Source organism: Caenimonas soli, from assembly GCF_013155545.1.
GTDB lineage: Bacteria > Pseudomonadota > Gammaproteobacteria > Burkholderiales > Burkholderiaceae_C > Ramlibacter > Ramlibacter soli.
Map to the genome: position 1 here is coordinate 168,752 of NZ_JABJVV010000008.1, position 56,228 is coordinate 224,979.

Annotated in this window: 56 protein-coding genes and 1 tRNA gene (1 of these 57 cut by a window edge); 12 read left to right on the plus strand and 45 right to left on the minus strand. The window is 65.0% G+C overall.

Features of this window, described 5'->3' with window-relative positions; genetic code table 11:
- On the plus strand, positions 1-1,255 hold the 3' portion of the coding sequence (locus HNE04_RS14325) for an ABC transporter transmembrane domain-containing protein (protein WP_172220122.1). 530 nt of this gene lie to the left of the window's left edge; only the last 1,255 of its 1,785 coding nucleotides appear in the window; its start codon lies beyond the left edge, outside the window; it ends in the stop codon at positions 1,253-1,255.
- A 1-nt stretch (position 1,256) separates the two neighbouring features.
- On the opposite strand, the gene HNE04_RS14330 is transcribed toward HNE04_RS14325, so the two are convergent.
- The 42 genes from HNE04_RS14330 to HNE04_RS14535 all read right to left on the minus strand — a co-directional run bounded on the left by HNE04_RS14330 (position 1,257) and on the right by HNE04_RS14535 (position 40,434).
- Positions 1,257-2,549: a sensor histidine kinase gene (locus tag HNE04_RS14330; protein WP_172220125.1), complete on the minus strand. Its 1,293-nt coding sequence runs from the start codon at positions 2,547-2,549 to the stop codon at positions 1,257-1,259.
- On the minus strand, positions 2,549-3,550 hold the full coding sequence (locus HNE04_RS14335) for an ATP-binding protein (RefSeq protein ID WP_172220128.1): 1,002 nt from the start codon (positions 3,548-3,550) through the stop codon (positions 2,549-2,551). The genes HNE04_RS14330 and HNE04_RS14335 overlap by 1 nt, the downstream gene beginning before the upstream one ends.
- Positions 3,535-3,897, minus strand: coding sequence for an anti-sigma regulatory factor (locus HNE04_RS14340; protein WP_172220131.1), 363 nt, complete (start codon positions 3,895-3,897; stop codon positions 3,535-3,537). The genes HNE04_RS14335 and HNE04_RS14340 overlap by 16 nt, the downstream gene beginning before the upstream one ends.
- Positions 3,898-3,932: 35 nt before the next feature.
- A complete protein-coding gene (locus HNE04_RS14345) occupies positions 3,933-4,316 on the minus strand; it encodes an STAS domain-containing protein (protein WP_172220134.1) in 384 nt (127 codons plus the stop codon).
- Positions 4,317-4,321: 5 nt separating this feature from the next.
- Positions 4,322-5,188: an STAS domain-containing protein gene (locus tag HNE04_RS14350; RefSeq protein WP_172220137.1), complete on the minus strand. Its 867-nt coding sequence runs from the start codon at positions 5,186-5,188 to the stop codon at positions 4,322-4,324.
- Positions 5,189-5,325: 137 nt separating this feature from the next.
- Entirely contained in the window at positions 5,326-5,763 is a 438-nt protein-coding gene (locus tag HNE04_RS14355) for a DUF1178 family protein (RefSeq protein WP_172220140.1), read from the minus strand.
- 9 nt (positions 5,764-5,772) lie between these two features.
- Positions 5,773-6,345: an NUDIX domain-containing protein gene (locus tag HNE04_RS14360; protein WP_172220143.1), complete on the minus strand. Its 573-nt coding sequence runs from the start codon at positions 6,343-6,345 to the stop codon at positions 5,773-5,775.
- Positions 6,346-6,352: 7 nt separating this feature from the next.
- Positions 6,353-6,661 carry a DUF2818 family protein gene (locus HNE04_RS14365; RefSeq protein ID WP_172220146.1) on the minus strand — a complete coding sequence of 103 codons (309 nt, stop codon included), beginning with the start codon at positions 6,659-6,661 and terminating at the stop codon, positions 6,353-6,355.
- Between the two features lie 12 nt (positions 6,662-6,673).
- The gene (gene nuoN, locus HNE04_RS14370; protein ID WP_172220149.1) at positions 6,674-8,161 is read right to left on the minus strand and encodes an NADH-quinone oxidoreductase subunit NuoN; all 1,488 of its coding nucleotides are present in this window, start codon (positions 8,159-8,161) and stop codon (positions 6,674-6,676) included.
- A gap of 20 nt (positions 8,162-8,181) precedes the next feature.
- Positions 8,182-9,654, minus strand: a complete 1,473-nt coding sequence (locus tag HNE04_RS14375) for an NADH-quinone oxidoreductase subunit M (protein ID WP_172220152.1) — start codon at positions 9,652-9,654, stop codon at positions 8,182-8,184.
- A 19-nt stretch (positions 9,655-9,673) separates the two neighbouring features.
- Complete coding sequence (nuoL, locus tag HNE04_RS14380; protein WP_172220155.1) at positions 9,674-11,710, minus strand: NADH-quinone oxidoreductase subunit L; 2,037 nt, start codon at positions 11,708-11,710, stop codon at positions 9,674-9,676.
- A gap of 25 nt (positions 11,711-11,735) precedes the next feature.
- Positions 11,736-12,044 carry an NADH-quinone oxidoreductase subunit NuoK gene (gene nuoK, locus HNE04_RS14385; protein ID WP_172220157.1) on the minus strand — a complete coding sequence of 103 codons (309 nt, stop codon included), beginning with the start codon at positions 12,042-12,044 and terminating at the stop codon, positions 11,736-11,738.
- Positions 12,041-12,697: an NADH-quinone oxidoreductase subunit J gene (locus HNE04_RS14390; protein ID WP_172220159.1), complete on the minus strand. Its 657-nt coding sequence runs from the start codon at positions 12,695-12,697 to the stop codon at positions 12,041-12,043. Before HNE04_RS14390 ends, nuoK begins: the two co-directional genes overlap by 4 nt.
- A gap of 8 nt (positions 12,698-12,705) precedes the next feature.
- Entirely contained in the window at positions 12,706-13,227 is a 522-nt protein-coding gene (gene nuoI / locus HNE04_RS14395) for an NADH-quinone oxidoreductase subunit NuoI (protein WP_172220161.1), read from the minus strand.
- A 9-nt stretch (positions 13,228-13,236) separates the two neighbouring features.
- The gene (gene nuoH / locus HNE04_RS14400; RefSeq protein WP_172220163.1) at positions 13,237-14,313 is read right to left on the minus strand and encodes an NADH-quinone oxidoreductase subunit NuoH; all 1,077 of its coding nucleotides are present in this window, start codon (positions 14,311-14,313) and stop codon (positions 13,237-13,239) included.
- Positions 14,310-16,430, minus strand: a complete 2,121-nt coding sequence (gene nuoG / locus HNE04_RS14405) for an NADH-quinone oxidoreductase subunit NuoG (RefSeq protein ID WP_172220165.1) — start codon at positions 16,428-16,430, stop codon at positions 14,310-14,312. The genes nuoH and nuoG overlap by 4 nt, the downstream gene beginning before the upstream one ends.
- Entirely contained in the window at positions 16,427-17,755 is a 1,329-nt protein-coding gene (nuoF, locus tag HNE04_RS14410) for an NADH-quinone oxidoreductase subunit NuoF (protein WP_172220167.1), read from the minus strand. Before nuoF ends, nuoG begins: the two co-directional genes overlap by 4 nt.
- Positions 17,752-18,237, minus strand: coding sequence for an NADH-quinone oxidoreductase subunit NuoE (gene nuoE / locus HNE04_RS14415; protein ID WP_172220169.1), 486 nt, complete (start codon positions 18,235-18,237; stop codon positions 17,752-17,754). The genes nuoF and nuoE overlap by 4 nt, the downstream gene beginning before the upstream one ends.
- The gene (locus HNE04_RS14420) at positions 18,234-19,487 is read right to left on the minus strand and encodes an NADH-quinone oxidoreductase subunit D (protein WP_172220171.1); all 1,254 of its coding nucleotides are present in this window, start codon (positions 19,485-19,487) and stop codon (positions 18,234-18,236) included. Before HNE04_RS14420 ends, nuoE begins: the two co-directional genes overlap by 4 nt.
- Positions 19,487-20,095, minus strand: coding sequence for an NADH-quinone oxidoreductase subunit C (locus HNE04_RS14425; RefSeq protein WP_172220441.1), 609 nt, complete (start codon positions 20,093-20,095; stop codon positions 19,487-19,489). Before HNE04_RS14425 ends, HNE04_RS14420 begins: the two co-directional genes overlap by 1 nt.
- 13 nt (positions 20,096-20,108) lie before the next feature.
- Positions 20,109-20,588 carry a NuoB/complex I 20 kDa subunit family protein gene (locus HNE04_RS14430; protein WP_172220173.1) on the minus strand — a complete coding sequence of 160 codons (480 nt, stop codon included), beginning with the start codon at positions 20,586-20,588 and terminating at the stop codon, positions 20,109-20,111.
- Between the two features lie 27 nt (positions 20,589-20,615).
- Entirely contained in the window at positions 20,616-20,987 is a 372-nt protein-coding gene (locus HNE04_RS14435; RefSeq protein ID WP_172220175.1) for an NADH-quinone oxidoreductase subunit A, read from the minus strand.
- Positions 20,988-21,044: 57 nt separating this feature from the next.
- Positions 21,045-21,129: transfer RNA gene (locus tag HNE04_RS14440), tRNA-Leu, on the minus strand.
- 121 nt (positions 21,130-21,250) lie between these two features.
- Positions 21,251-21,664, minus strand: coding sequence for a preprotein translocase subunit SecG (gene secG, locus HNE04_RS14445; protein WP_172220178.1), 414 nt, complete (start codon positions 21,662-21,664; stop codon positions 21,251-21,253).
- A gap of 36 nt (positions 21,665-21,700) precedes the next feature.
- The gene (gene tpiA / locus HNE04_RS14450) at positions 21,701-22,444 is read right to left on the minus strand and encodes a triose-phosphate isomerase (protein ID WP_172220180.1); all 744 of its coding nucleotides are present in this window, start codon (positions 22,442-22,444) and stop codon (positions 21,701-21,703) included.
- Positions 22,444-23,439, minus strand: a complete 996-nt coding sequence (locus HNE04_RS14455) for an NAD(P)H-quinone oxidoreductase (protein WP_172220182.1) — start codon at positions 23,437-23,439, stop codon at positions 22,444-22,446. Before HNE04_RS14455 ends, tpiA begins: the two co-directional genes overlap by 1 nt.
- Positions 23,440-23,498: 59 nt before the next feature.
- A complete protein-coding gene (gene pnp / locus HNE04_RS14460) occupies positions 23,499-25,745 on the minus strand; it encodes a polyribonucleotide nucleotidyltransferase (RefSeq protein ID WP_172220184.1) in 2,247 nt (748 codons plus the stop codon).
- A 200-nt stretch (positions 25,746-25,945) separates the two neighbouring features.
- A complete protein-coding gene (gene rpsO, locus HNE04_RS14465; RefSeq protein ID WP_172220186.1) occupies positions 25,946-26,209 on the minus strand; it encodes a 30S ribosomal protein S15 in 264 nt (87 codons plus the stop codon).
- A gap of 84 nt (positions 26,210-26,293) precedes the next feature.
- Positions 26,294-27,457: a pyridoxal phosphate-dependent aminotransferase gene (locus HNE04_RS14470; RefSeq protein WP_172220188.1), complete on the minus strand. Its 1,164-nt coding sequence runs from the start codon at positions 27,455-27,457 to the stop codon at positions 26,294-26,296.
- Positions 27,414-28,265 carry an SDR family oxidoreductase gene (locus HNE04_RS14475; protein ID WP_172220190.1) on the minus strand — a complete coding sequence of 284 codons (852 nt, stop codon included), beginning with the start codon at positions 28,263-28,265 and terminating at the stop codon, positions 27,414-27,416. The genes HNE04_RS14470 and HNE04_RS14475 overlap by 44 nt, the downstream gene beginning before the upstream one ends.
- Positions 28,262-28,714 (minus strand): PaaI family thioesterase, encoded by a 453-nt coding sequence (locus HNE04_RS14480; protein ID WP_328700331.1) that lies wholly within the window; start codon positions 28,712-28,714, stop codon positions 28,262-28,264. The genes HNE04_RS14475 and HNE04_RS14480 overlap by 4 nt, the downstream gene beginning before the upstream one ends.
- Positions 28,715-28,721: 7 nt before the next feature.
- Positions 28,722-30,272, minus strand: coding sequence for an AMP-binding protein (locus tag HNE04_RS14485; protein ID WP_172220194.1), 1,551 nt, complete (start codon positions 30,270-30,272; stop codon positions 28,722-28,724).
- A 27-nt stretch (positions 30,273-30,299) separates the two neighbouring features.
- Positions 30,300-31,691, minus strand: a complete 1,392-nt coding sequence (locus HNE04_RS14490; protein WP_172220197.1) for an acetyl-CoA carboxylase biotin carboxylase subunit — start codon at positions 31,689-31,691, stop codon at positions 30,300-30,302.
- The gene (locus tag HNE04_RS14495; RefSeq protein ID WP_172220200.1) at positions 31,684-32,193 is read right to left on the minus strand and encodes an acetyl-CoA carboxylase biotin carboxyl carrier protein; all 510 of its coding nucleotides are present in this window, start codon (positions 32,191-32,193) and stop codon (positions 31,684-31,686) included. Before HNE04_RS14495 ends, HNE04_RS14490 begins: the two co-directional genes overlap by 8 nt.
- Positions 32,194-32,242: 49 nt before the next feature.
- The gene (locus HNE04_RS14500; protein WP_172220203.1) at positions 32,243-33,712 is read right to left on the minus strand and encodes a hypothetical protein; all 1,470 of its coding nucleotides are present in this window, start codon (positions 33,710-33,712) and stop codon (positions 32,243-32,245) included.
- Between the two features lie 3 nt (positions 33,713-33,715).
- The gene (locus HNE04_RS14505) at positions 33,716-34,900 is read right to left on the minus strand and encodes a thiolase family protein (protein WP_172220206.1); all 1,185 of its coding nucleotides are present in this window, start codon (positions 34,898-34,900) and stop codon (positions 33,716-33,718) included.
- Positions 34,897-35,703, minus strand: a complete 807-nt coding sequence (locus tag HNE04_RS14510) for an SDR family NAD(P)-dependent oxidoreductase (RefSeq protein WP_172220209.1) — start codon at positions 35,701-35,703, stop codon at positions 34,897-34,899. The genes HNE04_RS14505 and HNE04_RS14510 overlap by 4 nt, the downstream gene beginning before the upstream one ends.
- On the minus strand, positions 35,700-36,437 hold the full coding sequence (locus tag HNE04_RS14515; protein WP_172220212.1) for a TetR/AcrR family transcriptional regulator: 738 nt from the start codon (positions 36,435-36,437) through the stop codon (positions 35,700-35,702). Before HNE04_RS14515 ends, HNE04_RS14510 begins: the two co-directional genes overlap by 4 nt.
- Positions 36,434-37,216 carry an ABC transporter permease gene (locus tag HNE04_RS14520; RefSeq protein WP_328700332.1) on the minus strand — a complete coding sequence of 261 codons (783 nt, stop codon included), beginning with the start codon at positions 37,214-37,216 and terminating at the stop codon, positions 36,434-36,436. The genes HNE04_RS14515 and HNE04_RS14520 overlap by 4 nt, the downstream gene beginning before the upstream one ends.
- A complete protein-coding gene (locus HNE04_RS14525) occupies positions 37,213-38,034 on the minus strand; it encodes an ABC transporter ATP-binding protein (protein ID WP_328700333.1) in 822 nt (273 codons plus the stop codon). The genes HNE04_RS14520 and HNE04_RS14525 overlap by 4 nt, the downstream gene beginning before the upstream one ends.
- Position 38,035: 1 nt before the next feature.
- Entirely contained in the window at positions 38,036-39,049 is a 1,014-nt protein-coding gene (locus HNE04_RS14530) for an ABC transporter substrate-binding protein (protein WP_172220218.1), read from the minus strand.
- A 167-nt stretch (positions 39,050-39,216) separates the two neighbouring features.
- Entirely contained in the window at positions 39,217-40,434 is a 1,218-nt protein-coding gene (locus HNE04_RS14535) for a branched-chain amino acid ABC transporter substrate-binding protein (RefSeq protein ID WP_328700336.1), read from the minus strand.
- A gap of 201 nt (positions 40,435-40,635) precedes the next feature.
- On the opposite strand from HNE04_RS14535, the gene HNE04_RS14540 reads away from it, so the two are divergent.
- Together HNE04_RS14540 and HNE04_RS14545 are read left to right on the plus strand one after the other, a co-directional pair.
- Positions 40,636-41,016: an Hsp20 family protein gene (locus HNE04_RS14540; RefSeq protein WP_172220221.1), complete on the plus strand. Its 381-nt coding sequence runs from the start codon at positions 40,636-40,638 to the stop codon at positions 41,014-41,016.
- An 83-nt stretch (positions 41,017-41,099) separates the two neighbouring features.
- Entirely contained in the window at positions 41,100-41,936 is an 837-nt protein-coding gene (locus HNE04_RS14545) for an alpha/beta fold hydrolase (protein WP_172220224.1), read from the plus strand.
- On the opposite strand, the gene tsaD is transcribed toward HNE04_RS14545, so the two are convergent.
- The gene (gene tsaD, locus HNE04_RS14550) at positions 41,893-42,933 is read right to left on the minus strand and encodes a tRNA (adenosine(37)-N6)-threonylcarbamoyltransferase complex transferase subunit TsaD (protein ID WP_172220227.1); all 1,041 of its coding nucleotides are present in this window, start codon (positions 42,931-42,933) and stop codon (positions 41,893-41,895) included. The two genes, HNE04_RS14545 and tsaD, sit on opposite strands and share 44 nt — an antisense overlap.
- 48 nt (positions 42,934-42,981) lie before the next feature.
- Here tsaD and HNE04_RS14555 point away from each other — a divergent pair, with 48 nt between their 5' ends.
- The 9 genes from HNE04_RS14555 to HNE04_RS14595 all read left to right on the plus strand — a co-directional run bounded on the left by HNE04_RS14555 (position 42,982) and on the right by HNE04_RS14595 (position 52,657).
- Positions 42,982-43,614 (plus strand): ANTAR domain-containing response regulator, encoded by a 633-nt coding sequence (locus HNE04_RS14555; protein ID WP_172220230.1) that lies wholly within the window; start codon positions 42,982-42,984, stop codon positions 43,612-43,614.
- A 251-nt stretch (positions 43,615-43,865) separates the two neighbouring features.
- Positions 43,866-45,122, plus strand: coding sequence for a CmpA/NrtA family ABC transporter substrate-binding protein (locus tag HNE04_RS14560; protein WP_172220233.1), 1,257 nt, complete (start codon positions 43,866-43,868; stop codon positions 45,120-45,122).
- Positions 45,123-45,132: 10 nt separating this feature from the next.
- Positions 45,133-46,074 carry a nitrate ABC transporter permease gene (ntrB, locus tag HNE04_RS14565; RefSeq protein WP_172220236.1) on the plus strand — a complete coding sequence of 314 codons (942 nt, stop codon included), beginning with the start codon at positions 45,133-45,135 and terminating at the stop codon, positions 46,072-46,074.
- Positions 46,075-46,156: 82 nt separating this feature from the next.
- Positions 46,157-46,993, plus strand: coding sequence for an ABC transporter ATP-binding protein (locus HNE04_RS14570; RefSeq protein ID WP_172220239.1), 837 nt, complete (start codon positions 46,157-46,159; stop codon positions 46,991-46,993).
- A gap of 48 nt (positions 46,994-47,041) precedes the next feature.
- A complete protein-coding gene (locus HNE04_RS14575) occupies positions 47,042-49,180 on the plus strand; it encodes an ATP-binding protein (protein WP_172220242.1) in 2,139 nt (712 codons plus the stop codon).
- Between the two features lie 17 nt (positions 49,181-49,197).
- Complete coding sequence (locus HNE04_RS14580) at positions 49,198-49,569, plus strand: response regulator transcription factor (protein ID WP_172220245.1); 372 nt, start codon at positions 49,198-49,200, stop codon at positions 49,567-49,569.
- On the plus strand, positions 49,566-50,027 hold the full coding sequence (locus tag HNE04_RS14585; RefSeq protein WP_207717569.1) for a chemotaxis protein CheX: 462 nt from the start codon (positions 49,566-49,568) through the stop codon (positions 50,025-50,027). The genes HNE04_RS14580 and HNE04_RS14585 overlap by 4 nt, the downstream gene beginning before the upstream one ends.
- Positions 50,028-50,186: 159 nt before the next feature.
- Positions 50,187-51,443 carry a nitrate/nitrite transporter gene (locus HNE04_RS14590; RefSeq protein WP_172220248.1) on the plus strand — a complete coding sequence of 419 codons (1,257 nt, stop codon included), beginning with the start codon at positions 50,187-50,189 and terminating at the stop codon, positions 51,441-51,443.
- Positions 51,443-52,657, plus strand: a complete 1,215-nt coding sequence (locus HNE04_RS14595; RefSeq protein ID WP_172220251.1) for an MFS transporter — start codon at positions 51,443-51,445, stop codon at positions 52,655-52,657. Before HNE04_RS14590 ends, HNE04_RS14595 begins: the two co-directional genes overlap by 1 nt.
- A 4-nt stretch (positions 52,658-52,661) precedes the next feature.
- Here the strand turns inward: HNE04_RS14595 and HNE04_RS14600 are convergent, their stop codons facing one another.
- A complete protein-coding gene (locus HNE04_RS14600; protein ID WP_172220255.1) occupies positions 52,662-54,290 on the minus strand; it encodes an NHL repeat-containing protein in 1,629 nt (542 codons plus the stop codon).
- 90 nt (positions 54,291-54,380) lie between these two features.
- Complete coding sequence (locus HNE04_RS14605) at positions 54,381-56,114, minus strand: bifunctional protein-serine/threonine kinase/phosphatase (protein WP_172220258.1); 1,734 nt, start codon at positions 56,112-56,114, stop codon at positions 54,381-54,383.
- Positions 56,115-56,228: the final 114 nt, after the last annotated feature.

A 56,228-nucleotide genomic window follows, 5' to 3' on the forward strand; every position in this document is an offset into this window, starting at 1 on the left:
GCAGGTGCTGCTGATCATCGTGCTGGTGGTGCTGCCCACCATGTGGTTCGGCCGGCGCGTGCGGCGCCTGTCGCGGGCCAGCCAGGACCGCGTGGCGGACTCCAGCGCGATCGCGGCCGAAGTGTTGAATGCCATCCCTGTCGTACAAAGCTACGCTGCAGAATCGCGCGAGGCGGCACGATTCGACGGCGCCACGGAAAACGCATTCAAGACCGGCGTTCGCCGCACGCGCGCCCGGGCGGTGCTGGTGGCCTTCATCATCATTGCCAACGCCGCCCTGCTGCTGTGGGGCCTGTACCAGGGCACGCAGGCGGTGCTCGCGGGCAAGATCAGCGCCGGACATCTGGGCGAGACCATCGTGTATGTGATCATCCTGGCGGGCGCGGTGGCCGTGCTGGGCGAGGTCTATGGCGATCTGCTGCGCGCGGCCGGCGCCACCGAACGCCTGATGGAGCTGTTGGAGAGCCGCTCGCCCGTGACCTCGCCCGAGCGTCCGGTGCCGTTACGCGCCGCGCAGGGCGGCAGTGCTGTAGCATTCGAAGCCGTCACCTTCCACTATCCTTCACGTCCCGCCACCGCGGCGCTGAAGGATTTCAGCCTGCAGGTCGCGCCCGGCGAAACCGTGGCCCTGGTGGGGCCCAGCGGCGCCGGCAAGAGCACGGTGTTCCAGCTGCTGCTGCGCTTCTATGATCCGGGCAAGGGGCGCGTTGTGCTGGACGGAGTGTCGACGCGTGAGGTTGCGCTGCAGGATTTGCGCGGGCGTATCGCCCTCGTGCCGCAGGACGCCGTCATCTTCTCCAGCAGCGCAATGGAGAACATCCGCTATGGCAGGCCGGGCGCGAGCGACGCCGAAGTGATCGCGGCTGCCAAGGCCGCCTTCGCAGACGACTTCATCAGTGACCTGCCCGCTGGCTACGGGACCTTTCTTGGCGAGCGCGGCGTGCGCCTGTCGGGCGGCCAGCGCCAACGCATCGCCATCGCCCGGGCGATGCTCAAGAATCCGCCGTTATTGCTGCTGGACGAAGCGACCAGCGCGCTGGACGCCGAGAGCGAGCGCATGGTGCAAGCAGCTCTGCAGTCGGCCATGAGGGACCGCACGACCTTGGTCATCGCCCACCGCCTGGCCACCGTGCAGCAAGCGGACCGGATCGTGGTGCTGGACCACGGCAGGATCGTCGAGCAAGGGACGCACGAGTCGCTCGTGACGGCCAACGGGATGTATGCGAGGCTGGCGGCCTTGCAGTTCATGGACTAGGCTACATCAAGGGCAAGCTCTGAAACCCTGAAGCTTCGCTCATCAACGGCAACTTGATGGTGAACTGGCTGCCGCGGCCGACGCCTTCGCTATGCACGGAGATCGTGCCGCCGTGCTCGCGCACCAGCCGGTCGGCCAGGGTCAGTCCGACCCCCATGCCGGCGCTGGCGTCCGGCGATTTGTCGCGCGCCTGGACAAACAGGGCGAACACATGGGGCAGCATGTCCGCGGCTATGCCCACGCCGTTGTCGCTGACCTCGATCACGGCCTGGGCGTCCTGGGCGCGCACGGCGACCTGGATGCGCCCCCGCTCGGGCGTGTATTTCGCGGCGTTCTGGATGACGTTGGTGAACACCTGAAGCAGGCGGGCGGAATCGCCATTGAGCCAGAGGTCATGCGAAGCCGCCTTGAAAACCACGTCGTGCTTTCTTTCCTGGATGGCGGCAGCCGCCATCTCCAGCGCATCCTTGACCAGGCTGTTGACCTCCACGGCCGTTTCCTGCAATTCAACCTTGCCGTTTTCGACGCGGGTGACATCGACCAGGTCACTCACCATCCGCGATATCTGGTCGACCTGGCGGCTCATCACCTCGCGCCGGTCGGCTAGCTCGGGGCCGGTGGTCATCGGCTTGAGCTTCAGCAACGCCAGGTTCAGTTTGATCGCGGCCAGCGGGTTGCGCAGTTCGTGGGCCAGCATAGCCATGAATTCGTTCTTGCGCAGGTCCGCCTGTTCCAGGGCCAGCTGCTTGCCTCGCAGTTCCTCCATCGCCAGGGCCATTTCGCCATTGAGCCGCTCCAGCTCCTCGAAGGGCGTCAGCGCCTCGAAGCCCGCCAGCTGGGTGACCCGGGCCTCGACCTCCTGGATGGACAGCGGCTTGCGGTCCCGCGGCAAACCCATTTCGAGGACGACGACGGTGCCGCCTTCTTCGGGGCTATCGACAGAGAGGTGGTCCACCAACCGGCGCGCAGCCGCGATGCCACGCTGGGTCTCGGCCCGCATGGCAAACATGACCTCGGCCCGATCGCGCGGCCTGGGGACGGCGGGACTGCGATCGGCGAACTCGGCCACCAGGCATTGGGAACGTCGGCCTCGCGGCTGGGTGTCGAACATGAAACTCAGGCTCGCCTCGCTGCCATTCTGGGCCGTGTGGCGGGCGATTTCAGAAATCGCGGTGACGAAGCGCGTGCGCTGCAGCGTGTCCAGGCCGAACAGTTCGCCCACCTGCCGGGCCCGCTCTCGGGCCGTCGTCACGGTGAGCGTGGTGATCTTGACGGCAGCAATCGGGTGCCTCATCACATTCCTTTCGCAACCACGATGGTTGCATCGTCGGTATCCCTGGCGTGATCGCGGAACAGGACGGAAGCGATCAGGCTCGGATGGCGAGCCAGCAGGCCTGGGTACTTGGCCAGGTTCCAGCGGCCCGACAAACCATCGGTATTGAGAATGACCACCGCGTTCGCCTTCCACGAGGCCGTCTGGCTGCGCACCTTGCGCAAGTTATAACCCGCAATTCCCTCGATGGAAAGCAGGTGCTCGGATCCCGCGTCCTGCAGGATCACGGCCATGATATTGCCGACGCCGCAGAAGACGGCGGTTCCGGCCGCGGCGTCCAGCGCCAGCACGGCCATCACCACCCCGCGGGTTTCCTTCAGCTGCTCATGCGCGCTTTGCAGGATGTCGGCTGCTGTGTCGGTGGGACTCGCGGCATCGACGACCGCAATAGCCTGTTTGGCGGCACTGGCCGCGAGAGGGCCATGGCCCAGGCCATCGACGATGCAGATCAACTGTCGGCTGCCGAAGTCGCGTATCCGCCAGGCGTCGCCGCACTCGGTCTGGCCCCGCTTGGGAGCCGAGCGGGCCGAGGCGATGAGGGCCGGCGCGGCTTTGCCCACCCCGGGCGCCGCCTTGGCCACTCGGGCGAGCACAGCCGATCCCTGCCCGGCCACGCTATAGACGTCGAAGTAGGTGGAGGCGCGCTTGATGCTACCCAGCCCGACGCCCAGGCTGCCGCTGGTGGAGTGCCCATCCCGAAGCGATGCGGCGAAATCGGCAAAGCCGGGGCCGCGGTCCGTGGCGACGATTTCGATGCCGCGACGGCCTGCTTCGGCAAAACGGGCAAGCGTGACGCTACCGCGCTTTGCATACTTCACGAGGTTGGTGGAGACTTCCGTGGCGACCAGCGCGACATGGCCCATCTCGGTATCGTTCATGCCCTCCGCCCGCGCCAGGTCCGCAGCCGCACGCCGCACCTCGCCGACCTGGCTGGGCTCGTGGACTTCTATCGTCGTTTCCATTGGATAACCGTGACTCTTGTTCCCCTTCCGGGGTGGGAGATGATGTTGAACTCGCTGACCAGGCGGCGGGCGCCACCCAGCCCCAGGCCCAGGCTGCGCGCGGAGCTGTAGCCATCGGTCATCGCCTGCGCTACGTCGGCGATGCCTTTTCCCTCGTCCTCGAAGTCGAGTCGCAGTCCGGGCTGCTCGCCTTTCAGAACTTCGGCAATGGTCATCGTGCCACCGCCTCCATGCACGAGGGCGTTGCGGCCCAGCTCGCTGGCGGCCGTGACGAACTTGGTGCGATCCACGCTGCTGAAGGCCAGGCGTGTCGCCCAATCCGACACCAATTTCCGCGCGCTGCCCAATTGCTCCTGCGTTGTGACCGGTACCGTCGCTGATTTCAGCGCGGCGATAGCGCGTCCCCCGGCTCATCTAGGGAGTCGTGAAGCAGGCGCATTCCCTTGTCGACGTTCAGGGCGGTCCTGATATTCGAAAGCGTCATGCCCAGTTCCACCAGGGTAATGGCGACCGCGGGGCGCATTCCCACCAGCACCATGGTGGCATCCATCACTCGGGCTATGGCCGCAATCTGCGCCAGCGAGCGGCCAATGAACGAATCGACGATTTCCAGTGCCGAGATGTCGAGCAGGACGCCGCGCGCGCTGGTCTTCGTGAGCTTGGTCGTCAGGTCATTCTGCAAGGTCATGGCCAGCTCATCATGGAGCTCGACCTGGATCGTCACCAGGAGAAACTCGCCCAGCTGGAGAATGGGGATCTGTTCCAAGCGCGTCAGCCCGCGCCAACCGCGTGATCGAGCTTCACGATGGTGAGGTTGCTCTTGCGCAGCGCAACGCGCAGCGCGTCGGCCAGCGACGACTTGGTAGTGACATCGCCCAGTTCCACGCCCAGGTGCACGATGGTCTGCGCGATCTGGGGACGGATGCCGCTGATGATGCATTCGGTGCCCATCAGGCGCGCGGCCGCGACGGTCTTGAGCAGATGCTGCGCAACCTGCGTGTCCACCGTGGGAACGCCGGTGATGTCGATGATGGCGATGCTGGCTTCGTTCTCGACGATGGCCTGCAGCAGGCTTTCCATCACGACCTGGGTGCGTTCGCTGTCCAGCGTGCCGATGAGGGGCATGGCCACGATGCCGTTCCACAACCGGATGACGGGCGTGGACAGATCGAGCAGTTCCTGGTGCTGGCGGTCGATCACATGTTCGCGACCCAGCTGGTAGGCCTCGATCGTCACCAGCCCGAGCTTGTCGAGCATGGTGGACACGTGCCACAGCGCCTCGATCAGGGCCTTGGGATCTTCCGCGTACGCCGTTCTAAGCGCGGAGAACAATGGCTGTTTGAGCGAGAACACGAAAGTGGCGGTTTCCGAAGACGAAAAACCGGCGATGGCGCGATCCTTGGAAAGATTCGACAACGAGGCGCGAACCTCGTCCCAGCCGGAGCCGCTCAGATGTTCGTCGTAGCCGTGCTGGACGGCCTCGGAGAGGCCTGAAAGGAAGGAACGGGATTGCTCGCGAAGCGCATGCACGTCCAGCTGGTCGCGGCGGCCGCTTTGGCTGAGCTGGGAATCCACCCAGCTGCTGAGGATGGAGGCCTCCTTGTTCTTAAGGATGGCGGCTATTCCATGGTTGTTCAACGAAGCTCCTGGAGTTCAGGAGCGATCGGCGACGGCTTTCCCTGGACAAATGTACACGTGGGTGCCCACGATCACCCATGATATCCCGCGCAGCGACTTCCGTGTGTGCGGAAGAGTACAGACGAACTCGCCCGCCGCTATTGGAGCGGTCCCTTGAAGGCCTTGGGAATGGGTAGTGGCAACACCGGTATGCCCTCCTCCACCAGCGCCTCGGTCTCCTCGCGCGAGGCCTGCCCGCGGATGCTGCGTTCGCCGGTTTCGCCATAGTGGATGCGGCGTGCTTCCTCGGCGAAACGCTCGCCCACGTCTTCGGTGTTGGCCATGACGTGGCGCACCATCTTCAGCCATTCCGCCTGCAGGGATGCGTCCGGCGTGGTCACGACGTCCTGGCGCGGCGCGGGCTGTGCGGCCCCCAGGTTCAAGCGCGGAGCCGTGAGCATCTTGCTCACGCCCGTATCGCCGCACAGCGGGCATTCCACCAGCCCACGCGCGAGCTGGCCCTGGAATTCATCTTCGGAGGCGAACCAGCCTTCGAAGGTGTGGCTGTGCGAGCACTGCAGGTTGAGGACCTTCATACAGCTAGATTATGTCTTCCAGTCCAGATTCCAAGCCCCGGAAAGGACGTTTTGCAGCCACAGTGCCCCGGTCAGGGTCTTGGCGTCGGTCACCCGGCCGTCGCGGCACCAGGCCAACAGCTCGGCCGGAGTCGCCGTGATGACCTCCAGGAACTCTCCCTCGTCGAGCTGGCGCTCGCTCAGGACCAGGCCTTTGGCGAACCAGATGTCGATGAACTCGGTGGAGTAGGAGATCACGGGATGCAGCACGCCCGCCCGAGCCCATTCACGGGCGCTGTAGCCGGTCTCTTCCAGCAATTCGCGCTGGGCGCAGGCCAGGGAATCCTCGCCGGGGTCGAGCTTGCCCGCCGGGAACTCGATCATCACCCGGTCTACCGGGTAGCGGAACTGGCGCTCCAGCACCAGCCGGCCGTCGTCCAGCATCGGGATGACCATCACCGCGCCGGAATGGATGACGTACTCACGGGTCGTCTGTTTGCCGTCGGGCAAAGCCACCGTGTCGCGAAACGCGTGCAGAAAGCGGCCCTTGAACAGCTCCTGGCTGCCGGTCTTGCGTTCTATGAGGTGGCTGTCGTCTGCCATGGGGCGCTCAGCGGGGGTGGGGATGGCGGCGAAGATAGCGCCAGATGAATCCGGGAAAGGCGAAGGTGATGAATAGCGCGCCGGTCACGGCGTAGAACTCCCAGCCTTGCGGAGCGATCTGGCCCGCGCGCCGTTCGAGCAACAGGCCAACGCCGCCCACTGCGAGATACATGAGCACCAGCTCTGCCAAGCGCAGCGCCAACGGCTTCGGTCCAGCCAGGGGAAACACAGCCAACAGCCGCTGGTTCACGAACGGAAGGTTGGCGGCGACGAAAGCCAGCAGGATGACCAGCCAGATCGATGCGGTTTGGGACATCCCCGGACCGGCTCAGGTGCCCAGCGTCTTGATGATGGCCTGCGCGCACAGCGTCATCAGGCCACCCGGCAGGATGCCCAGGATCAGCACCAGGGCGCCGTTCAGGGTGAGCACCAAGCGCACGTCGGCCGGAGCCGACACGGTGGTGGCGGTGATCGGCTCGTCGAAGTACATCACCTTGACCACGCGCAGGTAGTAGAACGAGCCGATCAGCGACATCATGACGGCGAAAACCGCCAGCCAGATGTACAGGGTCTGGCCCGAAGCCACCAGCGATTGCAGCACAGCCAGCTTGGCATAGAAGCCCACCAACGGCGGCACACCGGCCAGCGAGAACAGGCACACCGCCATGACGCCGGCGTAGAGCGGGCTGCGCTGGTTCAGGCCGGCGAGGTCGGCGATCTCCTCGCTCTCGAAGCCTTCACGGGCGAGCAGCAGGATCACACCGAAGGTCGCCAGCGTCGTCAGCACGTAGGTGACGATGTAGAACATGGCCGAGCTGTAGGCATTGGCGGCCGAGAGGGTGTTGTTGTTCACGACGCCCGAGAGCAAGCCCAGCAGGACGAAACCCATCTGGCCGATGGTCGAATAGGCCAGCATGCGCTTGAGGTTGGTCTGGGCGATGGCGGCGAGATTGCCGACCATCAGCGAGCCGATCGCCATGATCATCAACATCTGCTGCCAGTCCAGCGCCAGCGGCAGCAGCCCTTCGACCAGCAGGCGAATGGTGATGGCAAAGGCCGCAAGCTCGGGCGCGCTGCCGATGACGATGGTCACCGAGGTGGGCGCGCCCTGGTACACGTCGGGAATCCACATGTGGAAGGGTGCGGCGCCCAGCTTGAACGCCAGGCCGGCCACGATGAAGACCAGGCCGAACACCAGCACCTGGTGCTTCACCTGGCCGGAATTCACGATCTTGAAGACGGTCGCTATATCCAGCGAACCCGTCGCACCGTAGAGCATGGACAGGCCGTAGAGCAGGAAGCCGCTGGCCATGGCACCCAGCACGAAGTATTTCATCGCCGCTTCGGTGGAAGTGGCGTGGTCGCGGCGCAGCGCGACCAGGGCGTAGCTGCACAGGGTGAGCAGTTCCAGGCCGAGATAGATGACCAGGAAGTTGCTGCCCGACATCATCACGAAGATGCCCAGCAGCGAGAACATGGACAGGATGAACATCTCGCCGCCGCGCAGCATGTCGCGGTCCGCGGCATAGGGGCGGCCGTACACCAGGCACACCATCATCGCCAGCGTGGCAAAGCACTTGAGCCAGTTACCCATGGGGTCGCTCACCACCATGCCGCCGAAAGCGTAGAGGGTCTGGTTTTCCACGGCAAGCTGGCCGGTGAAGTACGCGACCACGGCCAGGGTGCCCATGGTGAGCCAATAGGTCATGTCACGCAGGCGCGTCTTCACGCCCAGGTCGACCATGGCGATAACGCAGGCCATCACCATCAGCAGGATTTCGGGCGATACGATGATCAGGCTTGATTTGTCCAGCATCTTGTTCTTTCAGTGCCTGCTCACAACTTGGACATGGCCACGTGCTTGAGGAAGTCCGCCACCGACACGTTCATGATGTCGGTGAAGGGCTTGGGATGGATGCCCATGTAGAGCACCGCGGCGGCCAGCAGGCCCAGCATCAGGAACTCGCGGGCATTGATGTCGGTGAGTTGCCGCACGTCTTCGTTGACCACCGGGCCCAGATAGACGCGCTTGAACATCCACAGCGTGTACGCAGCGCCGAAGACCAGCGCCGAAGCGGCCGCCGCGCCCAGCCAGAAATTCGCCTTGACGGCGCCGAGGATTACCATCCACTCGCCGACGAAACCGGCGGTGGCCGGCAGGCCACTGTTCGCCATGCAGAACAGCAGGGCAAAGGCAGTGAAATTGGGCATGGTGTTCACCACGCCGCCATAGCTCGCGATCTCGCGCGAATGCACGCGGTCGTACAAGACGCCGATGCAAAGGAACATGGCGCCCGACACGAAACCGTGCGCGATCATCTGCACGATGCCGCCGGCGACACCCAGGTCGCTGAAAATGAAGAAGCCGAGGGTGACGAAGCCCATGTGGGCCACCGACGAATAGGCCACCAGTTTCTTCATGTCCTGCTGCACCATGGCGACCAGGCCCACATAGACCACCGCGACCAGCGACAACCCGATCATCAGCCAGGCGTATTCACGCGCGGCATCCGGTGCGATCGGCATGGAAAAACGCAGGAAGCCGTAGGCGCCCAGCTTCAGCATGATGGCGGCCAGAACCGCCGAGCCGCCCGTCGGCGCCTCGACGTGCACGTCGGGCAGCCAGGTGTGGACCGGCCACATCGGCACCTTGACGGCGAACGACGCGAAGAAGGCGAAGAAAAGCAGTGTCTGCGCGGAAAGGCTCAGGGGCAGCTTGTGCCAGGTGATGATGTCGAAACTGCCGCCCGACTTGGTGTAGAGGAACACCAGTGCCACCAGCATCAGGAGCGAGCCGAGCAGCGTGTACAGGAAGAACTTGAAGGCCGCGTAGATCTTGTTGGGGCCGCCCCAGATGCCGATGATCAGGTACATCGGGATCAGCGTGGCTTCGAAGAAGGTGTAGAACAGGATGCCGTCGAGCGCGGAGAACACGCCGATCATCAGGCCCGACAGGATCAGGAAGGCGCCCATGTACTGGTTGACGCGCTCGGTGATGACTTCCCATGCCGAGATCACCACCACCAGGTTGATGAAGGCGGTGAGCAGCACGAACCAGAACGAGATGCCGTCGATGCCGACGTGGTAGTTGACGTTGAACCGGTCGATCCAGCGCGCCTTCTCGACGAACTGCATGGCGGAGCTGCCGGCGTCGAAGCCGGCATACAGCGGCAGCGTGACGAGCAGGCTGACCACGGCGCCGATCAGCGCGAGCCAGCGCACCGAGCGTGCCTGGTCGTCGCGTCCCAACGCCAGCAGCACGACGCCGAAAAAGATAGGCGTCCAGATGGCAAGGCTTAGCAAACCCATTTTTATTCTTCCGCCTGAATTACTTGTTTAACCACACGAACCATGTCATGAGCACGAACACGCCCACGATCATCGCGAAGGCGTAGTGGTAGATGTAGCCGGTCTGGAACCAGCGAACCACGCCGGCCACCCGCGCGATCCCGCGGGCGCTGCCGTTGACCATGGCGCCGTCGATGACGGCCTCGTCCCCGCCCTTCCACAGCCCCACGCCTAGCAGCCGGGCGCCGCGGGCGAGCACGTTCTCGTTGAACCAGTCCATGTAGTACTTGTTTTCCAGCAAGGTGTACAGCGGCTGCACGCGGGCCTTGATGGCCGCGGGCAGCGCCGGCTTGTACAGGTACAGGTACCAGGCGCTCGCCACGCCCGCCACCGCCAGCCAGAACGGCGCCGTCATCAGGCCGTGGAGTGCCATCTGCGCCGGGCCATGGAAAAGGCGCGCGAGGTTCGCCATCGCGGGGTGCTTGTCGTTGTCCACGACGATCGCGTCCTTGAGCAGGTCGCTGAACAGCATCGGTTCGATGGTGAGGAAACCGATGACCACCGAGGGGAAAGCCAGCAGCAGCAGCGGCGCGGTCACCACCCAGGGCGACTCGTGCGGGTCCTGGTGCTCTTCCCGGTGGTGGTGCGGGTCGGGCTCTTCGCTGGCGTCATGAGAGTGGGCGTCCGGGTTCTCGTGGAAGCGCTCCTTGCCGTGGAACACCAGGAAATACATGCGGAACGAATAGAAGGCCGTGACGAAAACGCCCGCCAGCACCGCGAAATGCGCGATGCCCGCGCCGGGGAGGCGGCTGAAGTGCACGGCCTCGATGATGCTGTCCTTCGAATAGAAGCCGGCGAACAGCGGCGTGCCGATCAGGGCCAGGGATCCCAGCAGCGCGGTGATCCAGGTGATCGGCATGTATTTGCGCACGCCGCCCATCCACCGGATGTCCTGGTTGTGATGCATGCCGATGATGACCGAGCCGGCGGCCAGGAACAGCAGCGCCTTGAAGAACGCGTGCGTCATCAGGTGGAACACCGCCACCGAGTAGGCCGAGGCGCCCAGGGCGACGGTCATGTAGCCCAGCTGCGAGAGCGTGGAATAGGCGACCACGCGCTTGATGTCGTTCTGGATGATGCCCAGGAAGCCCATGAACAGGGCCGTGATCGCGCCGATGACCATGACGAAGGACAGCGCCGTGTCGGAGAGCTCGAACAGCGGCGACATGCGGGCCACCATGAAAATGCCGGCCGTCACCATGGTTGCGGCGTGGATCAGCGCCGAGATCGGTGTCGGGCCTTCCATCGAATCGGGCAGCCAGACGTGCAGCGGGAACTGCGCGCTCTTGCCCATGGCGCCGATGAACAGGCAGATGCAGATCACGGTGATCAGCTGCCAGCCGGTGCCGGGGAAGCCCAGCTTGGCCAGTTCGCCAGCCTTGGCGAAGGTCTCGGCGTAGCTCAAGGTCCCGGCGAATGCGACGATCAGGCCGATGCCCAGGATGAATCCGAAGTCGCCCACCCGGTTGACGAGGAACGCCTTCAGGTTGGCGAAGATGGCCGTGGGCTTGTTGTACCAGAACCCGATCAGCAGGTACGACACCAGGCCCACTGCTTCCCAGCCGAAGAACAGCTGCAGGAAGTTGTTGCTCATCACGAGCATGAGCATCGAGAAGGTGAACAGCGAGATGAACGCGAAGAAGCGGTTGTAGCCCTCGTCTTCTTCCATGTAGCCGATGGTGTAGATGTGCACCATCAGCGACACGAAGGTCACCACGCACATCATCATGGCCGTGAGTCCGTCCACCAGGAAGCCCACTTCCATCTTCAGGCCGCCGATGACCATCCACTCGTAGATCGTGGCGTTGAAGCGCGCGCCGTCCAGTGCGACGCTCTTGAGCGTCATGGCCGAGATCACGAACGCCACGAACACGCCCAGGATGCAGAGCGTGTGCGACAGGCGCCGGCCGATCCAGTTGCCGCCGAAGCTGGTGCCCAGGATGCCGGCCGCCAGGGCGCCGGCCAGCGGGGCCAGCGGAACGGCGAGCAGGGTCGAAGCGTTGAGGGTTTGGCTCATGTTCTTGTGGTGCGCGACAAGGGCATCAGCCCTTGAGCGTGTTCAGTTCGTCGACGTTGATATTGGATTTGTTGCGGAACAACAGCACCAGGATGGCGAGGCCGATGGCCGACTCCGCCGCGGCCACGGTCAGGATGAAGAACACGAACACCTGGCCGTGCATGTCGCCCAGGTAGTACGAGAACGCCACGAAGTTCATGTTCACGGCCAGAAGCATCAGCTCGATGGCCATCAGCAGCACGATGAGGTTGCGGCGGTTCAGGAAGATGCCGATCACCGACAGGGCGAACAGCATGGCTCCCAGCGAGAGGAAATGTCCGAGAGTAAGTGTCATGCCTTGGTCTCCGCGGCGGCCGGTGCCGGCTCAGGCTCGGGCGCGACCATGGTGGGGCCCATCTTCACGACCTGCAGGCGGTCGCGCGCCCTGACTCGAACCTGGTGAGCCGGGTCCATGTGCTTGCTGTCCTTGCGCTGGCGCAAAGTCAGCGCAATCGCAGCGACGATAGCCACCAGCAGGATCACCGCCGCGACCTCCAGCGGGTAGAGGTACTGGCTGTACAGCAGCTTGCCCAGTTCCTTGGTGTTCGAGTACTGCGTGGCGCCCTGCACCACCGCGGGAACGGCCCGCGGCTCTTCTCCCAGGCGGAAACCGGCCATCAAGACCGCCGCCATCTCCAGGGCTATGAGGGCGCCTACGCTCGCCGCCAGCGGGAAATGCTTCCAGAAGCCGGCCCGCAATGCGTCGACGTTGATGTCCAGCATCATCACGACAAACAGGAACAGCACCATCACGGCGCCCACGTAGACCAGCACCAGCGAGATCGCGAGGAACTCGGCCTTCAGCAGCAGCCACACCGCGGCCGCCTGGAAGAAGGCCAGCACCAGGTAAAGGGCCGCATAGACGGGGTTGCGGGCAGTGATCACGCGAAACGACGCGAACAGCAGCACCGAGGCAAACAGGTAGAAGAAGCCGGTTCTGATATCCATCTTTTTCTTCAGCGGTATTTGGCGTCAGCCGCCTTGTTGGCCGCAATCTCGGCTTCGTAGCGATCGCCCACGGCCAGCAGCATGTCCTTGGTGAAGTACAGGTCGCCGCGCTTTTCGCCGTGGTATTCCAGGATGTGCGTCTCGACGATCGAATCGACCGGGCAGCTCTCCTCGCAGAAGCCGCAGAAGATGCACTTGGTCAAATCGATGTCGTAGCGCGTCGTGCGGCGGGTGCCGTCGGCGCGCTGGTCCGATTCGATGGTGATCGCCAGCGCCGGGCACACGGCCTCGCACAGCTTGCAGGCGATGCAGCGCTCTTCGCCGTTCTCGTAGCGGCGCAGGGCATGCAAGCCGCGAAATCGCGGCGACAGCGGCGTCTTTTCCTCGGGGAACTGCACCGTGATCTTGCGGCTGAAGGCGTACTTGCCGGTGATGGCCAGGCCCTTGAACAGCTCGACCAGCATGAAGCTGGACAGGAAGTCCTTGAGCGAAAAAGCCGACGGCTGGGAAACTACTGCTTGGGTGGACATGGCGTGTGCCTATTTCCAGATGTTGTACGGGGTTTGCATCCACGCGCCGATCACGACCAGCCAGACCAGCGTCACCGGAATGAAGATCTTCCAGCCCAGGCGCATGATCTGGTCGTAGCGGTAGCGGGGGAACGTGGAGCGCACCCAAAGGAACATAGTGACGACCACGAAGGTCTTGATGCCCAGCCAGATCCAGCCGGGGATGAAGGACAGGAACTCGAACGGGGGCAGCCAGCCGCCCAGGAACATGATGACGGTCATGATCGAGACCAGCCACATGTTGGCGTACTCGGCCAGGAAGAACATGGCGAAGCTCATGCCCGAGTACTCGATCATGTGGCCCGCGACGATTTCGGACTCGCCTTCGACCACGTCGAAGGGATGGCGGTTGGTCTCGGCCAGGCCGGAAACGAAGAAGACCACGAATATCGGCAGCAGCGGCAGCCAGTTCCACGACAGGAAATTGAGGCCCGCGCCCACGGCCATGCCCTTGCCCTGGCCCATGACGATGTCGGTCAGGTTCATGCTGCCAGCGACCATCAGCACCACCACCAGGCAGAAGCCCATGGCGATTTCGTAGCTCACCATCTGCGCGGAGGCGCGCAGCGCGCCCAGGAACGCGTACTTGGAGTTGGAGGCCCAGCCGGCGATGATCACGCCATAGACCTCCAGCGAGGTGATCGCCATCAGGAACAGCAGGCCGGCGTTGATGTTGGCCAGCGCGATGTCGGGACCGAACGGAATCACGACCCAGGCGGCCAGCGCCGGCATGATGGTCATGATCGGCCCCAGCAGGAACAGGCCCTTGTTGGCGACCGTCGGCAGGATGATTTCCTTGGTCAGCAGCTTCACTGCGTCGGCAATGGGTTGCAGCAGGCCGAGCGGGCCGATGCGATTGGGGCCGATGCGGATCTGGGTGAAGCCGATGGCCTTGCGTTCCCACAGCGTCAGGTAGGCCACCGCGCCCATCAAGGGCAACACCACGGCGATGATCTTGATCAGCGCCCAGGTCACCGGCCAGGCCGCGCCGGTCCACCAGCCGGCGGCGATCAAGCCCTGGCCTATGCCGTAAATGTGGTCGATCATGCCGGCACCCCCACACGGGCATCAGCCGTGAGCTGCAGCGACGGCGCTCGCCGGACGATGCTGTCCAGTTGGTAGATGGCCGCGGTGACGGGCTTGCCCGCCGCGGCGGACAGGTCGATGGCGGCGGAAGTAGCGTTGCTCAGTTTGCCGCCCTGCACATGGCTGGCCTCTGCATCCTGGGCGCCGCGGGCGGCTACCAGGACCTCCTGGGCGGACTCGAACTCGAAGCCGGGCAGGCCCAGCAGGTTCGCGAGCACGCGCAGGACCTTCCAGGCCGGACGGGTCTCGGCCAGCGGCTTGACCACGGCGTGGAAGCTCTGCACCCGGCCCTCGGCATTGACGAAGGTGCCCGGGGTTTCGGTGAACGGGGCGATCGGCAGCAGCACGTCGCTGAACGCCAGGTTCGCCTTGAACGGGCTCAGGGTCACGACCATTTCGGCCTGCGCCAGTGCCGCGGCCGCTTTGGCGCCCGCAGCGGAGTCGAACTCGGGCTCGTTGTTCAAGAGGATCGCCGCCTTCAGGCCGCCGGCGAGCATCTGGCCGGCATTCAGGCCGTTCGCGCCCGGCAGGGCTCCGGCGAGTTGCGCGCCGACGGTGTTGGCGGCTTCGGTCAGGTAGCCGACGGTCGCGCCGGTCTGCTCGCCGATCCAGCTGGCCAACGCCAGCAGGCTGGAAGCGTTGGCGTGGTGTGCCGCCGCGTTGCCGAGCAGGATGGCCTTGCGCTCGCCGCCAAGCAGCGATTTCGCGATCGCCTTGGCCGCATCGGTTGCATTGCCCTGGGCCGGAGCCGAGGAGCCCTTTTCGGAGGCGATGGCGGCGGCGACATCGGCCAGCGCCTGCGCCCAGTTCGAGGCCGGCGTGATCACGGACGACGCGATCGACATCGCCCAATCGTTCGCCACATCGTGGATCACCGACACCGCCGCGCCCTTGCGCACCGCAGCGCGAACGCGCAGCGCAAACAGCGGATGGTCCTTGCGCAGGTTGGAGCCGATCACCAGCGCGCGCTGCAGGTTGGACAGCGAAGCGATCGACGTGCCGAGCCAGCGGACACCATCGGCCTTGGAGAACTGCGCATTGCGCAGGCGGTAGTCGATGTTCTCGCTGCCCAGGCCGCGCATCAGAGCGCCGGCCAGGTACAGCTCTTCCACGGTGCTGTGCGGACTGACGAGGGCGCCGATGCTTTTCGCACCGTGGTCGGTCTTGATCTGCTTCAGGCCATTGGCCACGTATTCGAGGGCCGTCTGCCAGTCCACGGTCTTCCACTCGCCGCCCTGCTTGAGCATGGGGGCGGTGAGGCGGTCGTCTTCGTTGAGCGACTCATAGGAGAAGCGATCGCGGTCGGCCAGCCAGCATTCGTTGACCTGCTCGTTCTCGAGCGGCAGCACGCGCATGACCTTGTTGCTCTTGACCTGGACGATCAGGTTGGCGCCGGTCGAATCGTGGGGGCTGACCGACTTGCGGCGCGACAGCTCCCAGTTGCGGGCCTGGTAGCGGAACGGCTTGCTGGTGAGCGCGCCCACCGGGCACAGGTCGATCATGTTGCCGGAGACTTCGGAGTCCACCGTATCGTTCATGACGGTGGTGATCTCGGAGTGCTCGCCCCGGTGGATCATGCCCAGCTCCATCACGCCGGCCACTTCCTGGCCGAAGCGCACGCAGCGAGTGCAATGGATGCAGCGGCTCATCTCCTCCATCGAGATGAGAGGGCCGACGTCCTTGTGCAGCACCACGCGCTTCTCTTCCTCGTAGCGGGAAGACGAGCCGCCGTAGCCCACGGCCAGGTCCTGCAGCTGGCACTCGCCGCCCTGGTCGCAGATCGGGCAGTCCAGCGGGTGGTTGATAAGCAGGAACTCCATCACCGACTGCTGGGCCTTCAGGGCCTTGTCGCTCTTGGTGCGCACGATCATGCCATTGGTCACGGGCGTGGCGCAGGCCGGCATCGGCTTGGGCGCCTTCTCCACGTCGACCAGGCACATGCGGCAGTTGGCCGCGATGCTGAGTTTCTTGTGATAGCAGAAGTGCGGGATATAGGTGCCCGCCTTGTCGGCCGCATGCATGATCATGCTGCCTTCGGTGATCTCCACCTTCTGGCCGTCGAGTTCGATTTCAATCATGGGGTTACAGCCGCCTTGTCGATGAGGGCCTCGAATTCGTGGCGGAAATGCTTGATCATTGCCCGCACCGGCATGGCGGCCGCATCGCCGAGTGCGCAGATGGTGCGGCCCTGGATGTTGTCGGCCACCGAGTTGAGCAGGTCCATGTCGCTGGGCTTGCCATGGCGGTTGTGGATGCGGTCCACGACGCGCCACAGCCAGCCCGTGCCTTCGCGGCAGGGCGTGCACTGGCCGCAGGATTCGTGCATGTAGAAGTACGACAGGCGCTTGAGCGATTCGACCATGCAGCGCGAATCGTCCATCACGATCACCGCCCCCGAACCCAGCATGGAGCCGGCCTTGGCGATGGAGTCGTAGTCCATCGTGCATTCCATCATGATGCTGGCGGGCAGCACGGGCGCGGATGAACCGCCGGGGATCACGGCCTTGAGCGTGCGGCCCTTGCGCACGCCGCCGGCCAGTTCCAGCAGCTTGCTGAACGGCGTGCCCAGCGGCACCTCGTAGTTGCCGGGCAGCTCGACGTCGCCGGACACCGAGTAGATCTTGGTACCGCCGTTGTTGGGCTTGCCGACTTCAAGGAAGGCCTGGCCGCCGTTGCGGATGATCCAGGGCACGGCCGCGAAGGTTTCGGTGTTGTTGATCGTGGTCGGCTTGCCGTACAGGCCGAAGCTGGCCGGGAACGGCGGCTTGAAGCGCGGCTGCCCCTTCTTGCCTTCGAGCGATTCGAGCAGCGCGGTCTCTTCGCCGCAGATGTAGGCGCCGAAACCGTGCGAGGCATGCAGCTGGAAGCTGAAGTTGCTGCCCAGGATGTTGTCGCCCAGGTACCCGGCCGCCCTCGCCTCTTCCAGCGCTTCCTCGAAGCGGTCGTAGGTCTGGAAGATCTCGCCGTGGATGTAGTTGTAGCCGACGGTGATGCCCATCGCGTAGGCCGCGATGATCATGCCTTCGATCACCTGGTGGGGGTTGAACTGCAGGATGTCGCGGTCCTTGCAGGTGCCCGGCTCGCCCTCGTCCGAATTGCAAACGAGGTATTTCTGGCCCGGAAACTGGCGGGGCATGAAGCTCCACTTCAGGCCCGTGGGAAAGCCTGCGCCGCCGCGGCCGCGCAAGGCGGATTCCTTGACGGTGGCGATCACCTGGTCTTGCGTCAGACCTTCGTTCAGGATCTTGCGCAGCGCCGCGTAGCCTTCGCGCGCCTCGTAATCCTTCAGGCGCCAGTTGGTGCCATCGAGGCCCGCGTAGATTTGCGGGTTGATGTGGCGGCCGTGGAAGCAGGTCTGGACACCCGTGGCCTGGAACTGCGAGAGCACTTGTTGGGCGTTCATGACTGGGCGCCTTTCAGGCCGTCGACCAGCTGGTCCAGCTTGTCCGGGCTCATGAAGCTGCACATGGTGCGGTCGTTGACCAGCACCACCGGCGAATCGGCGCAGGCGCCCAGGCATTCGCTTTGCTGCAGGGTGAACATGCCGTCCCTGGTGGTTTCGCCCATCTTGATGCCCAGCCGATGCTCCAGGTGGCGCAGCGCCTTGGCCCCGTCGCGCAGCTGGCACGGCAGGTTGGTGCAGACGTTGAGCTTGTATTTGCCCACCGGATGCTGGTTGTACATGTTGTAGAAGGTCGTGACTTCGTGCACCGCGATCGGCGGCATGCCCAGGTAGTCGGCGACGAGCTTCTCGCTCTCCAGGCTGACGAAGCCCTGCTCCTGCTGGACGATGGCCAGGCAGGCCATCACGGCGGATTGCTTCTGCTCAGCCGGGTACTTGGCCACTTCCTTGTCGAAGCGCACGCGCATGGTTTCAGAAATCATCGGTCAATCTCTCCGAACACGATGTCCATGGTGCCGATCACGGCCACGGCGTCGGCGATCATGTGGCCGCGCGACATCTCGTCCATGGCGGCCAGGTGGGCGAAGCCCGGCGGGCGGATCTTCAGGCGGTACGGCTTGTTGGCGCCGTCGCTCACGATGTAGATGCCGAACTCGCCCTTGGGGTGCTCGACGGCGGCATAGGCCTCGCCTTCGGGCACGCGGAAACCTTCGGAGAAGAGCTTGAAGTGGTGGATCAGCTCTTCCATGTTGGCCTTCATCGACTCGCGATCGGGCGGCGCCACCTTGTGGTTGTCGGTGATCACCGGGCCGGGGTTCACGCGCAACCAGTCCACGCACTGCTTGATGATGCGATTGGATTCGCGCATTTCCTGCACGCGCACCAGGTAGCGGTCGTAGCAGTCGCCGGTCTTGCCGACCGGGATGTCGAAGTCCATCTTGTCGTAGACCTCGTAGGGCTGCTTCTTGCGCAGGTCCCAGGCGAAGCCGGAGCCGCGCAGCATGGGGCCGGTGAAGCCGAGGTTGAGCGCACGCTCGGGCGAAACAACGCCCACGCCCACCGTGCGCTGCTTCCAGATGCGGTTGTCGGTCAGCAGCGTCTCGTACTCGTCCACGTAGTGCGGGAAGCGCGCGGTGAAGTCGTCGATGAAGTCGAGCAGCGAGCCTTGGCGGTTCTCGTTGAGGCGATTGATGGCGCGCTCGTTCCTGATCTTGTTGGCCTTGTACTGCGGCATGCTGTCCGGCAGGTCGCGGTACACGCCACCCGGGCGGAAGTAGGCAGCGTGCATGCGAGCGCCCGACACGGCCTCGTACATGTCGAACAGGTCTTCGCGCTCGCGGAAGCAATAGATGAGGATGTTCATCGCACCGCAATCCAGCCCGTGGGCGCCCAGCCAGAGCAGGTGGTTCAAGAGGCGGGTGATCTCGGAGAACATCACGCGGATGTACTGCGCGCGAAGGGGCACTTCCAGCCCCATCAGCTTCTCGATGGCCAGGCAATACGCGTGCTCGTTGCACATCATCGAGACGTAGTCCAGCCGGTCCATGTACGGCAGCGACTGGATGTAGGTCTTGGTTTCGGCCAGCTTCTCGGTGGCGCGGTGCAGCAGGCCGATGTGCGGGTCGGCGCGCTGGATCACTTCGCCGTCGAGCTCGAGCACCAGGCGCAGCACGCCGTGCGCGGCCGGGTGTTGCGGGCCGAAGTTGAGGGTGTAGTTCTTGATTTCAGCCATTACTGAAGCCCGCCGTATTTCTCTTCGCGGATGATCCGCGGCGTGATTTCGCGCGGCTCGATGGTCACCGGCTGGTAGATCACGCGCTTGCGCTCGGGGTCGTAGCGCATTTCGACATGGCCGGACACCGGGAAGTCCTTGCGGAACGGATGGCCGATGAAACCGTAGTCGGTCAGGATGCGGCGCAGGTCGGAGTGGCCTTCGAAGACGATACCGTACAGGTCGAAAGCCTCGCGCTCGAACCAGTTGGCCGAGCTCCACAGTCCCGTGAGCGAATCCACCACCGGCAAGTCGTCGTCGGGGGCGAACACCTTCAGGCGCACGCGCTGGTTCAGGCTGATCGACAGCAGGTGCGAGACCACGCAGTAGCGCTGACCGTCCCAGCCGCCGTCGCGGTAGTCCGAATAGTCCACGCCGCAGACGTCGAGCAGTTGCTCGAACTGGCAGCCGGGCGCATCGCGCAGGAGAGTGGCCGCGGCCAGATAGTCGGCGGGCGAAACCACCACGGTGAGCTCGCCGAGCTTGAGGTCGATGCGCTTGGCCAGCCCGCCCAAGGTGGCGGCCAGCGTTTCCTTCAGCGCTGCGGGATCGATCGCGAACGGGGTAATGGTCATGTCTGGTTCAGGCCCGCGCGATGGTTTGCGTGCGGCGGATCTTCTGCTGCAGCTGGATGATTCCGTACAGCAGAGCCTCGGCCGTGGGCGGGCAGCCGGGCACGTATACGTCGACCGGCACGATGCGGTCACAGCCGCGCACGACGGAATAGCTGTAGTGGTAGTAGCCGCCGCCGTTGGCGCAGGAGCCCATCGACAGCACCCAGCGCGGCTCGGGCATCTGGTCGTACACCTTGCGCAGGGCCGGCGCCATCTTGTTGCACAGCGTGCCGGCGACGATCATCAGGTCGCTCTGCCTGGGGCTGGGACGGAACAGCATGCCGAAACGGTCGATGTCGTAGCGCGCAGCGCCTGCGTGCATCATCTCCACGGCGCAGCAGGCCAGGCCGAACGTCATGGGCCACAGCGAGCCCGTCTTGGCCCAGTTGATGACGGAGTCCACCGTGGTGGTCACCATCCCCTTGTCGAGAATGCCTTCGTTAGCCATAGCAGTATTCCTTGGTCGCGCGGGAACTCATTCCCAATCGAGCGCGCCCTTTTTCCATTCGTAGACGAACCCCACCACCAGGATGGCCAGAAAAACCATCATGGCCCAGAAACCCACCGGGCCGATTTCCTTGAGCGCCACGGCCCAGGGAAAGAGAAACGCGATCTCCAGGTCGAACAGGATGAAGAGGATGGCCACCAGGTAGTAGCGGACGTCGAACTTCATGCGCGCGTCTTCGAAGGCCTCGAAGCCGCACTCGTAGGGAGAATTTTTTGCCGCATCGGGCTTGCGGATGCCCATGGCCCCGCTGAACAGCCAGCCCAGGGCCTGCGGGATCACGCCGACGGCGACGCCGACCAGTATGAACAGAAGGACTGGTAGGTACTGGTCAAGGTTCATCTTGGGGCTCTGATCACCGCTTCAGCCAGCGGGCGCTGCCGCTGACTCTTTTTTGTATGGTGCCGTCGGCGAGACTCGAACTCGCACAGCTTTCGCCACTACCCCCTCAAGATAGCGTGTCTACCAATTTCACCACGACGGCGGTTTCTTAAAAGTTGCCCGGAAAGGCTCGAGGTTTCTACGAATTGTTGGCTTCCCGGACAGCCTAGGAGTTTACCCCGAAACAGCGCCGCTCCTCCCGCGAAGCAGCGCTTATCTGCTGATCACTTCGTGGGGATTTGGCCTGCGCCCGATGCGGCGGGCGCAGGGACGACGGCGGCCGCGCCGCCAGGGGCGGCCGGGGCCGTAGCCGGGATCTGCCCGGCGGCGCCGGATGCAGCCGGAGCGGGCGCGGGGGCGGTGGTGGCGCGCTCCAGCACGCTGCCCGATTCCACGGGCCGCAGATTGCCGAAGTAGGCCAGCGCCAACGTGCAGACGAAGAACACGCCCGCCAGCACAGCCGTCGTGCGCGACAGGAAGTTGGCGCTGCCGCTGGCACCAAACAGGCTGCCCGAGCTGCCGCTGCCGAAGGCCGCGCCCATGTCGGCGCCCTTGCCGTGCTGGATGAGGATGAGGCCGATCATGCCCAGGGCCGTGAGCATCTGCACGGCGAGGATGATGGTAAGGAAAACGTTCATTTTGTGGTCACTCCGATTTTTATAGTGCTTGGCCGCCTAGCGGGCGGCCGCGATGATTTGCAAAAAATCCGCGGCCTTGAGCGATGCGCCCCCGACCAGGCCGCCGTCGATATCCGGCTGGCTCAGCAGCGAAGCCGCATTGGCCGCGTTCATGCTGCCGCCGTAGAGGATGGAGATGCGGTCCGAGTGCGAGGTGGCCGCATGAAGCTGGGCGCGCAGGAGGGCGTGCACCTGCTGGGCCTGCTCGGGCGTGGCGGTCTTGCCGGTGCCAATGGCCCAGACGGGTTCATAGGCCACGACGATTTCGCTGATGCAGTGCCCATTGGTGTGGATCACGGCCGCCATCTGGCGTTTGACCACTTCTTCGGTCTTGCCGGCTTCGCGCTCGGCCAGCGTTTCGCCGACGCAGACGATCGGGGTGATCCCGTGCGCCAGGGCGGTCTTGGTCTTTTCGGCCACCAGGGCATCGGTCTCGCCGTGATACTGGCGCCGCTCCGAATGGCCGACGATGGCGTAGCGCACGCCGAATTCCTTGAGCATGAGGGCCGAAATCTCGCCGGTGTAAGCGCCCTGCTCGTGCTGGGACACATCCTGCGCACCGATCTCCAGCGCCGAGCCCGACCGCAGCGCCCTCAGCTGCGCCAGGTAAGGCGCAGGCACGCAGACCGCCACGGTGCACGCGGCATCGCCCATGCCCTCGAGCAACGCGCGCACCAGCGCTTCGTTGGCGGCCAGGTTGCCGTTCATCTTCCAGTTGCCTGCGATCAGTTTCTTCTTCATCACTGTTTTTCCCAGGTCAGCACGATCTTGCCGATGTGCTGGTTCGATTCCATCAGCTCGTGCGCCTTGGCGGCGTCGGCTGCGGCAAAGGTGCTGTGGATGACCGGCTTGATGGCTCCGCTCTCCAGCAGCGGCCAGACCTTGGCCCTGAGCGACTGGGCGATCGCGGCCTTGAATGCCACGGGCCGTGGCCGCAGGGTCGAGCCGGTGATGAGCAGCCGCTTGCGCAGCACCATGCCGGCGTTGAATTCGCTCTTGACGCCGCCTTGCACCGCGATGATCACCAGGCGGCCGTCCTCGGCCAGGCACTCGACTTCGCGGGCCACATAGGCGCCCGCGACCATGTCGAGGATCACGTTGACGCCCGCGCCGCCGGTGAGCCTCTTCGCTTCTGCGACGAAGTCGTGGGTCTTGTAGTTGATGGCGTGGTCGGCGCCGAGCTTCAGGCAGGCTTCGCACTTGTCGTCGCTGCCCGCCGTGACGATGACCTTGGAGCCCAGTGCCTTGGCCATCTGGATCGCCGTGACGCCGATGCCGCTGGAGCCGCCCTGGATCAGCAGCGTCTCGCCGGGCTGCAGCCTGACGCGGTCGAACACATTGCTCCACACCGTGAAGAAGGTTTCAGGCAGCGAGGCCGCCTCGACGTCGCTGAGGCCATTGGGCACCGGCAGGCACTGGTCCACCGGCGCAACGCAGAGCTGCGCGTAACCGCCGCCTGCGACCAACGCACAAACGCGATCGCCCTGCTTCAATCCCGCAGCCACCAGCGCTTCCGCATCGCCATCCACGATCTCTCCGGCCACCTCCAGCCCCGGAATATCCGAAGCGCCCGGTGGCACCGGGTAGTTGCCGGTCCGCTGCAACACGTCCGGGCGGTTGATACCGCTGGCGCTGACGCGGATGAGTACCTCGCCCGCGCCAGGCACGGGCGCGGGACGCTCGCCCAGACGCAGGACGTCGGGCGGGCCATAGGCGCTGATTTCAACGGCTTTCATGGTATTTGAGGCTGGCGCCCGCACCCGTCGAGGTGCATGCGCCAACTGAGACGGTACGATCAGGCCTGGTCGTCGACCGGGGCCTGCTGCGGGACCACTTCGCGCGGCTCACGCTGCTCGCGCGGCGGCTGGTCGCCACGCGGCTGGCGGTCGCCACGGGGCTCGCGCTGTTCACGCGGCTCGCGCGGGGGGCGATCCTGGAACTCGCCCGCCGGACGGTCGAGCAAAGCCTTCATGGACAGCTTGACGCGGCCCTTCTCGTCGGTCTCGAGCACCTTGACGCGCACGATCTGGCCTTCGCTCAGGTAATCGGTGACCTTCTCGACGCGCTCATGGGCGATCTGGCTGATGTGCAGCAGGCCGTCCTTGCCGGGCAAGAGGTTCACCAGGGCGCCGAAGTCCAGCAGCTTGGTGATGGGGCCTTCGTAGACCTTGCCGATCTCCACTTCCGCGGTGATCTGCTCGATGCGCTTCTTGGCTTCCTCGGCCTTGGCCGGATCGGTCGAAGCGATGGTGATGGTGCCGTCTTCGGCGATGTCGATCTGCGTGCCGGTCTCTTCGGTCAGCGCGCGGATGACGGCGCCGCCCTTGCCGATCACGTCGCGAATCTTCTCGGGGTTGATCTTCATCGTGAACAGGCGCGGAGCGAAGTTGCTCACCTCGGTCTTGGCCTCGCCCAGCGCTTCCTGCATCTTGCCCAGGATGTGCATGCGAGCTTCCTTGGCCTGGGCCAGTGCGACCTGCATGATCTCCTTGGTGATGCCCTGGATCTTGATGTCCATCTGCAGCGCGGTGATGCCGTTGGTCGTGCCGGCCACCTTGAAGTCCATATCGCCGAGGTGATCTTCGTCACCCAGGATGTCGGTCAGCACCGCGAAGCGGTTGCCTTCCTTGATCAGGCCCATGGCGATGCCGGCCACGTGGGCCTTCATCGGCACGCCGGCGTCCATCAGCGACAGGCAGCCGCCGCACACCGACGCCATCGACGAGGAGCCGTTGGATTCGGTGATTTCCGAAACCACGCGCATGGTGTAGGGGAACTCGTCCTTGGCCGGCAGCACCGGGATCAGTGCGCGCTTGGCCAGGCGGCCGTGGCCGATTTCGCGGCGCTTGGTCGAGCCCATGCGGCCCACTTCGCCGGTGGCGAAGGGAGGCATGTTGTAGTGGAACATGAAGCGGTCTTCGTACTCGCCCATCAGCGCGTCGATGCGCTGCGCGTCGCGCTCGGTGCCGAGCGTGGTGACGACCAGCGCCTGGGTTTCACCGCGGGTGAACAGGGCCGAGCCGTGGGTGCGGGGCAGCACGCCGGTGCGGATCTCGATGGGTCGCACGGTGCGCGTGTCGCGGCCGTCGATACGCGGCTCGCCCGACAGGATCTGGCTGCGCACGATCTTGGCTTCGATGTCGAACAGCAGTGCATCGACCTTGATCGGGTCGAAATCGGCGCCCGACTCTTTCAGCGACGCCAGCACCGAGGCGGTGGCTTCGCGCAGGGCCTGGGTGCGGGCCTGCTTGCTGCGGATCTGGTAGGCGGCGCGCAGCTTCTCTTCGGCAATGGCGTTGACCTTGGCGATGAAGGGCTCGTCCTTGGCGGGCGGCTGCCAGTCCCACACGGGCTTGCCGGCGTCGCGCACCAGTTCATGGATGGCGTTGATCGCGACGTTGCCCTGCTCATGGCCGAACACCACGGCGCCGAGCATGATCTCTTCGGACAGCTGCTGAGCTTCGGATTCCACCATCAGCACGGCAGCTTCGGTGCCGGCGACGATCAGGTCCAGGTCGGACATCTTGCGGGCCGTCTGGCCCGGGTTGAGCACGTACTCGCCGTTGACGTAGCCCACGCGCGCCGCGCCGATGGGGCCGGCGAACGGAATGCCGGAGATGGCCAGGGCAGCGCTGGTGCCGATCATGGCGGCGATGTCGGCGTCGACTTCGGGGTTGAGCGACAGCGTGTGGATGACCACGTGTACTTCATTGAAGAAGCCTTCAGGGAACAGCGGGCGGATCGGGCGGTCGATCAGGCGGCTCGTGAGCGTTTCGTGTTCGCTGGGCTTGGCTTCGCGCTTGAAGAAGCTGCCGGGGATCTTGCCGGCGGCGTAGGTCTTCTCGATGTAGTCGACGGTCAGCGGAAAGAAGTCCTGGCCCGGCTTGGCGGACTTGGACGCGACCACGGTGGCCAGCACCACGGTGCCTTCGATGTTGACGATGACGGCGCCGCCGGACTGGCGCGCGATCTCACCGGTTTCCAGGGTGACGGCGTGCGAGCCCCATTGGAAGGTCTTGGTGACTTTGTTGAAAATGCTCATGTTCAGCTCTCCTTGTCTAACAGCGCATCAGGCTGCGCTTTCTGCCCGGAGACAGAGCGGTGTCGAACACGATGCCATTCCATAAGAGGCCCTGGGCTTCTTGTGGAATGACACAGCGCGTATTCGTCTTGCCGTCTCCGAAGTGAAAAGCGCCTGAGCTAGGGTGAGCTAACTCAGGCGCCTTCGTGTTTTTGTCCTGCTTACTTGCGCAGGCCCAGCTTGCCGATAAGCGCCGTGTAGCGGTCGGCGTCCTTGTTCTTCAGGTAGGTCAGCAGGCTCTTGCGGCGGTTCACCATGCGCAGGAGGCCGCGGCGGCCGTGGTGGTCCTTGGCGTGCGTCTTGAAGTGGGGGGTGAGTTCGTTGATGCGAGCCGTCAGGAGTGCAACCTGCACTTCGGGGCTGCCCGTGTCATTGGCGCTGCGCGCGTTGGCCTTGACGACCTCGGCCTTGTTCAGAGTGGTCATTGGGTTTTCCTTGAATGTTTTAACTTGCGTTGGGGGCTGGAACTGCGCCCCAACGTGCGCCTTGCGGGATGCAAAGCCTTGGAATTATAGCCTGGATGCGCCCAGCCAGGAGTGCAGCCGCTCCACGCCCTGCCCCAGCCGTGCTAGGTCCTTGGACGCAAAGCACCACCTGAGCCATCCCTGCGCCTCCGGCGCGAACGCGTTGCCCGGCGCCAGGCCCAGGCCGGCCTCGGCCACCAACCGCTTGGCCACGGCCAGGGAGTCGTCGAAACCGTCGAGCTTGAAAAAGGCGTACATGCCGCCCTTCGCTGCCTCCACGCGCACCTGCGGCAAGGCCTGGAGCATCGGCACCAGCGTGTCCCGGCAAGCCTTGAGGTGCGCCACGACCCGGGGAGTCACCTCATCCGTGCGCTGCAGAGCCGCGAGGCCGGCGCGCTGGGTAAAGACGCTGGCACAGGAGGTGTTGAATTCCACCAGCTTGCCCATGTGCGGCGTCATCGACGCCGGCATCACGAGCCAGCCCAGGCGCCAGCCGGTCATGAGGAAGCTCTTGGAGAAGCTGTGCACCACCACCAGCCGGTCGTCGGGCGATGCGACGTCGAGGAAACTGGGCGCGCAGCCGTTGGCCGAATCTTCGTAATACAGCCGCTCGTACACCTCATCCGCCAGGATCCAGGTGCCGGTCTTGCGGCAATGCGCCAGGACGGCCTCCTGCTCGGCACGGCTGAGCGTCCAGCCCGTGGGGTTATTCGGTGCGTTGACGATCAGGAGCTTGGTCGAGGGCGTGATGGCATCCAGCAATGCCTGGAGATCCAGCGTCCAGGCGCCGCCCTGCGGCTTGAGCGAGACCCGCTTGAGCCTGGCGCCCATGATGAGCGGCTGAGCCGTGAGGTTGGGCCATACCGGCGTGACGGCGACCACTTCATCGTCCGCGTCCACCAGCGCCTGCACGGCCAGCATCAGCGCATTGACACCACCCGAGGTGATGGCGATCCGGTGGCTTGACACCTTGCCGTGGAGGCCGCTGGTGTATTGCGCCACGGCGTGGCGCAGCTCCGGCAGGCCCAGGTTGTGGGCGTAGAAGGTTTCACCCTTCTGCAGCGATTCGATCGCCGCCTGGCGGATGAAGTCAGGTGTGACCTCGTCGCTTTCTCCGAACCAGAACGCCAGCACATCGCTGCGTCCCATGCCGGCGTTGGCGACTTCACGGATCTTCGATTCTTCGAGGTTCTCTATGGCTTGGCGCATGGCCTCCATTGTCGGTCATGCCGTACTGGCGCTGCATCGACGCGATCCACTGGTCGCGATTGTGGGCTTTGAAGACCACCCGTTCGCGGACCGAAGTGTGGGGCAGGATGAGGAAGGTTTCGGCCGCCAGGCCCTCGACGACGCTTTCGGCAACCTGCTCCGGCGCAAGCAGATCCCCTCCTGCCAGAATGCCTGCCGCCACGTCAGGAGCCTGCTCGCGAAGCCGGGTCAGCATCGAGGTCCTGACGCCCAGCGAACAGAGCGCGCTGACGCCGATGCCCCGGAGTCGATACTGAATGGCCAGCCATTCAGCGTAGGCGACCGCCGCATGCTTGGTGACCATGTACGGAGCGTCCATGTTGGCGAGCAGGCCCGCTGCGGAGCACGTAATCAGGATGTACCCGGCGCCACGTTTCAACATCCCGGGCAACACCGCGTTCGACAGATGGACGTTGCTCATGACGTTGGCGGCCCAACTCATTTCCCATGCCGCCGCGGGCGCAGATACCCCATTGGCCTGGAAGACCCCCGCATTCGAGCACAGCAGGTCGGTGGAGCCGAAGTCACCTTCGAACTCACGGGCCAGTCGCTCGAGATGTTCGGCTTTCGTCACATCGACTTGATAGGGACGAGCCCCCAGTTCTGGATGCAAGCCCTGCACTTCGGCTGCCAAGCGCCGTGCAGCGTCGAAATCCAGGTCGGCAATACCGATGCCGGCGGCACCCTCTGCCGCAAACCGGCGTGCCATCGCGGCGCCGATGCCGCCTGCCGCCCCTGTGATCAGGATGTTCTTGCCGCGCGGGGTCATACCGTCAACTGCTCACGCGATGCGTGCCAGGTCGAACTCGCCGACGCTATGAGGCGCCCCTCCGGGTCCGTACAACGCGACTCCATGAACCATACCCGCTCGCCCGCGTGCAGCACGGAAGCCTCGCAGCGAAGCCGGCCACTCGCCACCCCACGCACGAACTGGGTCTTCAACTCAAGCGTGGCGCCGGTTCGGCCCTCGTTGAGCATCAAATGGCCCATAGAGGCGTCGAGCACGAGGCACACGATGCCGCCGTGCAGGGCGCCGCGGGGATTGAGCATGAAGTCGAGGATGTCGAATTCGATCACGCAGCGCTGCGGCGCGTAGCTGAAGTCCAACCCCAGCAGGCGCGCCAGGAAAAAGGCGCCGGGCTGCTGCACATGCGAGGCCAGGGCGTTCTCGAACGCCTCGCGGGCGACGCGGCGATCGACGTGTTTGAGCGCTTCCACGGCCCGACTACACGTTGCGGGACTGGCCTTGCCAGTATTGGCTACGGACCGACTTGCGCAGGACCTTTCCTGCCGGACTGCGCGGCAGTTCATCGATGAACTCCACCGATTTCGGCGTCTTCACGGGCCCGAGGCGCTCGCGGCACATCTCCATGATCACCTCCGGCTCGACCGCCCGGCCCGGCTTCAGTTCGATCACCGCCTTGATGGCCTCCCCCCACTTCGCGTCGGGGACGCCGACGACGGCGCAGTCCTGCACCGACGAATGGCTCATGACCACCTGCTCCACTTCGAGCGGATAGACGTTGTACCCGCCGGTGATGATCATCTCCTTCTTGCGATCGCAGATGTAAATGAAGCCTTCGTCATCCTGCCAGGCGAGGTCGCCGGTGTGGTGCCAGCCGTGTTTTGAGGTTTCCGCGGTCGCATCCGGGTTCTTGTAGTAGCCCTTCATCAGCAAACCGCCCTGGACGCAGATCTCGCCGATCTTGCCTCGCGACACCGGCTTGCCTTCGTCGTCCAGCAGCGCGACGCGCGCGAACGGCGTCGGCCGCCCGCAGCTCAAGAGCCGCTGGTCGATCACGGCCCCGTTCGCATCGACGTGGTCCTCCGGTCCAAGGTAGGTCACCGACGTGGGCACCTCGGTCTGGCCATAGGCCTGCGTGAGGACCGGCCCGAAGACCCCGATGGCTTCACGCAGCTTCGATTGGGAGCTCGGCGCGGCGCCATAGATGAAGTGTCGAAGCGACGAATAGTCGAATTCGCGCACGTTCGGCTGCGAGAGCAGCGTATACAGGGCCGTCGGCGGAAGGTACAGCCATGACACCCGATGGCCCGCGATCGCCTCGAGCGTGAGCTGGGCGTCGAAGCCGCGGTGGATGATCATGGTGCCGCCCAACGCGAGGTTGACCATCGCCAGAACGCCCGCCGCGTGGCTCAAAGGCGCCACGGCCAACTGTATCGGCGGCGCTTCGAAGCGCAGACGCGCGCAGAAGTTGGCAATCGTCGTTTCGAAATTGCGGTTGGTGTTCATCACGCCCTTTGGCCGACCCGTCGTGCCGCCGGTGCCGCGCAGCCAGCACATCGCCTCCGGCTGCCAGGGAAGGCAGATCGCATCGTTCGGCTGCGCGGCCGCCCAAGGCTCCACCTCGGGCCCCATGTCGCTCGCGCCGTCGATGCAGTAGAAGTGCTTGACCTTGGTCAGGCGTTCACGCACCAGCCGTGCGAAGGCTTCGGAATCCTTCTGGAAGAACAGGACTTCGACGTCGAACTGCTCGACGATGTAGAGGTTCTCCTCGACGGCATTGACCGGATTCAACGGAACCCAGGTCCCTTCGGCCTTCAGGATGGCCAGCATCGCGGTGAAGGCGACCGGATGGTTGCGGCTGACCACCGCGCATTTGGTCTCCCGGTGGACACCGGCGGCGCGCAAGCCGTGGCCGATGCGCGTCGCGAGGTCGCCCACCTCCCGGTAGGTCCTGCGCTGGCCCTCGAAGACCAGGCAATCCCGCTGGGGCACGCGGTCCACGCTGTTGTCGAAGAAGTCGATGAGATTCATGGGGTTCTCCTGGTGTGGGCGCCGGGCTCAGCGGCCGCCGGCCGGCGCGTCTAACCATTGCGGCAGGAACTGCGTTTCCAGCCAGCGGGTCGTGACTTGCGCGTCGCGGAAAGCTGGACTGGCCAGCACGGCCCGGTTCAGCCCGATGGTCGTGGAGATGCCCTCCACTTCGAAGCTGTCGAGTGCGCGAGTCAGCAGGTCGGTCGCCTGGAGCCGGTCGGCGCGGTGGGCGATCAACTTGGCGACCATCGAGTCGTAGAAAGGGGGGATCATGTACCCCTCCTCGCAATGCGTATCCAGCCGCAGCCCCTCGCCGGAGGGCGGTTTCCAGCGCGTGATGCGCCCCGGAGCGGGCATGAAGTCGCGCAGTGGGTTCTCGGCGTTGATGCGGCATTCGATGGCATGGCCTCGCACCGCGATGTCGCGCTGGCGCACGGATAGACGTTCGCCGGCCGCCACCCGCAGCTGCTCGCGCACCAGGTCCACGCCAGTCACCATTTCGGTCACCGGATGCTCCACCTGGATGCGAGTGTTCATCTCGAGGAAATAGAACCGGTCGGCATCCGCATCAAACACGAACTCCACCGTGCCGGCGCTGAAATATCCGACGCCTCGAGCCAGTTCCAACGCCGCCTCGGCCATCTCGGCGCGGCGCACCGGTGACAGTACCGGCGACGGCGACTCCTCGATCAGCTTCTGGTGGCGCCGCTGGACGCTGCAATCCCGGTCGAACAGGTGGACGAGGTTGCCGTGGCGGTCACCGAGCACCTGGATTTCGATATGCCTGGCGCGCTCGATGAATTTCTCGAGATACACGGTGGCATCGCCGAAAGCGGCCAAGGCCTCGGCCTGCGCGCTCTCGTAGGCCACCGACAGCGACTGCGGATCGCGCACGATGCGCATGCCGCGGCCACCGCCGCCGGCACTCGCCTTCAACAGGCACGGGTAACCAATCACCTCGGCGGCGGCGCGCACCTCCTCGACGCTCTTCAGTTGCTCAGAGCCCGGCACTACCGGCACCCCGGCCGCCTTCGCCAGCCGGATCGCGCTCAGTTTGTCCCCCATCGCCTGGATGGCTTCCACGGAAGGCCCGACGAAGGCGATGCCGTAGCGGGCGCAGGCGCGGTGCAGCTCCGCGCGCTCCGAAAGAAAGCCATAACCCGGGTGCACCGCCTGGCAGCCCGTGCCGTGCGCCGCCGTCGCGATGAGATCGCTGCGCAGATAGCTCTTGGCCGCCGGTGCAGGACCCAGACAGACGGCCCGATCGGCCAGGCGCGCAGCGAGCGAATGGCGATCCGCCTCCGACATGCCGAGCACCGACTCGAGGCCTGCCTCGCGGCAGGCACGGATGATGCGCACCGCGATCTCGCCGCGGTTGGCGACAAAAACGCGGCGGAAGGGTTGCGAGACGTCAGGCATGGCTCGATCGCTCGATCAGCAGCAGCGTCTGCCCATGCTCGACGAGCATCGCATCGGCCGCTTCGATACGGATCACGCGACCGGCGCACTCGGCGACCACCGGGGTGAAGAGCTTCATGACCTCGATCAGGCCGACCGTATCTCCCGCCTTGACCTGATCGCCTTCCTTGACAAAAGGCGGCTCGCCGGCAGATGGCGAGCGGAAGAAGATCCCCAGCATCGGAGCGACGATGCGGTGCAGCCCATCGGCCTCCGCAGCCGCGGGGGCCGTTGCAGGCCCGCCGGAACGCGCGGGCGCGGGCGATGCCGCAGGAGCTGCCGTCAGCGTTTCTGGCGCAGCAGCAGCGACCGGCGTCATGGTCTGGCGGGCCGGCGCAGACGCCGTACGGTCGATACTGAGTTTGATATCGCCGAACTCCAGTTCGAAGCTGGTAACGCTCTCGCTCTCGCGGATCAGCCGCAGCACTTCGACGGCATCCTGGTAAGTGAAACTGTAGGACATGGGTTTTTTGGGTTGGGTCGGCACCACGTGGTTCCTCAACGTCAATAGGTCAAGCGTGCGACATCGCGCAGCGGATGCCACGCGCTTCGAACTTGACGGATTTCAGACTCGTGTCGGCGGCCAACTGGCGCACCAGCGCCTGCAGCGGCTTCTCAACGGTCGGCCGTTCGGTGAAGTGGCGCTTCTCCTGCAACAGCGAATTCAGCTGCTCCTTGCCGTAGAACAGCGCGATGAGCAAATCCTCGTCGCTGCGGAACGGCCCGTGCTCCCGGCGGAAGCGTTCGAGGACGCGCGATTCGAACATGGCCGCGTGGTCGATCCTCGGGGGCGAATCCCCGTTGAGCACCTTGTCCACGACATTCGGGTCGATTGGACCGGGGGATTGCCCGTAGTAGCCAAGCACGTACTGGACAAGCTCCTTCGGCACCGTCTTGTAGCGTTCGCCCTGGATGACGTTGAAGGTCGCCTGCACGCCGACGAACTGGGAGAACGGCGTGACCATGATCGGGCAGCCCAGCTCGATGCGGATCCGGCTGGCTTCCTCGAGCACTTCATCCTGGCGGTGGATCAGGCCGATTTCGCGCAACTGCTTGCGGAAGTTGGAGATCATCCCGCCGGGGATCTGGTGGCCGGCAAACGAGTTGTACCTCAGCGGGTCGTATTCCGCCGAGGGCTGGATGGGATGCTTGTCCCTGAAGGCGATCCAGTGAAAGTAATCCTCGGTCCGGCGGATCGCTTCCACGTCGAGCGAGGTCGGCAGGCCGATTTCGTCCGCGATCGCAAGGATGTCCAGCGTGCTCGGTAGCGACTCGCCGTTCGCCAGCGGACCGGAAGCGGTGGTCACGGCGGAAACCCCCGCGAGCATCGCTTCGCGGTAGGCCTCGTGCGCCAGGCCCATCGAGTGGTGCGCCAGGAACTCGATGGGAACGCGGCCTCCGATCTCGGCCTTCAGCGCGGCGAGCAGCGTCTTGGTGCGCGGCCCCGTCAGCAGGCCGCTGGCGTCGCACATCGAGATCGAATCGACACCGATGGCGAGCACCTCGCGCGCCTTCTGGACGAAGTGCTCGTCGGTGTGGATGGGACTCAACGAGAAAGCCAGCATCGCCGAGGTCTTCATCCCCAGCCGCCGCGCGATCCGGAAATTGGCCTCGATGCTGGGAATGTCGTTGAGGCCGTCGAAGACCTTGATCCACTGGGTGCCGCTGTTGCGCAGGCAGCGGAACAACAGCTCGATCACCTCGTCGGGATACCGCTCCCAGCCGAACAGGTTGCGGCTGCGCATCAGCACATCGATCGTCACTGCCGGCATATACGTGCGCAGCAGGCGCAGGCGCTCCCAGGGGTCGTCGCGAAGAAACTTGACCGCCGTCTCGAAAGCGGCGCCCGATGTCACGCACACCTTGGCGAAGCCGGACCGGTCGATCCATTGGGTCGCGCCCAGCATGTCCTCAGTCGACATCCGGGTGGCCCACAGCGATTGCGGGCCGTCCCGCAGCGTCTCGTCGATGAAACCGAGCATTGTTTAGACCTTCACGATGACGGCGTCGGCCTGGCCGTACCCACCGCAGATGGCGGCGGCACCGTAGCCCCCGCCGCAGCGCGCAAGTTCGCGAGCCAGCCCCATGACGATGCGTGCGCCGCTGGCGCCGGTCGGATGGCCGAGCGCGACAGCGCCGCCGTTCACGTTGGTGATCGCGCGCAGCGACCGCGTGCGCCCGGCATCGCCCTGCGCGAGCTCCAGAGTGGACACCAGCGGCATGGCGGCGAACGCTTCGTTGATCTCGATGCGCTTGATGTCGGAGATGTCCAGTCCGGCTTTCGACAGCGCCAGCTGGATCGCCCGCGCGGGCATGTAGACGGACGAATCCGGCGCCCCGCAGACCTGGGCGTACGAAACCAGTTCACCGAGGGCGGAGGCGCCATTGCGCGCTGCCCGCTCGCGGGACATGAGCAATACCGCGGCCGCTCCGTCATTCAATCCGGGGGCGTTCCCCGCCGTCACCGTGGGGCCGCCGTACACCGTCGGCAACCGGCTGAGCTTTTCGCGGGACACAGCGCGGCGCGGCGATTCGTCGATCGTGAACTCCTCGTCGTCCTCGCCGTTGCCGGCGACCGCGATGGTTTCGTCCGCGTAGAGGCCCGCATCGAGCGCCCGAAAAAATTTGAGATGGCTTTCGTAAGCCCAGTCGTCCTGTTCCTCGCGACCGACACCGAAAGCCAGCGCCGCCTGGCCGGTGACTAAGGCGATGGGCTGCCCGGTGATCGGGTTGCGCATCTGCATGGGGTCTTCGACGGTGAAGTCCCCCAGCCGATGCCCCCAGCGCACCCCCTTCATCATGAAGGGGGTCTGGCTGGCGCTTTCGATCCCCCCCGCAAGGATGAGGCCCGCCTCGCCGCCGCGGATCCTCGACATTCCCAGCCCGATGCACGTCATCGACGAGCAGCAGGCGCGATCCACCGTGAGCGAAGGCTTGTCAGCCGGCACACCCGCCCTGATCGCGATCTGCCGGGCCGCGACCGACGTCGACGCCGCCAGCAGGGCGGTACCGAAGAAACTCTCTTCGACATCGGCAGGATCGACGTCGGCGCGACTCAGCAGCGCCCGGGTGGCCAGGGCTCCGAGTTCGACCGCCGAATAGCCGGCCAGCTTGCCACCAAACCGCCCGAATGGCGTGCGCAGACCCTGCGCCAGCACCACGTTAGTCATTGACGTACTCCTTGATAGCCGCCCATGGCGGCCCCCGCGGGGATGTAATCCGGGCGTGCCACGGCACTAAGGCCCCCGTCGGCGACGAGGTCGATCCCGGTGATGTATGACGCGTCGTCCGAGCCCAGGAAGGCGCAGACGGCAGCGATCTCCTCCGCCAGGCCGAAGCGGCCCAGCGGGATGCGATTGGCCCAGGCGGCCTCCGAACCGGCGGCACGCAGCTCCTGGTTCAACGGAGTGGCGGTGAAGCCGGGCGATACCGAATTGACCCGGATCGAATCGGTGGACAGTTCGTTCGCGAGCTGTCGGGTCAGCGCGATCACCCCGCCCTTGGCAGCGGCGTAAGCGGCATTCACCGCGCCCACGGAACCCGCCACGGAGGCGACGTTGACGATCGCGCCACGGCCGGCGCGACGCATGGCCGGCGCCACGGCGCGGGCTACGTAGAACATCGAGCTGAGATCGATGTCAACGACACGGCGCCATGCCTCGTCGCTGGTCTCGCCGATCGCTCCGCGCGCGATGATACCGGCGCTGTTGACCACGACATCGATCCCGCCCATCCATTCTTCCGCACTCCGCAGGACGTTGGTCACCGCGGCGCTGTCGGCCACATTGGCGCCATAGCCCGCAACCCGTACGCCGCTCGCGTCAATGGCGCCCGCGCCACGTCGAGCCCCGTCGATATCGAGATCAACGAGAGCCAGCGTCGCGCCTTCGGCGAACAGGCGCCGCGCTGTAGCCAGCCCGATTCCGGACGCGCCGCCGGTCACGACGACGCGCTTGTCGGTGTAGCGCATCATTGGCGGGCCTTCCGGACGGCCCGCGAACGGCCGGTCTCGACGGGGGCCTGGGCCGGAACGCCCAGGTAGAGGCACAGGAAACGGCTCACGTGTCCGGCCATCTCCGGGTCGTCCAGGTGGATTGGGCCGGGATCGTTGATGGTGGCGTTGACCAGCAGGCCGTTGACGAACTGCATGGCCTGGCGGACCAGCAGATCGTCATGGCCGCCCGGGAGCCGATTCGCCAGCGTCTTTGCGATCAGCGCGGAGCCGCTCCAGCCGAGCTTCTTGAACGGCGTCCAGACGCCCGGCCGCGTCGATGCGTGCTTGAAGGCGGCCAGGTAGAGGCCGCGGTTGTCCCGGTAGATACGCACCCAGAACGTCGCGATCGATTCGAGGAACTCTGCGGCCGGCGCATCGCGCGCGTCGAGCTCGTTCAGCATCTGCTGGATCCCGTCCCAGACATCGGCAATGGCCGACTGCTGGATTGCGGTAAAGAAGACTTCCTTGTTCTCGAACCGGCCGTAAAAGGCACCCACGGAAGTCCCCGCAGCGCGGCAGACTTCGCTGATCGAGATCTTCTCGAGGCTGCCGCCGTCGAGCGCTCGGCTTCCCGCCTGGATGAGCGCACGGAAAGTGGCCTCGCTGCGCGCCTGGCGCGCCGGCGTCGCCTCCTGGAGTGCCAGGAAATCGTCGATCGGATACTTCCCGTCGCCCCGTGCAGCCGGTTCCGCGGCATCGTCCAACGACTTCATTTCCACCTCAACAAGTGTTTTTCGACCGCGCTCATGGCATGAATCAGCACGACGCCGAGCACCGCCAGGAAGAACAGCACCGCGAACACACCGTCCGTGTCAAACGTGCCCGCAAGGTAGGTCAGCATCTGGCCCAACCCGTGTTGCGAGGCGATGATTTCCCCGCCAATGACACCGAGCAGTGCATAGATCAGCCCGAGGCGAAGCCCCGAGAAGATCGTCGGCACGGCACTCACCAAGGTCACCTTGAAGAAGATGGCAGCCTTGCTGGCACCGAGCATGCGGCTCAGCGTTAGCCAGTCGGAGTCGACGCTGCGCGCCCCAGCCACCGTGCTGTTGAGCACGATGAAGAAAGTCAATGACGTGCCCAGTGCGATCTTGGACGTCACGCCGAGGCCGAACCACAGCAGGAACAGCGGCGCGAGCGCGATGCGTGGCAAGGCGTTGAGCGCCGAAAACAGCGGATCGAAGAACCGCTCGAGCGCCGGGTAGGCCACGAACAGCAGGCCGAACGCCAGCCCTCCCGCGCTGCCCAGCACGAATGCGATGGCAGTCGACCAGAGCGTCCAACCGGCCTCGGTGAGCAACTGGCCGGTGACGAAGATGGACTTGTAGAGGTGCGTGAATATCTTCGACGGATGGCCGATGAAGAGGGGGTCGATCAGGCGCTGCCGCGCCACGATTTCCCACAGCACGAGGAAGGCGGTCAACACGATGACCTGCCACATGAGGATCTGCAGGGACTGCCGGCGCGAGAACTGGGCGGTGACGGCGTTCACTGGGTCACCTCCTCTGCGAGCGTCTGCGGCACACCGAGCGCTTGTTCAAGCCACGACCAGACCTGGGCGTAGATGGCGTGGAAAGCCGGGTCTTTCTGCAACGCGCGGACGGACCGAGGACGCGGCAGCGAGATGGGGATGTCCACCAGGATGCGCCCCGGCCTGGCAGACATCACGACAACGCGATCGGACAGCATCACCGCTTCTGCCAGGTCGTGCGTGATGAACAGCACGGTGCGGCGCTCCTCGCTCCACAGGTCGAGCAAGACGTCCTCAAGCTGCATCTTGGTCTGGGCGTCGAGCGCGCCGAACGGCTCGTCCATCAGCAGCACCGGGGATTCGAGCGAGAAGGTGCGGGCCAGGGCCACCCGCTGGCGCATGCCGTGCGAAAGCGCTTTGGGGTAATGGTTCTCGAAGCCGGCGAGCCCCACGTGCTTCAGCAACTCCTGGGCGCGCTCGCGGCGCCGAATCGCCGGTACGCCCCGGAACTCGCCGCCCAGCATCACGTTGTCTATCGCCGTGCGCCATGGGAACAGGCAGTCGCGCGCCAGCATGTAGGCCACGTCGGCGCGCCCGGCTTTCGGCGACGTGCCCGCGACGGCGATCTGCCCGTCTTGCTGGTCGATCAGCCCGGCGATCAGGTTCAGTATGGTGGTCTTGCCGCAGCCGCTGGGCCCCACTATGGAGACGAACTCGCCGGCGTTGATCTTCAGGCTCGCGTCGCTCACCGCGACGACATTGGCACCGAAGCGGTGATTGACGTGCCTGATCTCGATCGACGCAGCCCGCCCTTCGACCTGCGCCTCGCTCGTGTCCACTTCAAGGCGCCTTGTCATAGACCAGGCTCGCGGCCGAAAGAGGTTTTTCGATCAGCTTGTTCGCCATCAGGAATGAGTTGAACCCATCCACCGCCTTGCGATCGAATTTTGTGCCGTACTGCGCGATCATGCCCTTGACCATCTGGTCGAACACCTGCTCGCGATTGGGCACGTCGTCGTGCAGGCGGAAGCCTTTCGCCGCGATGTCGCGTGCCTCCTTGAAGTTCTTCGGATCGCCAAGCCACTTCACGGCTTCGGCATGTGCCCGAAGGAAGCGGTCGATCACGGCAGCGTTCTTCTGCACATACTCGCGGCGCGCCTGCCAGACCACATAACCGCCGTTCATCGACTGAAGGTCGGCCGGGCCCTGGCCCTTGCTCAGGTCGACGAACACGGTGCACTTCTTGGTGGCTTCGCACAGACCCGGGATCGGGTCCCAGCTGACGATGGCGTCCACCTGCTTGGCCGAAAGCGCCGCGAACGCGGTCGCCGGCGCGCCCACCGCAACGAAAGTGATGTTGTCGGTCGGCACGCCCGCGCCGGCCAGCAGCGCCTTGGCGATCATCTCGGTCGATGAGCCGCGCGCCGTGACGCCGATGCGTTTACCGGCCAGCGCCTTCATGTTCTCCGGATAGGTTTTGCCCTTGGCCGCCTCGGCGATCTCGGCTGCCGCGGAGAGCGAATAGATGTTGTTGGTGATGTCCGTGCCGAGGATCATCAGGTCATTGCCTTTGGCGACGGCCTGCATCATGACGTCGGCCGAGCTGACGATGATGTCGACGCTCCCGGCGGCAGCGGCCTGCTGAGCCAGCGGCCCGTTGGCCAGGGTGACGGACTGGCAATTGAGGGCCTCTTTTTCGCAGAAGCCCTTGCTTCGCATCACCCAATCCACCAAGTGGAGCAGGTTCCCGGGGTACTCCTGGGTGCGGACCGTCTGCTGGGCAAAGGCCTTCGCGGACGTAAGCGCCAGTGCGCACATGACGGCCGCAGCCGCAACAACATTCCTGCCACGCATTTGCGTCTCCTAGATAGGTTAAAGACGTTTCCGAATCAGAATCACGGTTCTATTTTGATCGGCGACACCAGTCTGCATACCCGGAGAAACCCGCATAAAGAATTTGCATGGCTCGACGGTGAGCAAAAAAAAGCGGCCCTGGGGCCGCCTTCACGTCGTGGAAAGTCCTAAGGCCGAATCATCCGGCAGCTGTGAGGCAATTCGGCCTGCGCCGCCGGAATCTGCCGGATCACCCGGAACCCGTAGCCCGATCCTTCGACGTCGAACTTCACCCCGGGCGCGCCCTGGCGGTCCATCACGCCCACCACCAGCTGCTGCTGAAACTGGTGATCGGCCGCGCGCATCTTGCCGGCCTGGCCTTGCAGGTTCACGAACACGTGCTCCATCGCATTCGCAACCGCCACGGCATCGATGCTGCGGGCCTTGTCGATGGCCTGGGCCAGCGCCTCGATCATCAGCTGCATGCGCATGTGCACATAGTCGTCGGCCGGCTTGGGGTAGCGCTGGCGGAAGGACTGGTAGAAGGCTTCGCTCTGCGCCGTCTGCACGTTGGGGAGCCAGTCGGCCACCGCGATGACCTTGCCCAGCCCCGCCTCGCCCATGGCGGCCGGCGCGCCCAGCGCGTTGCCGTAGAAGGTGTAGAACTTGCCGTCGAAGCCGACTTCCCTCGCGGCCTTCACCAGCAGCGTCAGGTCGTTGCTGAAATTGCCGGTGATGACCGCCTCGGCCCCGCTGGCCTTGATCTTGGTGGCATAGGGCGCGAAATCCTTGATGCGCAGCAGCGGGTGCAACTCGTCGCCCACGATCTGGATATCGGGCCTTTGCGCGCCCAGCTGGCGGCGCGCTTCGCGCAGTACAGCCTGGCCGAAGCTGTAGTCCTGGCCCAGCAGGTAAACCGACTTGAGGGCCTTGTCTTCGCGCAGCACCGACATCAGGGCGGCCATGCGCATGTCGGCATGGGCGTCGAAGCGGAAATGCCAGAAGCTGCACTTCTCGTTGGTCAGGATGGGATCGACCGCCGAATAGTTCAGGAACAGCACGCGCCGGCCCGGCTCGCGCTCGTTGTGCTTGTTCACCGCCTCGATCAGAGCGGCTGCCACCGCCGACGAGTTGCCCTGCACGATGAACTGCGCGCCGTCGTCGATCGCCGAGCGCATGGCGGACAGCGCCTCCTCGATCTGGCCCTTGCTGTCGTAACGGTCCAGCTGCAGCATGCGAGCCCCTTGCGCCGTCTTGACGCCGCCCCGCTGGTTCACACGCTCGACGGCCCAGACCAGGTTGCGAAACACCGCTTCGCCGCCATTGGCATTGCCGCCCGACAAGCCCTCGATCATCGCGATCTTCACGGGCTGCTGCGTGCCCTGGGCCCAGGCAAAGTTCGGCACAAGTAGCGACGCGGCGAGAGATTTCAAGACCTGGCGGCGCGGATTTTTCACTTCGGTTTTCCCTTGAAAAGCACTTGAAATCAACCGCTGCGTTCACAGATGGGAGGCATGCGGCGATCGTGGTTGAGAGTCGCGCAGTGTATAGGACGGGCGGAAACAAAAACCGCCGTCCACATCCCTCTTCATGACAAGGAGTTCGACATGTTTTTCGCACCCGTAGTTCGCACCCGCGCCCATTCCCCCGCATTCCGCTCGTTCGACCGCAGCTTCGAGCGCTTCGTCAACGATGCGTTCTTCAGCAATGCCCAGCAGGGCTTCGACGTGAAACAGGACGAGAAGGCCTGGACCGTCACCCTGGACCTTCCCGGCGTTGCCAAGGAAGAACTGGCCATCAACATCGAGGGCAGCATCGTTCGCATCGAGACCCAGAAGGACGCCAAGCGCCAGTTCAAGGCCGCCTACGAGCTGCCGCAGGACATCGACGCCGAAGCCAGCGCTGCCAAGCTCGAGAACGGCGTGCTGACCCTGACCCTGGCCAAGAAAGTGCCGGTCAGCAACGCGCGCCAGATCGAGATTAAATAAGGAGATGACAAGGCACCGCCTGCGGCGGGCCTTGTACTTCGGCGCTGCGCGACTAGACTGCCCCACAACCTGTGGAGGTGCGCATGCCCACCAGCGCGATCAACGGAGTCCAGCTCTACTGGGAGCTCAGCGGCAACGGTGAGCCCGTTGTCCTGGTGCACGGCTCCTGGGGCGATCATCACAACTGGGCGCGTGTCGTCCCCGCCCTCTCGAACACGCTGCGTGTCGCCACTTACGACCGCCGCGGCCACAGCCGGAGTGAACGGCCGGGTTCGGGCAGCATCGCGGACGACGTCGAGGATCTCGCTCGCCTCATCGAGCATCTGTTCGATGGTCCCGCACACGTGATCGGCAACTCCTTCGGTGCGGCCATCGCGCTGCGCCTGGCGGCGCAACGCCCCGATCTGGCCCGCAGCCTGGTCGTGCACGAACCACCCTTGTTCGGCTTGCTCGACGGCAACAGCGAAGCCCGCCCCGTGCTCGACGCCGTGGGGGAGCGAATAGCGGCCGTGGCCGCGCTGCTGCAAGCGGGCGACATGCCAGGCGGCGCCCAGCGTTTCGTGGAAACCGTTGCGTTCGGGCCGGGCGCGTGGACGCAGCTGCCTCAGGCCACGCGGGAGACGTTCGTCTTCAACGCACCAACCTGGCTGGAAGAAATCCAGGAGACTGAGTCGGCGACGATGGCGCTCGACCGCCTGTCGGGTTTTTCGGCGCCGACGCTGCTGAGCCTTGGCGGACAGAGCCCGCCTTTCTTCGCCATGGTGGTGGAACGCGTCGCGCAGGCGCTACCGCACGCGGGCAGGTACCTGTTTGCCCAAGCGGGCCATGTGCCGCATTTGAGCCATCCAGAGGAGTACATCCGCGTCGTCAACGGCTTCATCCGTGAAACTGCAACTCCCCGAGGGGCCAGCGCGGTTTGACGTCGAAGGCGTAAACCCGCCTGGCCTCCTGAATACCGGCTTGTAGCCGCATCGCTGCGGCCATGGCGATCATGGCGCCGTTGTCCGTGCACAGGTGCAGCTCGGGGTAATGCACACGCACCCCACGCTTCGCACTGGCGGCGTTGAGCTCGCTGCGCAGGGACTTGTTGGCGCCGACGCCCCCTGCGACGACCAGTCGCCGCAATCCCGAGCGCTCCAGCGCCGTCATCGACTTTTTCACCAGCACTTCGACGATGGCCGCCTGGGTCGAGGCGGCGAGATCGGCCTTGCGCGCATCGAGTTCCGGGCCCAGCTTTTTCGCCTGCGTGAGCACGGCGGTCTTGAGCCCCGCGAACGAGAAGTCGAGGTCGCCGCTGCGCATCAGCGGTCGCGGCAGCTTGAAGGCTTCGGGATCCCCCTGCTCGGCCAGCCGAGACAACGCCGGCCCGCCGGGATAGCCCAAGCCCATCAGCTTGGCCGACTTGTCGAAGGCCTCACCCGCGGCATCGTCTATGGTTTCGCCCAACAGTTCGTAACGGCCGACGCCGTCAACCCGCATCAACTGCGTGTGGCCGCCGGAGACCAGCAGCGCCACAAAGGGGAATTCCGGCGGGTCCGCACTAAGGAAGGGCGACAACAAATGCCCTTCGAGGTGATGGACACCCAGCACCGGCTTGTCCAGGGCGGCGCCGAGAGCGCAGGCAACACCCGCGCCCACCAGCAACGCACCGGCCAGGCCCGGCCCGCGGGTGTACGCGACCACGTCCACCTGGGCGAGGCTCGCACCAGCCTGGGTCAGCACCATTTCGGTGAGCGGCAGCACGCGGCGGATGTGGTCGCGGCTGGCCAGTTCGGGCACCACGCCGCCATAGGCCTGGTGCATGTCGATCTGGCTGTGCAGCGCATCGCCACGCAGCACCGGCACGGCCGCCCCTGTCGCCTCGACCAGGGCGACACCGGTTTCGTCGCAGGAGGACTCGATTCCCAATACAAGCATCTGCGCAGTTTAGGTTACGTTGGCGCGAATCTTGCGCACCTCCCGGGCATGACGCCTTCCCAGTCCCTTCGTATCGTGGTTATCGCACCGGATTCGCTCACGCCGGACGTCGAGGACACGCACGCGCTCGAACTGGCCGAGCGTTCGCGCCAATTGCGCATCAGCCTGCTGGAGAACGGTTACAACATCATTGCCGTGCTGCCCACGGACACTTTCCTGGGCGAGCGGATCGCCCAGCTGCAGCCCGACATGATCGTGGTCGATGCCGAGAGCGCCGCCCGCGACGCGTTGGAGCACGTGGTGATGGCCACCCGCGCCGAACGCCGCCCCATCGTGCTGTTCACCAATGACGAAGACACCACGCACGTCAAGGATGCGGTGGCGGCCGGCGTCACGGCCTATATCGTCGCCGGCTTGGCGCCCGAGCGCATCCGCCCCATTCTGGACGTGGCGATGGCGCGCTTCCAGCACGAGCAGGAATTGCGCAGGGAACTCGCCGACGCCCGCTCCGAATTGCAGGAGCGCAAGGTCATTGACCGCGCCAAGGGACTGCTGATGCAGCGCCAGGGCCTGTCGGAGAAAGAGGCCTACGACAAGCTGCGCAAGACCGCCATGGATCGCGGCCTCAAGCTCGGCGATGTCGCGCAGCGCATCCTCGACGTGGCCGATCTGCTGGCCTGAAGCACTTCTGGTGCACCGCTTGGTGCGCCGCACAAAATGAGTGCGCGCACCAGCGCGGACGGGGCTGAAACGTTGGCACGGCTATTGCTCAACACTCTGCATGAACCAATGAAGGTTCCTTGACCCGCACGCTTCAATGGCGAAGCACTCCGCGGGTCGTTCCGGACGAAGGCGTCCCCACCAACACCTTGTGTGTTGCGTGCGGACGCCTTTTTTGTTTTGTTTTTTCTTGTCGTGGAGACCAAGACGTGATGACCGATCTTCTGAAAACCAAGCTGTCCCGCCGCACCGTGCTGCAAGCCGCAGCAGCAGGCGCCGTGGGCATCTCGCCCGCCTTGCGATCGGCCGTGTGGGCCCAGGGCTCCGATGCACCCGAGAAGAAAGAGGTCAAGATCGGCTTCATCCCCCTCACCGACTGCGCCAGCGTGGTGATGGCCTCGGTGCTGGGCATCGACCAGAAGTACGGCGTCAAGATCATCCCGACCAAGGAAGCCAGCTGGGCCGGCGTGCGCGACAAGCTCGTCAATGGCGAGCTGGACATGGCCCACGTGTTGTATGGCCTGATCTACGGCGTGCACATGGGCACGGCCGGCCCGAAGAAGGACATGGCCATCCTGATGAGCCTGAACAACAATGGCCAGGCCATCACGCTGTCCAAGAAGATCGCCGACAAGGGCGCCGTCGATGCCGCCTCGCTGGCCAAGCTGATGGAAAAGGAAAAGCGCGAATACACCTTCGCCCAGACCTTCCCCACCGGCACCCATGCCATGTGGCTGTACTACTGGCTGGCCAGCGCCGGCATCAACCCATTCAAGGATGCCAAGGCCATCGTGGTGCCGCCGCCCCAGATGGTGGCCAACATGCGTGTGGGCAATATGGATGGTTTCTGCGTGGGTGAACCCTGGGGCCACCGCGCCATCATGGATGGCATCGGCGTCACAGCCGTCACCACCCAGGACATCTGGAAGGACCACCCCGAAAAGACGTTGGGCACCACGGCCGAATTCGTCAAGAAATATCCCAACACAGCGCGTGCCGTAACCGCCGCGATCCTGGAAGCCGGGCGTTGGATCGACACCGGCCTGCAGAACAAGATGAAGATGGCCGAGACGGTGGCCGACAAGTCGTACGTCAACACCAGCGTCGATGCGATCAACCAGCGCATCCTGGGCCGCTACCAGAACGGCATGGGCAAGACCTGGGACGACCCCAACCACATGAAGTTCTACAACGACGGCGCGGCGACGTTCCCCTACCTGTCGGATGGCATGTGGTTCCTCACCCAGCACAAGCGCTGGGGCCTGATCAAGGACCACCCCGACTACCTGGGTATCGCCAAGCAGATCAACCAGATCGACGTCTACAAGCAGGCCGCCGCCGCCTCCAAGACGCCGGTCCCGAAGGACGTCATGCGCACCAGCAAGATGATCGACGGCACGGTCTGGGACGGCAAGGACCCCAAGAAGTACGCGGACTCCTTCAAGGTCCGCGCCGCACCCGCAGCCTGAGGAGAAAACCATGGTCAGCGCAGTTTTTCATTCCCCGCTCGAGAACCCCGCATCCCCACCGGTGCTGGGCCCGCGCGAGCAGCCCGCTCCCGCCGTGAAGACCGTCGCCGCCAACACGGCGGCGCGGACTGCGCCGGCCGCCGAAGCCAAGCCGTCGCGCCAGCCCTTCGACTGGCGTGCCCTGTGGCTCAGGGTCCTTCCGCCGATCTTTGGCCTGGGCTTCCTGGTGGGCATCTGGGCCATCGTCGCGATGAAAACCGGCAGCGGTTTTCCGACACCGGCCGAGACCTTCAAGCAGGCCGTCGACGTGTTCAGCGATCCGTTCTACCAGAAGGGTCCCAATGACCAAGGCATCGGCTGGAACGTGCTGCTGTCGCTGCAGCGCGTGGCCTTCGGCTTCGGCATGGCGGCGGCCGTGGGAATCCCCCTGGGCTTCATGATCGGACGCTTCACCTTCCTGTCGCGGATGTTCAACCCGCTGATCAGCCTCTTGCGCCCGGTGTCGCCGCTGGCCTGGCTGCCGATCGGCCTGATGGTCTTCAAGGGCGCCAACCCGGCGGCCATCTGGACCATCTTCATCTGCTCGATCTGGCCGATGATCATCAACACGGCCGTGGGCGTGCAGCGCGTTCCCAGCGACTACATGAACGTCGCCCGGGTGCTCAATCTCTCCGAATGGAAGATCGTCACCAAGATCCTGTTCCCCGCGGTGCTGCCCTACACGCTCACCGGCGTGCGGCTGGCAGTGGGCACGGCCTGGCTGGTGATCGTGGCGGCCGAGATGCTCACGGGCGGCGTCGGCATCGGCTTCTGGGTCTGGGACGAGTGGAACAACCTCAACGTCAAGAACATCATCATCGCGATCTTCACGATCGGCATGGTCGGCCTGATCCTCGAATTCGCGCTGATCAAGCTGGCAACCGCATTTACTTTCGAAGAGGTGAAAGCATGAACGCAGCGCAGAACCGCTTCAAGCAAGTTCACGCCCCCTCGGGGGGCAGTGCAGCCGCCTTGGCGGCAAACGTGGGGGCCCTATGAACGCCAATCTGACTACCAAGTACATTCAGATCCATGGTGTCGAGCAGACCTTCAAGACGAACAAGGGACCCTTCGTCGCGCTGCGCGACATCAACCTGACGGTTGCCAAGGGCGAGTTCGTGACGATGATCGGCCACTCGGGCTGCGGCAAATCCACGCTGCTGAACCTGATCGCCGGCCTGACGACACCGACGCAGGGCAGCCTGCTCTGCGCCAACCGCGAAATCGCGGGCCCCGGTCCGGATCGTGGCGTGGTGTTCCAGAACCACTCGCTGCTGCCTTGGCTGACCTGCTTCGAGAACGTCTACCTGGCGGTGGAGCGCGTGTTCGGCCAGACCCGTGAGGCCGGCATCCCCGCGGAGAGCCGGGCCCAGCTGCGGGCCCGTACCGACGCCGCGCTGGCGATGGTGGGCCTGACGGCGGCCGCACAGAAGCGACCGGGCGAGATTTCGGGCGGCATGAAGCAGCGCGTGGGCATTGCCCGCGCCCTGTCGATGGAGCCGAACGTGCTGCTGCTGGACGAGCCCTTCGGTGCGCTCGACGCATTGACCCGCGCCAAGCTGCAGGACGAGCTGCTGCAGATCGTCGCCAAGACCCACAGCACCGTGGTGATGGTGACGCACGACGTGGACGAGGCGGTGCTGCTGTCCGACCGCATCGTGATGCTGACCAACGGCCCGGCGGCCACCATCGGCGAAATCCTCGCCGTGGACCTGCCGCGCCCGCGCGACCGGATCGAGCTGGCGGAAGACACGCGCTACGTGCATTACCGAAAGGCCGTCATCGACTTCCTCTACACGCGCCAGTCGCACGTCGAGAAACTCGTCGCCTGACACAGCACAGGCCCCGGAAGAACCAATAAAAAAGAACGGAAATCCACCATGGCCGCAGTCCTCCCTCTCGACCCCGGCGCCTCGGGCGCCGCGCCGCGCAAAGCCGGCTCCACGCGCGACACCAGGACGCGCGCCGGTTTCTCGTTCGGCAAGTACCGCGAGATCATCATCGCGGTGGCGTTCTTCCTGCTGTTCGACCTGGGCGTGCTGGTGCTGAACTTCTACACCTCGTTCAAGATCGACCAGGACACGGTGGCCATCAACCTGGCCGGCCGCCAGCGCTATGTTTCGCAGCGCATCGCCCGCACCCTGCTCGAGCTGGACGCGGCGCGCATCGCGGGGCAGCCTTACCGGCCGGACACCCTGGCCGAGTTGCGCGCCGGCGCCAAGGTGTTCGACCTCTCGCACAAGGCGTTCCGCGAAGGCGCGACGGTGCCGGGCGGCGACGGCAAACCGGTGTTCCTGGAAGCCGTGACGTCGCCGCGCGGGCGCGAATTGGAGGACAAGGTCGAGGCGCTGTGGCGGCCCTACTTCGACAAGCTGCAGCCGATCCTCGGGAGCGACAACTTCGCGCCCGACAGTCTGGCCGCCGCCCTGGGCTACAGCCAGGCGAACAACATCAAGCTGCTGGGCGTCGCCAACGACTTCGTGACCGAAACGCAGCAGATCGGCGCTTCCCGCGCCAGCGTGCTGCGCATGGTGCAAACCGGCGGCATCGTGCTGGCGCTGCTGAACTTCGCCTTCATCCTGTTCAAGTTCCTGAACCGGCTGAAGACCTCGGACGCCGCGATCGAGGCGGCGAACGAAGAAAACCGCGAAATCCTGACCAGCGTGCGCGAAGGCCTGTTCCTCATCACGCCGGACTTCAAGCTCGGCTCGCAGCTCTCGCAGTCCGCGCACACCCTGTTTGGCCGCCAGCTGGCGCCCGGCGACAATTTCTTCGCCTTGCTGCACCCCCTGGTGTCCGACAAGGCGCTGACCGATGCGCGCGACTATGTGCAGCTGCTGTTCGCGCCCCACGTCAAGGAAGCGCTGGTGCAGGGCATCAATCCGCTGTCTGAGGTCGAGGTCGCCGTCAAGAACCGCCTGGGCCAAAATGCCCGCCGCCACCTGTCGTTCCACTTCAACCGGGTCCAGGAGGGCGGCGCGGTGCGGCACCTGCTGGTCACGGTGCAGGACATCTCCACGCGCATCGAACTCGAGACCAAGCTGCAAAGCGAGCGCCAGCGTTCGCAAAAGGAATTCGCCATGCTGCTCAAGGCGATCGACGCCGACCCGGCGCTGCTGCGCCAGTTCGTCGCGCGCGCCGAGACCAGCTTGCTGGAAATCAACGACATCATGCGCAGCGCCTCCGCCGTCCACGGCGAGGCCGCCATCCTCAAGCGCCTGGACGAGATCGCCCGCAAGGTGCATTCGCTCAAGGGCGATGCCGGCACCCTGGGCCTGGAGACGGTGGCCAACCAGGCCCATCTGTTCGAAAGCGAGCTGCTGCGCATCCGCCAGTCGGGCGGTGCCAGCGGCGACCTGGGAGCGGCGCTGTTGTCGCTGCCCCTGCCGCTGGAAGACTTGCTCAACAAGGTGTCGGCCCTCAAGAGCCTGACCGGCCTGCAGCGCCCGGCGCAGGATGCGGGCTCGCCCGATGCGGTCAACGGCACATTGACCAAGCTGGCGCAGGACGTGGCCGCCGACACCGGCAAGAAGGTCCAGGCCATGGTGCGGATCGGCAGCCAGAGCGACCTGCACGAAACCACCGCAACGCTGGTGCGCGAGATCGCTGTTCAGTTAGTGCGCAACGCAGTGGTGCACGGCGTGGAAACGCCGAAGGTCAGAGCCGCCGGGGGCAAGCCCGACGAAGGAAAGGTCGAAGTGCAACTGGTACGCGGCGAGACCGAATGGACGCTCGCGGTACGCGACGACGGCGCCGGCCTTTCCGCCACGAAGGTGCGCCAGAAGCTGCTCGATCTGGGCTGGTACACGGCGCAGCAGCTCGACAGCTTCGACGACCGCCAGATCGTGTCGCACATCTTCAAGCCCGGGTTCTCCACCGCCGGCAATGTGTCGATGCACGCGGGCCGCGGCGTTGGGCTGGACCTGGTGCAGTCCAACGTGCAGAAACTCGGCGCCCGCATCCTGCTGAGTTCCACGCCCGGTGAGTTCACCGAGTTCAAGATCAAGTTCGCCGCATGACCGAAAAGAGAACTGCCATGCGCCTCCTCATCGTCGACGACTCCAACATGATCCGCTCGCGCATTTCGCGGGTGGTCCAAAGCGGTGGCCTGGCCGGCGTTTCGCTGGTGGGCCTCGCGCGCAACGGCGCCGAGGCCGTGCGCATCGCCCGCGCCACCCGTCCCGAAGTGGTGACCATGGACCTGACCATGCCTGAAATGGACGGCGTGGAGTGCATAGGCCAGCTGCTTCGCCTCTTCCCCAACATCAACATCCTCGTAGTGAGCGCCCTCTCCGACAAATCCACAGCCATCGCCGCGCTCAAGCTCGGCGCCCGCGGCTTCGTAGCCAAACCATTCACCGACGACGAACTCAAGATGGCCCTGCTCGACGTCATGGAGGCAAGATGATCGATTCCCTGCACCAAAACGAGCTGAAGCTTTTCGTCGATTCGGTCCGGCGCTATTTCCAGATCATCACCAAGCAGGAGCCGCAGATCACGTCTGCCTTCCTCGGCACCGGAGACATCGACGGTTACGACTTCAATGGCATCGTGACCTTCTCCGGCTCGTACAACGGCCACGTAATCGTTTCCATGCCGCCGCAGCTGGTGCGCGAGCTGCTGCTGCTGCAAGGCGAGACCGACCTGTCCGAGAGCAACCTGCTGGATGCGGTGGGCGAAATCGCCAACACCCTGGGCGGGAATGCCCGCAAGGCGCTGGGCCCCGCCCTGCAGATCTCGGTGCCGGTGAAGCTGCACGGCTCCTCCGGCGTCAAGGCGCGCGTGCGCAAGCACCCTTACGTCATCACGCTGCGCTGGAACCACCAGCCGGCGATGGTCTGCGTGGACATGGAGAAGCGGCACTAGCCGCGGGCACCTGCGCCTAATTTGGTGCGGCGCACCAAATGGGCTTGCATAACGCCCCGCTTTGAAGCGCCAGGGCGGCATTTTGCGTGCCCCATGCTGGCACGGTTCTCGCACTGATTCTGTGAACTTACCCCTTCAGTTTCACAGAGGATTTGCACCATGGCGGGTTTTCGCACCTTCTTGAAGTCAGGACATGCGCCGACGCTGTTCGCCGCTTTCCTGTATTTCGACTTCTGCTTCGCGGTCTGGGTCTTGAACGGCGCCATGGCCCCCTTCATCAGCGAGGCCTACCAGCTCACGGCCGCCCAGAAGGGTTTCATGATCTCCGTGCCCATCCTGGCCGGAGCGCTGATGCGCTTCCCGCTGGGGGTGTTGGCGCAGTACATCGGCCGCAAGAATGCCGCGCTGGTGGAGATGGGCCTGATCGTGCTGGCCCTCGCCTTCGGCTTTTTCTTCATCAGCTCCTATGACCATGTACTGGCCATGGGTGTGCTGCTCGGGATCGCGGGCGCCAGCTTCGGCGTGGCGCTTTCGCTCGGCTCGGGCTGGTACCCACCCAAATACAAGGGCCTGGCGATGGGCATCGCCGGCGCCGGCAACTCCGGTACCGTGCTCGCCGTGCTGTTCGCCCCGCCGCTAGCCATGGCCTACGGCTGGCAAGCGGTCTACGGCCTGGCCGCCTTCTTCATGCTGATCCCGATGGTCGTGATGGTGGTTTTCGCCAAGGAACCGCCGGACATCGAGCACCAGACCTTCCGCCAGCACATCGCCTGCCTGTTCGAGAAGGACGGCTGGGCGTTCAGCCTGATCTACGTGATCACCTTCGGCGGCTTCATCGGCCTGGCCAGTTTCCTGCCCACCTACTTCCACGACCAGTTCGGCGTCACCAAGGTGCAGGCCGGCCAGCTCACGATGCTCGCGGCACTGATGGGCTCGGCCATCCGGGTGGTCGGCGGCTACATCTCCGACCGTATCGGCGGCATCAACACCCTCACCGGCGTGCTCGCCGTCGTCGCCGTCACGCTGGTGTTGTGCGGCATCGCCGGCAGCTCGCTCACCGTGACCACGCTGCTGTTCATGCTGTGCTTCGCCGCACTGGGCGCGGGCAATGGCGCCCTGTTCCAGCTGGTGCCGCTGCGCTGGCCGCTGGCCACGGCGGTGGCCGGTTCCATGATCGGCGAAATCGGCGCCCTGGGCGGCGGCTTCCTGCCCAACGCGATGGGCCTGTCCAAGCAGTACACCGGCACCTACTTCTGGGGCTTCCTGGCCTTCGCCGTGCTCGCCGTCGCCATGCTGGGCATGCTGCGGGTGATGCAGATCCGTTGGACCCGAACCTGGGCGGAAAAAGGCGGGCGTGCTCGCCCGGCCGAAGGAGGAGCGCCCCACGCCAAGCCTGGCATGGCCGCCGCCAAGTAATGGCGAGGACTCGCAATTTCCTCGGTGCCGGCCACGCACCCACCCTCGGCGCCGCGTTTTTCTACTTCGCGTTTTCCTGCTGCATCTGGGTGATGAATGGCGCCATGGCGCCATTCATCACCGAGGCCTACAACCTGTCCCCCGCGCAGAAGGGGGTAATGCTCTCCATTCCTATCTTCGCGGGGGCGCTGATGCGCTTTCCGCTGGGGATATTGGCGCAGTACATCGGCCGCAAGAACGCCACACTGGTGGAAATGGCGCTGATCATGGTGGCGCTGCTGTTCGGCTACTTCTTCGTGGATTCCTACGGCAGCCTGCTGGCCATGGGCGTGCTGCTGGGCATCGCAGGGGCGAGCTTCGGCGTGGCGCTGAGCCTGGGCTCCGGCTCATTCCCGGCCCGTTACAAGGGCCTGGCGATGGGGCTCGTGGGGGCCGGCAACGTGGGCACCGCCGTGTCGGTGCTGGTGGCGCCCGCGCTGGCGCAGCGCTTCGGCTGGCAAGCGGTCTATGGCATTGCCGCGGTTGCCATGCTCCTGCCGATGCTGGCGATGATCTTCTTCGCCAAGGAGCCGTCCGACATCGCACCGCACGCCCCGCTGCGCGAGCACATCGCCTGCCTGTTCGAAAAGGATGGTTGGGCCTTCAGCGTGATCTATGCCGTCACCTTTGGCGGTTTCATCGGGCTTACCACCTTCTTGCCCTCGTACTATTACGACCAGTTCGGCGTGAGCAAGGTACAGGCCGGACAGCTTTCAATGCTGGCCGCTTTCGTAGGCGCCGCGGTGCGCATTTTCGGCGGCTGGATTTCCGATCATTGGGGCGGCGTGAATACCCTCACCGCCGTGCTGGCCACTGTGGCGGTGACGCTGGTGCTGTGCGGCCTGGCGGGCAATTCGCTGGTCGCGACCACCCTGCTGTTCATGCTCTGCTTCGCGGCCTTGGGTGCGGGCAATGGCGCCCTGTTCCAGCTGGTGCCCCTGCGCTGGCCACTGGCCACGGCGGTCGCCGGCTCCATGATCGGCGAGATCGGCGCGCTGGGCGGCGGGCTTATTCCGAACGCCATGGGCTTGTCCAAGCAGCACACGGGCACCTACCTCTGGGGCTTCGTGCTGTTCGCTTTGTGCACGGTCCTGGTATTGATGATGCTGCGCACGATGCAGTTCCGGTGGACCCGAACCTGGGCCGAGAAGGGCGGCCGCGCGCGCACGGCCTGAGCCTTCAGCGGGCGGGACGGATGCGATAGAGGGCGTTGTTGCGGTCGGCCGTCATGTATATCGTGCCGTCGCGCCCGACGGCGACGCCAGTCACCACGTAAGGCGGCGGCATGCCAGGGCCGGCGGGCAAGCCAATGGGCAGGTTCTCGGCGACAGTCCTGCGCGAACCGTTGGCCGGATCGATTTCCGTCAGGCGCCGCGCGGCGGTTTCGGCCACGACGAAGCTGCCCCAGGGCGTTTGCGCCAAGCCTTCCGGCAAGGCCAAGCCCTCAGCCACCGTGGTCTTGCTGCCGTCGGCCATGTTGACCCGGATGAGCTTACCGGCCGCCTCGGTCACGTACAGCGCGCCGTCCTTACCAATCACCATCTGAACCGGGCCCGTCAGGCCCTGCGCGATCACCTTCTTGTTGGCGAACTTGTCGCCGCTGGCGCGGGTGATGCTGCCGGTGGCGATTTCGACATAAATGACGCTGCCATCGGGCATGGGGATCGCATCCATCGGCGCCTTCAGGCCGTGGATCATCGCGCTGGTCTTGAGCGTGCTGCGGTCCACCAACTGCACCGAACCGGTGAACCAGGACGTCAGCGCGAAATGAGTGGGCGAAACGCCGACGGCGAAGGGATACTCCATGTCGGAGGACTGCATGCGGAAGATATCCGTGACGGCACCGGTGCGCGCATCGACCTTGCGGAAGGAAAAGATGTCGGCAACCCACAGGTCGTTGCCATCGATCTTGACGCCCGCCGGCACCGCCAGCTTGCCACCGGTTAGCAGGCGCAGTTCGCCCGTCGCCGGATTGAAAGCTTCGATCGAGTTGTCGGCCATGTTGGCGACGTAGATGGTGCCCTCGGGTGAGATCGCCAGGTTGTCGATGGCAGGTTTGAGCTTCTTGACCACGGTCTTGCGGCCGCTGGCCAGCTCGACCTTCGACAGCTCACCGGTGTTGGTGTCCACCACCCAGAGGTTGCCCTTGCCGTCCAGGTTGGCGGCAGCGGGGATCTTGAATTCGCTGTTGATGACGGTGATGACGCCGTTGGCCGGATTGATCTTGACCACCTGGCCCTTGAACCAGAGCGGGCCGTAGAGCATGCCGTCGGGGCCGACCTCGAAGCCGTTGAATCCGCCGATGTCCTTGGCGATCAGCCGGGGCGCCGCTGCGCCGCTCACGTCGATCTCCCAGACCGCATCGCCCAGGAACACCTGCGATGCGTAGAGCTTGCCGTTCCTACGATCGAAATCCAGCGAGTTCAGGCCAGGAAGGTCTTTGGCTAGGACCTTCATGGGCGCGGTGTCATTTTCGCGATAGCGGATCATGCCCATCAGGTAGTTGGTCCATGCCAGTTCGCCCTTGGGGCCCACGGCGATGTCGTCGGCCTGCCCTTCCGGCGCCGGGATCATGACGCGCGCGGCGCCGGTCTGCCGGTTCACTTCCCACAGCGAATTGCCCACCACCGAGGCCGCGAGTAGCCGTCCCTTGCCATCCACCGCCAAGCCGTGCACGCCGTTGAACGACGAAGGCGCGACCAGCACTTCGGGCGCGGCCCATGCGGCCGGCCGCGCGGGCGCCATGGAAGTGCAGGCGCCAAGCGCGAGCGATAGCGCCAAGAGGGCAGCGGTCAGGGTCCGGTTCATAGACGTCTCCTTTGGAAGTGCGGTAGGGCAGTCTATGAAGGGCTTCCGGACGCGCGCCGTCACGCAGGAGACAAAACCGGCTAGTGGTAACTACTTGGGCAGGAACAGCAGCCAGTAGATCAACAGCGCGTTGAAGAGCAGGCTGATGCCCAGCGCGATCTTCCACAAGGCCGTGGGATCGCGCTGGATCAGTGGTGTCGGAGGCGGAGCCGTCAGCGGGCGCGAGGCGCCGCGCTCGAGGGCCAGCAGCATCTCCTCCGCGGTTTCGAAGCGAACGCGCTTGTCGAGCGCCACCGCCTTCAGCACGACGTGATCCAGCCAGATCGGCACCTCGGGGTTGTGCCGGCTCGGCGCCGTGGGGTCGCGATAGTAGCGTCCCGCCTGGTACGGCAGCACGTCGCCGTAGGGCAGCTTGCCTCCGGTCAGCAGCTGGTAAAGCGTGACGCCGAGCGCGAACAGGTCGCTCTGGGCATCGGGCGGCTCTTCCGGGCCTTCACCGCCCTGCGCATTGAAGCCCCATTGCTCGGGATTGATGTAGCTGGGCGTTCCGGCATGGAGCAGCCGCGTGGCCTCCGGTTCGCGGCCGCTGAGGGCCACGCCCAGATCGAGCAGTCGCAGCACCCCGTCTTCGCCCTGGTGCAGGTTGGCCGGCTTCACATCGCGATGGATCACGTTCTGGCGATGCAGGCGCGAAAGCGCGCGCGCCACGTGCGTGGCCGCGGCCACCGTTTGGATCAGCGTGAACCTGTGCTTGCGGTCCAGCATCTGCTGCAGGGTTTCGCCGCCGTGCCATTCATAGAGCAGGTAGAAGCCAGTCGGCGCTTCCACCAGTGGATCAACCACCGCCACCAGGTTCTCGGCGATCTTGCCGGAACGCATGCGCTTGGCCAGCCAGGCCTCGTGTGCCAGCATGGCGCGCTCCTCGGCATCGTGTGCGCGGTGCGGGTGCAGGGTCTTGAGGGCGTACAGCTTGCGGCTGGCGGGATCGCGTACCTGATAGAGGATGTTGATGCCGTTGTCCGCTACCAGTGCAGTCACGGTCAGGCCGTCGAGGGAGTCGCCCACCTTCAGCCGCGGCGGGATGGGCAACTGCTGGGCCAGGCGGTTCTCGTCCTGCAGCAATCCATCGAGCACGCCAAGCACGCGCACCACCAGCGCGGTGGCGTTGTCGCCACTGCCCTGCTCCAGCGCTGTCTTCACCAGCAGTTCGCTCAGTTCCTGGGCACCGTCCAGGGTCAGCGCCTTCAGCCGCTTCGCCGGCAGGACGTTGTGAACGCCGTCGGACAAGAGAACGAACACGTCGCCAACATGCAGGTCGCCCTGGCTGTAGTCCACCACCAGGCGGTCCTCGGCACCGACGGCTCGCAACAGCTTGTGGCTGAAGTCCGGATGCTCCACCGCGTGGTCGTGCGTGAGCTGCGTGACTTCCCCCGCGCGCAGCAGGTAGGCGCGCGTATCGCCCACGTGAGCCAGTGAATAGCTTTGCCCCCGCAGTACCAGGGCGGTGAGCGTCGTCAGCCCGCAGGCAGGATGCCGGCGGCGGTTCAAGCCCGCCAGCCAGGCGTTCTGCGCGCCGATGATGCGGTCCAGCGCCACCGTGGTGTCCCAGGTTTCGGGCGTGCCGAAGTAATCGCGCACCAAACTCGTCACGGTGGTCTGGGCGGCTTCGCGTCCCATGCCGCCCATGCTCACGCCGTCGGCGATGGCAGCGATGGCGCCCATGGCCTCGCGGCCCGGCTCGGGGAGCATCGCGGCGGCGAAGTCCTCGTTGATCTCCTTCTTGCCGGTCAGAGAGGTGAAGCCGATGTCGATTTCAAAAGCCATGCACCACCTTAAGCAAGATCAGTGCCCAACATGGTGCACCGCAACATGAGGCCTGCGCCGCCCTTTGGTGCACACCCACCCAAATACGGGCCCCAACAACTGGCATGAGGCTTG

Coding starts and splice junctions, on each gene's coding strand:
- HNE04_RS14490 (WP_172220197.1), bottom strand. CDS start 31,691: ATGCCTGACGTCTCGCAACCCTTCCGCCGCGTTTTTGTCGCCAACCGC.
- HNE04_RS14360 (WP_172220143.1), bottom strand. CDS start 6,345: ATGGCAGACGACAGCCACCTCATAGAACGCAAGACCGGCAGCCAGGAG.
- HNE04_RS14505 (WP_172220206.1), bottom strand. CDS start 34,900: ATGACTAACGTGGTGCTGGCGCAGGGTCTGCGCACGCCATTCGGGCGG.
- HNE04_RS14605 (WP_172220258.1), bottom strand. CDS start 56,114: ATGGCTTTTGAAATCGACATCGGCTTCACCTCTCTGACCGGCAAGAAG.
- HNE04_RS14600 (WP_172220255.1), bottom strand. CDS start 54,290: ATGAACCGGACCCTGACCGCTGCCCTCTTGGCGCTATCGCTCGCGCTT.
- HNE04_RS14455 (WP_172220182.1), bottom strand. CDS start 23,439: ATGAAAGCCGTTGAAATCAGCGCCTATGGCCCGCCCGACGTCCTGCGT.
- nuoN (WP_172220149.1), bottom strand. CDS start 8,161: ATGCTGGACAAATCAAGCCTGATCATCGTATCGCCCGAAATCCTGCTG.
- nuoH (WP_172220163.1), bottom strand. CDS start 14,313: ATGATCGACCACATTTACGGCATAGGCCAGGGCTTGATCGCCGCCGGC.
- HNE04_RS14335 (WP_172220128.1), bottom strand. CDS start 3,550: ATGGAAACGACGATAGAAGTCCACGAGCCCAGCCAGGTCGGCGAGGTG.
- HNE04_RS14575 (WP_172220242.1), top strand. CDS start 47,042: ATGGCCGCAGTCCTCCCTCTCGACCCCGGCGCCTCGGGCGCCGCGCCG.
- nuoF (WP_172220167.1), bottom strand. CDS start 17,755: ATGAACGCCCAACAAGTGCTCTCGCAGTTCCAGGCCACGGGTGTCCAG.
- HNE04_RS14420 (WP_172220171.1), bottom strand. CDS start 19,487: ATGGCTGAAATCAAGAACTACACCCTCAACTTCGGCCCGCAACACCCG.
- HNE04_RS14330 (WP_172220125.1), bottom strand. CDS start 2,549: ATGAGGCACCCGATTGCTGCCGTCAAGATCACCACGCTCACCGTGACG.
- HNE04_RS14545 (WP_172220224.1), top strand. CDS start 41,100: ATGCCCACCAGCGCGATCAACGGAGTCCAGCTCTACTGGGAGCTCAGC.
- HNE04_RS14580 (WP_172220245.1), top strand. CDS start 49,198: ATGCGCCTCCTCATCGTCGACGACTCCAACATGATCCGCTCGCGCATT.
- nuoG (WP_172220165.1), bottom strand. CDS start 16,430: ATGATTGAAATCGAACTCGACGGCCAGAAGGTGGAGATCACCGAAGGC.
- HNE04_RS14595 (WP_172220251.1), top strand. CDS start 51,443: ATGGCGAGGACTCGCAATTTCCTCGGTGCCGGCCACGCACCCACCCTC.
- nuoK (WP_172220157.1), bottom strand. CDS start 12,044: ATGACACTTACTCTCGGACATTTCCTCTCGCTGGGAGCCATGCTGTTC.
- HNE04_RS14495 (WP_172220200.1), bottom strand. CDS start 32,193: ATGTCCTACAGTTTCACTTACCAGGATGCCGTCGAAGTGCTGCGGCTG.
- ntrB (WP_172220236.1), top strand. CDS start 45,133: ATGGTCAGCGCAGTTTTTCATTCCCCGCTCGAGAACCCCGCATCCCCA.
- HNE04_RS14390 (WP_172220159.1), bottom strand. CDS start 12,697: ATGGATATCAGAACCGGCTTCTTCTACCTGTTTGCCTCGGTGCTGCTG.
- HNE04_RS14530 (WP_172220218.1), bottom strand. CDS start 39,049: ATGCGTGGCAGGAATGTTGTTGCGGCTGCGGCCGTCATGTGCGCACTG.
- HNE04_RS14435 (WP_172220175.1), bottom strand. CDS start 20,987: ATGAACCTTGACCAGTACCTACCAGTCCTTCTGTTCATACTGGTCGGC.
- tpiA (WP_172220180.1), bottom strand. CDS start 22,444: ATGAAGAAGAAACTGATCGCAGGCAACTGGAAGATGAACGGCAACCTG.
- rpsO (WP_172220186.1), bottom strand. CDS start 26,209: ATGACCACTCTGAACAAGGCCGAGGTCGTCAAGGCCAACGCGCGCAGC.
- tsaD (WP_172220227.1), bottom strand. CDS start 42,933: ATGCTTGTATTGGGAATCGAGTCCTCCTGCGACGAAACCGGTGTCGCC.
- HNE04_RS14430 (WP_172220173.1), bottom strand. CDS start 20,588: ATGGCTAACGAAGGCATTCTCGACAAGGGGATGGTGACCACCACGGTG.
- HNE04_RS14590 (WP_172220248.1), top strand. CDS start 50,187: ATGGCGGGTTTTCGCACCTTCTTGAAGTCAGGACATGCGCCGACGCTG.
- HNE04_RS14355 (WP_172220140.1), bottom strand. CDS start 5,763: ATGAAGGTCCTCAACCTGCAGTGCTCGCACAGCCACACCTTCGAAGGC.
- pnp (WP_172220184.1), bottom strand. CDS start 25,745: ATGAGCATTTTCAACAAAGTCACCAAGACCTTCCAATGGGGCTCGCAC.
- secG (WP_172220178.1), bottom strand. CDS start 21,664: ATGAACGTTTTCCTTACCATCATCCTCGCCGTGCAGATGCTCACGGCC.
- HNE04_RS14585 (WP_207717569.1), top strand. CDS start 49,566: ATGATCGATTCCCTGCACCAAAACGAGCTGAAGCTTTTCGTCGATTCG.
- HNE04_RS14365 (WP_172220146.1), bottom strand. CDS start 6,661: ATGTCCCAAACCGCATCGATCTGGCTGGTCATCCTGCTGGCTTTCGTC.
- HNE04_RS14570 (WP_172220239.1), top strand. CDS start 46,157: ATGAACGCCAATCTGACTACCAAGTACATTCAGATCCATGGTGTCGAG.
- HNE04_RS14510 (WP_172220209.1), bottom strand. CDS start 35,703: ATGATGCGCTACACCGACAAGCGCGTCGTCGTGACCGGCGGCGCGTCC.
- HNE04_RS14555 (WP_172220230.1), top strand. CDS start 42,982: ATGACGCCTTCCCAGTCCCTTCGTATCGTGGTTATCGCACCGGATTCG.
- nuoL (WP_172220155.1), bottom strand. CDS start 11,710: ATGAGCCAAACCCTCAACGCTTCGACCCTGCTCGCCGTTCCGCTGGCC.
- HNE04_RS14375 (WP_172220152.1), bottom strand. CDS start 9,654: ATGGGTTTGCTAAGCCTTGCCATCTGGACGCCTATCTTTTTCGGCGTC.
- nuoE (WP_172220169.1), bottom strand. CDS start 18,237: ATGATTTCTGAAACCATGCGCGTGCGCTTCGACAAGGAAGTGGCCAAG.
- nuoI (WP_172220161.1), bottom strand. CDS start 13,227: ATGTCCACCCAAGCAGTAGTTTCCCAGCCGTCGGCTTTTTCGCTCAAG.
- HNE04_RS14540 (WP_172220221.1), top strand. CDS start 40,636: ATGTTTTTCGCACCCGTAGTTCGCACCCGCGCCCATTCCCCCGCATTC.
- HNE04_RS14560 (WP_172220233.1), top strand. CDS start 43,866: ATGACCGATCTTCTGAAAACCAAGCTGTCCCGCCGCACCGTGCTGCAA.
- HNE04_RS14515 (WP_172220212.1), bottom strand. CDS start 36,437: ATGAAGTCGTTGGACGATGCCGCGGAACCGGCTGCACGGGGCGACGGG.
- HNE04_RS14475 (WP_172220190.1), bottom strand. CDS start 28,265: ATGACCCCGCGCGGCAAGAACATCCTGATCACAGGGGCGGCAGGCGGC.
- HNE04_RS14485 (WP_172220194.1), bottom strand. CDS start 30,272: ATGAATCTCATCGACTTCTTCGACAACAGCGTGGACCGCGTGCCCCAG.
- HNE04_RS14470 (WP_172220188.1), bottom strand. CDS start 27,457: ATGCGCCAAGCCATAGAGAACCTCGAAGAATCGAAGATCCGTGAAGTC.
- HNE04_RS14500 (WP_172220203.1), bottom strand. CDS start 33,712: ATGCTCGGTTTCATCGACGAGACGCTGCGGGACGGCCCGCAATCGCTG.